Genomic DNA, 43,114 nt, shown 5'->3' with positions numbered 1-43,114 from the left:
CGAGATGGAAGGTTCTATCGGATAATTTTTATCCAGGCACTTGTCTCCAATTTATTGGAGACAGGTGCTTTTTTATGTTAAGGAAACAATAGGTTTTGGCATTATGGATAACTTTGAACTAAACGACTGTCTACGTCTAGGCTAAAGCGCCAACTCCTCGGCCATTTCGATCCCTCCGTGCAAAAGTGGTGAAGCATTTACTTTTGCGTCGGGCCCTCCAATGGCTGTCGGAGTTGAACGGGCGTTTTAGCGCTTTTGTTCTAATTGTGTTGAATTCGTGAAGAAATAAACAACTTTAATAGAAAGATTCCAGAAAGCGCGGAGTATACGTTTACATTAATTGTATTAGATGGAATAATGGATTTAGAGAATGTATATAAAGGGGCGACAAAAATGGAAAACTTATTTTGGCCAGTAGCTTTAGGGGTTCCTGGTGCTGTAGTTGTAGTTGCGGTAGCACTCACTTTTTGGGCGTTAGGGGAAAAGAAGAACGGTAAGATTATGAAAAACGAAGAGCATGAAGGTATTATTAAATAATATTAAAATGGCTTCAAACGACTACTTATGCGTTTGAAGCTTTTTTCTATTTTAAGTTGGAGATGAAGTTTTCGATTTCCTGCTGTGTTTTACGGTCTTTACTTACGAAACGTCCAAGCTCAGTACCGTTTTCATAAGCTAAAAAGCTAGGAATACCGATAATTCCTAAATCAATACATAAATCCAAAAACTTATCGCGGTCCACTTTAACGAATTTATATTCCGGAAATTTTTCAACAATTTCCGGCATAAACGGATCAATGAAACGACAATCTCCGCACCAGTCCGCTGTAAATTCGAAAATAACTGCGAATCTGTTTTTAAATTCGTTAAACTGTTCGATTGATTGTAATGTTTGCATGGAAAAGCCTCCTGATCAAGAGATAAATATTTAGCGCATCGCATTTTAGAAAGCGAGGAGCTACCTACGTTTATTATGATGGACAGGTAAAAGGTTTGCAAATGTTTGATTGAAGAAAAAATAACTAAAGCAACTGCTACTAATATCATAAATACAGAAAAATCTAATAATTGTATTGACAAAATAAGTATTATAAAATAATATAATACCTATTAGAATACTTTGAATTAAGTAGCTCACTAGAAAACTGGAGGCTGCTCGACTTAACGAAGAATATACTTTGTTGAGACGGGCAGCTTTTCTTTTGTTTAGAAGGACTCATAACACTCATCATTAAAAATTTTAAAAAACTGCACATTCATCTTTAATGTAGGGGGCATCGCTTATGAAAAAAATAAAAACGGTAAGGCGTATAGTTTTGATTGTTGCGGCTTTATCCATTTTAACCGCTTGTGGAAATGCATCCGGAAACGGAAATTCTATTAAGTTGTTAAATGCTTCCTATGATCCAACAAGAGAGCTATATGAAGAATTTAATAAACAATTTGCAGAATACTGGGAACAGGAAAAAGGGCAGGAAGTAGTCATTTACCAATCTCATGGAGGTTCCGGAAGTCAAGCGCGCTCTGTTATAGACGGCTTGGATGCCGATGTAGTAACACTTGCATTAGCTTATGACATTGATGCAATCGAAGAAAAGAACCTGATAGAAGAGGGATGGATAAATCGTCTGGAACATAACTCGGCACCTTATACGTCCACAATATTATTTTTAGTGCGAAAAGGAAATCCAAAGAGGATTAAAGACTGGGATGACTTGATTAAAGGAGACATTTCTGTCATTACACCAAACCCGAAAACTTCAGGAGGGGCACGTTGGAACTATTTAGCTGCTTACGGATTTGCACTGGGAAAATATAACAATGATAAAGCGAAGGCTCAACAATTCGTCAGCAATCTTTATAAGCGGGTAGAAGTACTGGATTCCGGTGCACGTGCTTCAACAACAACATTTGTTGAAAAGAATATCGGTGATGTACTCATTACTTGGGAAAATGAAGCGTTTCTGGCATTGGATGAATTAGGGCATGACAAATTTGAAATTGTCGCGCCTTCCGTAAGTATTCTTGCCGAACCGTCTGTAGCAGTAGTCGATCGAATTGTAGACCAAAAAGGTACAAGAGAAGTTGCCGAAGCGTACATCGATTATTTATATACGGATGCTGGTCAGGAAATCGCAATGAAAAACTATTATAGACCGCGCTCTGAAACGATCGCTGCGAAGTATAAAGATCAGTTTCCCGAAATCGAGCTATTTACGATTGATGAGAAGTTCGGGAGTTGGAAAGAGGCCCATGAAAAGCACTTTGCAGATGGCGGCATTTTTGATGCGATCTATGAATAACGTAGGATATTTAGTTAGGTGGTGACGAAATGAAAAAAAATAAGAAAAAAAACGTACTGCCGGGTTTCGGCCTTTCGATAGGAATTACGACATTCTATATTAGTTTAGTTATTCTAGTTCCACTGTCTATGATTTTTATCGAATCCTCCAAATTAGGGTGGACTGAATTTTGGCAAATAGTAACAAGTAAAAGAATGCTTCATGCCTATAAAATATCGTTTTTGACAGCATTGGGCGCTGCAGTCCTAAATGCTATATTTGGTTTTATCATTGCCTGGGTACTTGTACGTTACACGTTTCCTGGAAAACGAATCATTGATGGTCTGATTGATTTGCCGTTTGCATTACCGACAGCTGTTGCAGGAATTGCGCTGACAACCTTGTATGCACAGGACGGGTGGTTTGGACAATTTTTTGCAAGCTTCGGTATTAAAATAGCATTTACTCCTCTGGGAATTATGATTGCATTAGTGTTTATCGGTTTGCCTTTTGTTGTCAGGATGGTCCAGCCTGTATTGGAGAATATGGAGCATGAAGTAGAGGAAGCGGCAAATAGTTTAGGTGCCACAAAACGCCAAACATTCATAAATGTCATTTTCCCGGAAGTTTTACCAGCAGTACTTGCCGGATTTTCATTAGCATTTGCCCGTGGGTTAGGGGAATATGGCTCGGTCGTTTTTATAGCGGGGAATTTGCCCATGAAAACGGAAATTGTTCCACTAATGATTATGACGAAGCTCGAGCAGTTTGATTATGCAGGCGCGACAGCCATTGCAGTCGTCATGCTAATGATCTCATTTATATGTTTGATAATTATTAATTTGCTTCAAAAATGGAGCAGGAAGCATGAATTGCACAATGAATAGGAGGTGGCATCAATGGTCACAAACGTAAGGGAATCCGAAAAGAATCATGGACATATTGCAAGCAAAAAGAAGGGACGGGGGAACTGGATAAAACGCACACTAATTTCATTAATGTTTTTATATTTGATTTTATTTCTGTTAGTACCCCTAATTTTTATTTTTGTTAGGGCATTTGAACAAGGTGCAGCGGTATACTTTGCGGCAGCTACAGACCGTGATGCCCTTTCAGCAATTAAACTAACGCTGCTTGTCACAGTCATTACAGTCCCGTTGAACACGATTTTTGGGATTGCGGCAGCATGGTGTATTACAAAGTTTCAGTTTAAAGGAAAACAGGTGCTTTTATCGATTATTGAGTTACCATTTGCTGTTTCACCGGTAATCGCAGGGTTAGTATTTATTCTATTATTAAGTCCGAGCGGTGTGCTTGGTACTTTCATAACGGACTGGGGAATTCGACTTCTCTTTTCTGTACCGGGTATTATCATTGCCACGTTGTTTATTACGTTGCCATTTGTTGCCCGGGAACTTATTCCTGTCATGCAGGCACAGGGAACTGCTGAAGAGGAAGCCGCTGTTTCCCTTGGTGCGAATGGTTGGCAAATGTTTCGGCATGTGACGCTCCCGGCAATTAAATGGGGGCTGCTATACGGCATGATTTTGTGTAGTGCTAGATCAATTGGTGAGTTTGGTGCCGTATCTGTTGTTTCAGGTCGTATACGAGGAATGACCAATACGATGCCATTACATGTTGAAATTCTGTACAACGAATATCAATTTACAGCAGCATTTGCTGTAGCCTCACTCATGTCATTATTAGCGCTCGTAACATTGATTATAAAATCATGGGTTGAGTGGAGAACGGAAAAAGAACAAAAGTATAAGGAGAGGTGAATGACGATGTCGATTGAAATAAGGAATGTAACGAAACATTATGGTTCGTTTGAAGCATTATCCAATATCAATTTAACGATTCCGAAAGGTGAACTCGTTGCATTACTAGGTCCGTCTGGTTCTGGGAAAACGACACTCCTTCGCATGATCGCTGGTCTGGAGTCAATTGATACAGGAGAAATTCTGTTTGACGGGCAGGATTTAAGTGAACTGCATGTCAATCAGCGAAATGTAGGGTTTGTTTTTCAACATTACGCATTATTTAAACATATGACGGTTTTTGAAAATATAGCATTTGGTTTAAAAGTGAGAAAAAGAAGCTTACGACCACCGAAGAAAATGATCGAGAAAAAGGTAAATGAATTGTTGGAATTAGTAAAATTGAGCGGTTTTGCAAACCGTTATCCTTCCCAGTTGTCAGGAGGCCAAAGACAGCGTGTCGCGTTAGCGAGGGCATTGGCAGTAGAGCCTAAAATGTTGCTGTTAGATGAGCCATTCGGAGCACTCGATGCAAAAGTTCGAAAAGAGTTACGTCGCTGGTTACGCAAATTACACAACGAAATTCAAGTAACAAGTGTATTTGTTACACATGACCAGGAAGAGGCACTAGATGTAGCAGACAGCATTGTTATTATGAACAAAGGGAAAATCGAGCAGCTAGGTTCCCCGTCGGAAGTATATGACAAACCCGCATCACCGTTTGTTTATGACTTTTTAGGAAGTGTGAATTTGTTTCATGGGCGCCTGAATCAAGGGAAATTACAGTTTGGTTCTACGCAGCTGGATGCGCCTGATTATTTACACGCAACCGATATTCAAGCAGTCGGTTATGTCCGTCCATACCACTTGAAAATTGAACGTCAAAATTATAGCGATGAAGCAATTCCTGCAACGATTATCTTTATGCATTCGATCGGTCCTACTTGGTATATAGAGATGAAAAGGGAAGACAGCGACAATTATGTAGAAGTAGAGCTGAGCAGAGAAGAGTATGAGCTTTTGCAATTGCAGCTCGGGGAACTCGTTTATGTCAGCCCGAAGGAAATGAAAGTATTCATTCCTGAAGATTTTGTAATTTAGGAGGGGAACCATTTTGTTGACATATGACAACTGGAGAGAAGAGAGCGTAACTTTTGATCATGAGGATGATTTTAAAGGAGCTCTTCAAGTATTGGAATGGAGCTATAAAACATACGGGGAAGAGATTGTATATGCATGCAGCTTTGGCATTGAAGGCATTGTTCTAATTGATTTGATTGCAAAGGTTAAGCCGGATGCCCAAATTGTCTTTTTAGATACAGATGTTCATTTTAAAGAAACGTATGAAACAATTGAACGTGTTAAGGCAAAATATCCGACTCTAAACATTATTTTGAAAAAGCCTGCACTGACACTACAGGAACAAGAGAAGACATATGGGGATAGACTTTGGGAAACCGCACCAAATCAGTGCTGTAAAATACGTAAACTTGATCCGTTGAATGAGGTGCTTACTGGAGCGAAGGCATGGATTTCAGGGCTACGTCATGAACAGTCCGAAACAAGAAAGCATGTTCAGTTTATCAACAAGGACGATCGCTTTCAGTCTGTAAAAATCTGTCCGTTGATTCATTGGACTTGGAAAGATGTATGGCGTTATGTATCCAAGCATGAATTAACGTATAACGTTCTCCATGACAATGGTTATCCGAGTATAGGGTGCGAACATTGCACAAAGCCGGCATTTACAATGGAAGATCTACGCTCAGGCAGATGGCAGGGCCAAGGAAAGACCGAATGTGGGTTACATGGATAACAACATATGATGAATAACTTTTACTGCGATATAAAAGAGTAGCTAGGAGGATTTTGTAAATGAAAGAACTTTCACATCTTGAACAACTAGAAGCAGAAGCAATATATATTATTCGAGAAGTAGCAGCAGAATGCGAAAACCCTGTAATGCTTTATTCAATCGGAAAAGACAGTTCGGTAATGTTGCATTTAGCATTAAAAGCATTCTATCCGGAAAAACCGCCGTTTCCATTTATGCATATTGATACAACATGGAAATTTAAAGAGATGATCGAGTTTCGTGATCGCCGTGCAAAAGAACTCGGTATTGAAATGATCGTTCATAAAAATGAAGAGGGTATTGCTCAAAATATTAACCCTCAAGATCATGGTGCAGCTTATACCGATATTATGAAAACACAAAGTCTTAAGCAAGGTCTGGATAAATACGGGTTTACCGCTGCATTTGGCGGTGGTCGCCGTGATGAAGAAAAATCTCGGGCAAAGGAACGTATTTTTTCTTTCCGTAACAAAAACCATGCATGGGATCCGAAGAATCAGCGTCCGGAAATGTTTAAGCTATTTAATACGAAAATTAACAAAGGGGAAAGCATTCGTGTCTTTCCCATTTCAAACTGGACAGAGAAAGATATTTGGCAATATATTCGTCAGGAAAATATCGATATTGTGCCATTATATTTTGCGAAAGAGCGCCCTGTTGTATATCGGGAAGGTAATTATGTGATGGTTGATGATGATCGTTTACGTATTGAACCACATGAAAAACTTGAAATGAAAAAAGTACGTTTCCGTACGTTGGGCTGCTACCCGTTAACAGGTGGCGTAGAATCCGATGCGGGTACTTTAGATGAAATCATAGAAGAAACATTAGGTGCTGTGACATCAGAACGTACTACTCGCGTAATTGATCAGGAAGCTGTAGGCAGCATGGAACGACGTAAGCGAGAGGGGTATTTCTAAGATGAAAAGTTTATTGAAATTTATTACATGCGGTAGTGTAGATGATGGCAAATCCACATTAATCGGGCATATGCTGTATGATGCAAAGTTATTATTTGCCGATCAGGAAAAGGCATTGGAGCTGGAAAGTAAAGTAGGAAGCCGTGGCGGTGAACTTGACTATTCATTGCTTCTTGATGGATTAATCGCCGAGCGTGAGCAAGGAATTACCATTGATGTTGCCTATCGTTATTTTACTACGAATAAGCGTTCATTTATCGTAGCGGATACACCGGGCCATGAAGAATATACACGCAATATGGCGGTCGGCGCATCATTCGCTGACTTGGCTGTTATATTAGTGGATGCGACCAAAGGAATTATCACACAAACAAAACGTCACACGCGGATTTGTGCGTTAATGGGTGTAAAACATATCGTACTAGCGGTCAATAAAATGGACTTAGTTGATTTTGATCAACAGCGATTTAATGAAATCAAACAAGAATTCCTACAATTATCAGAGGCTTTCGATTTTGAAAGTATCCAGGCGATTCCAGTGTCTGCTACAAACGGAGATAATGTGACGCAGAATTTGGGAAATACAAAATGGTATAAGGAACTGGCTTTACTGCCATATCTGGAGTCTGTAGCGGTTACAAAAAAATCGCAGCAACATTTCAAAATGGCCGTACAGCGTGTTAGTAGACCGGATCATACATTCAGGGGATTCCAAGGGCAAATGTCGGGTAGTATTGCGATAGGTGATGAAATCCGAACACTGCCAAGTAACGAGAGAGCGAAAGTCAAAAGTATTCTCGTAACGAATAAAGAAGTTGCTTCAGCAAATGACGGCAGTCCCGTAACGATCCAGTTAGACCGTGAAGTGGATGTGTCGCGAGGTTGCGTTTTAACGACAGCAGATACGATCAGCATTGCAGATTCGTTTTCAGCTCAAATTTTATGGATGGATAATGCGGCTTTAGTTCCGGGAAAAAACTATTTCGTAAAAATTGGAACAAAGACGATTCCGGGAACAGTTGTATCCATTGAGCATAAAATTGATATCAATACAGGCGAGGATATTTTAGCGGAACGAATCGAAAAGAATGAGTTAGCTACTTGTCATATTTTATTGGCTGAAAAGGTCGCATTTGATTTATTCGGTGAAAATGAAGACCTTGGCAGCTTCATCTTAATTGATCGAGTAACAAATATGACGTCTGCATGTGGCGTCATAAAAGAAGAGCTGACGAATAATGATCATGTCATCTATCAGCATACAGATATTACGCGTGAGGTAAGGTCTGAACAAAAACATCAGAAACCATTTACTTTCTGGTTTACGGGACTATCGGGTTCTGGTAAATCAACACTTGCGAATGAGGTGGAGAAGCGACTTGTCGTTTTAGGGTACCATACAATGCTTTTAGACGGGGATAATGTACGTCTTGGGTTAAATAAAGATTTAAGCTTTGACAATGCAGGACGTGCGGAAAATATACGCCGTGTTGCGGAAGTTTCAAAACTAATGAATGATGCCGGTTTAATTACGATTACTTCCTTTATTTCACCTTTTGAACAAGAGCGTCAAAAGGTGAAGCAAATTATCGGTGATAACTATATTGAAATCTATGTGAGTACACCATTGGATGTGTGTGAACAGCGTGATGTAAAAGGTCTGTATGAAAAAGCACGCGCAGATGAAATCCGAAACTTCACTGGTATTTCCAGTCCATATGAAATCCCGACGAATCCGGATATTGTCATTGATACAAGTAATGGTTCGATCGAAGAGGCAACAGATTACTTAGTGAAAGAAATTATCGCGCTAATTCAAAAAAAATTATTATAGTAATAAAGGGAGTTGTCCTGGAAGGTGTAAATACCAATGGACTAACTCCCTTTTTTATTTTAGTATTTCTATACTGCTTTATTTAGGGTATAAGAAATAAGGGGTAGACAATCGGTTTATTTAATAAATTTTAATAGACAACTTTTATTATGTAAAAACCGAAGAAGAATAATTTGATGTAAAATAAACGGGAGGAGAAAACCATGATTTCAATCGGCTTAACTGGTTGGGGAGATCACCCGGAAGTATATAGTGAAGTTACTGCAGCAAAAGATAAATTATTCGATTATAGCGGGCATTTCCCTGTCGTAGAATTAGATACGTCCTTTTATGCGATTCCTTCACCGGCAAATGTAGAGAAATGGTGCAAGGATACACCGGATAGCTTTCAATTTGTCGTGAAGGCATATCAGGGCATGACCGGTCATTTACGCAATGAACTGCCATTTGAGACGAAAAATGATATGTTCAACGCATTCCGAAATTGTGCAGATACATTTAAAAAGCACGGTAAGCTTGCAATGATACTAGTTCAATTTCCACCATGGTTTGACTGCCAAGGGAAAAATGTTCAATATATCCGCTATATAAAGCAACAATTACAAGGGTATCCTATTGCTATTGAGTTTCGAAACCAAACTTGGTACAGTCCGGAAATGAAAGAGAAGACACTGCAGTTTTTAAAAGACAATCAGTTGATTCATACAGTTTGTGATGAACCGCAGGCAGGAAGCGGCTCCGCTCCTTTTGTACCAATTGCTACTAGTGAGAAGGTGCTCGTACGTATTCATGGGCGCAATGTTCATGGATGGCGAAATATAGGACATGGGGAAAACTGGCGCAAAGTGCGGTTTTTATATGATTATAATGAAGAAGAACTGCAGAAACTTGCAGAGGAAGTAAAATCTTTGGCACAACAATCAAAACACGTCTTCGTATTATTTAATAATAATTCTGGAGGGCATGCAGCAAAAAATGCAAAACGAATGCAGCAAATTCTTGACCTTGAATTTGATGGTTTAGCGCCAAAGCAATTAGGTCTTTTTGAAGAATAACGTAGAGTGAGGTGGCAATGCAAAAGTGCGAGAAGTAATTCATATATTCCATACGAATGATTTGCATAGTCATTTTACGTACTGGAAGCGCAGTCAGTCGTTTATTCAAATACAACGTCAAATACTTGCCGGAAAAGGTGAAACTAGCTTCTTGGTCGATTTAGGAGATCATTTGGATCGTTCTAATTTATATACAGAGGCAACACTTGGTAAGGGGAATATCAAAATGTTGAATGATGCCGATTATGATGTTGTGACAATGGGAAACAACGAAGGTATAACGCTCTCCTATGATTTGCTCTATCAGTTATATGATGATGCAAAGTTCGAGGTAGTTGTTGCAAATCTATATTCACAATCAGAAGAAAATCCCCGGTGGATGAAACCTTATACAATATTAACTACCCGGTACGGCACAAAAATCGCTGTAATAGCTGCGACTGCTCCGTTCGACCTTTTCTATAAGGAACTTGGGTGGAACGTAACAAATCCGCGTACAGAGCTTGTAAAACTGGCATTTGAATTAAAAGAGCAGGCGGATATCATTGTTTGTTTATCACATTTAGGGATTACCGAAGATGAATTGCTGGCACAGGAATGTCCGATTATCGATGTGATTTTCGGCGCGCACACACATCATGTGTTTGAAAAAGGTAAAGTGGAAAACAATGTTCTATTAACTGGAGGCGGGAAATTTGGGCAGTATACCGGACAGTTGACGATGGAATTTGACCACGTGTCCCGGAAATTAGTAGAAAAATCAGATCAATTATTTGAAAACGCACTTTTACCAACTGTCGAAGAAGAAGAGCAGTGGTTGTCCAATATTCAAAAAGAAGCAAAGGCTATATTGGAAAAACCTATTTTCACATTAACGAAACCATACAATAAAGAATGGTTTCACCGTTCCCAATTATCGGATTTATTTGCAGAGTGTATGTATGATTATACAGAAGCGGATTGTGTCATGTTCAATGCTGGAATTTTTGTCGAACCGCTGCGTAAAGGACTAATTTCTACATATGATATTCATAAAATTTTCCCCCATCCGATAAATATATGTGTCGTGCAAATAACCGGCAATGAATTAAAGGAAATTTTCACTCAATCCGAAAATGAAGAATGGCCACGTCTTGAATTAAAAGGCCTTGGTTTTAGGGGCGTAATCTTCGGAAAAATATTGAATTATGGTATTGAGATGACGAAGCAGCGTGAGTTATATATTAACGGGAAACTCATGGAGCCAGATCGGATCTACCGATTAGCAACACTGGATCTGTTTACGTTCGGTTATTTCTTCCCAAGCTTTAAATATGCGAAAAAACAATATATTCTACCGGAATTTATCCGGGATGTCTTTAAAAATTATTGTATGAATAAGTTTCAGTAAATTTCCCAAAAGCCACTTTCCAATTATATAATGAACGTAATAGTAGAATGGAGAAATTTATAGATGCGATTAATATCGATAAATGTTTTGAAAGAAGGTATGGCAGTCGGCAGAACTATTTGGAATGAAGCAGGTCATCCACTGCTTCATAAAGATGTCGTTGTAACTGGCCGAATTATTGAAAGGCTGCGAGAGCTGAATATTCATTATTTATACATTGATGACAAACTATCAGCCGGAATTGAAATAGAAGAAACAATCGTACCGTTAAAAAGAATGGAAGCCGTTAAAAATATGGCGAAATCGTTCGAAAATGTGAAAAAAGCTAAACGGGATCAGGCCTCCTTTGTACTGGATCAACAGTCCAAAGTAATCGGCTTAATTGTCGATGATATTATGAATGCCATAATTAACAGCGAAGAAGTATTAATGGTTCTGACTGATGCTTATTTGTATGACAAATATATTTACCAGCATTCATTCCAAGTAGCGTTGTATTCAATCGCGATTGCTAAAGAAATGGGCTATTCTTACGAAGACATACGATTAATTGGGATTGGGGCTATTTTACATGATGTGGGCAAGCTGCTTATATCACCTGATATACTATTAAAGCCGAGTAACTTAACCGATGAAGAATACGAAGAGATGAAGAATCATGCCCGTTACGGGTTTGACTTATTACGTAATTTACATTCAGTATCATTGCTTGTAGCACATTGCGCATTTCAACATCATGAACGGATTGATGGAAGCGGTTATCCACGGGGACTTGTTAACAGTGAAATTCATCCGTTTGCAAAAATTATCGCTGTTGCAGACGTATTTGATGCGTTGACGTCGAATCGGATATATCGGAAGAAAATGTTGCCGTCTGAAGCGATAGCGATTATTGGTAGAGGCGATGGAAAGCAGTTTGATGCAAAGGTAATGGAGGCATTTAGACGTAGCATTGTCCATTTCGCAAATGGATCAATTGTGTTGCTGTCAGATGGACGGCGTGGAATTGTATCAAAGCAAAATCTTGTTGATGTGACACGTCCCTGGATACGTGTTTTCCAGGAAAACGGCAAAATGTTGGGTGCTACTTATGAAATATGTTTAAGTGATTACCCGACAGTCCACATCAAAAAAGTTGATGTAGATTTTGATGAAAATATAGAATAGAAAAATCCTCCATCTCATATTTTATGGGAAGGAGGATTTTTTTTGCGTTTTCGTAAAAGAAAGTGGAATTCCTATGGCAGGAAAAAGGGCAAAATGCATAATGCCGTAACAATCGTTATCGTCAGTATTGTCGGTATGGTTTGTTTTAGTATATATGTTATCAATGATAGATTAATGCCAACCTATTTACAGTACGCCGAAGTCCAAACATTTAAAGTTGCTTCGTATGTTGTAAGTAAAGCAATTAATTCCAGAACATCAAGTGTGCTTGATGTAAATGATGTCATCGTCGATTTACCGACCCAATCAGACGATATGATTACGACAAAATTTAATACGGAAATAATTAACCAAGTACGGGCAGAAACAACAGCATTAGTAAAAGAGTATTTAGAGCAGGCTGAAAATGGAGATTTATCACATTTGCCGAATCTGGAAAATGTAGAATATGACGTAGGGAAAATGGAAGCAGGGGATGGAATCGTATTTTTCGTACCGTTAGGGCAGGCTTTAAACCTTCCGATTATCGGGAATTTAGGGCCGAAAATACCGATTCGTTTTCATATTATTGGGAATGTAAGCAGTAATGTTGAATCAACAGTAAGTGAATTTGGCATAAATAATGCAATTGTAGAAGTAAATTTACTTATTGGAGTAAATGTACAAATTATCGTGCCATTTGCCAGTAAATCTGCATCGGTCGAACAGAAAATCCCGATAGCAATTGGTTTAGTCCGAGGAACAGTGCCGCATATCTATAGTGCAGGTGAAGGGGCACAGCCGTCTATCGAAGTACCAATCCCTTACGAATAATAACTTAATTATGATAAATTCAAATTATAAGAATACTCTGTTGTTGGAAAGTTGTTAATATGATACTCTGACATCAGAACATCGTAGCATTTGAGTGAGGGGAGTAAATGATATGACAGCTTGTAAACCAACTAATCCTAGGGAAGAACACTTACGCAAACCGGAGTGGCTAAAAATTAAGCTAAATACCAATGACGAATACAAAGCATTAAAAAAATTAATGCGAGACAATAACTTGCATACGGTATGTGAGGAAGCTCGCTGCCCGAATATTCATGAATGCTGGGGTGAACGTCGTACAGCAACAATGATGATTTTAGGTTCTGTATGTACGCGTGCATGTCGTTTCTGTGCAGTTAAAACAGGTTTGCCTAATGAGTTGGACTTGGCTGAACCAGAGCGCGTAGCAGATTCTGTTGCGTTAATGAATTTAAAACACGTTGTTATTACAATGGTAGCACGTGATGACCTGAAAGACGGAGGCGCGGAAGTACTGGCAGAAACGGTGCGTGCAATCCGCCGTAAAAGCCCGTTAACTTCTGTGGAAGTACTACCATCCGATTTAAGCGGCCGTGAAGAAAGTTTACGCATATTAATGGACGCAAAACCGGACATTTTAAACCATAATATCGAAACAGTACGCAGTCTGACACCACGTGTTCGGGCAAAAGCGACATACGACCGTTCACTGGAGTTTTTACGCAGAGCAAAAGAAATGCAGCCAAATATTCCTACAAAATCTTCTTTAATGATTGGTTTAGGAGAAACGTTAGAAGAAATCTATGAAGTAATGGACGACTTGCGTGCAAACAATGTTGATATTATGACAATCGGCCAATATTTACAGCCGACAAAAAAACATTTGCCAGTAAAAAAATATTACTCTCCAATCGAGTTTGGCAAGCTGCGTAAAATCGCTATGGAAAAAGGCTTCAGTCATTGTGAAGCAGGTCCATTAGTACGCAGTAGTTACCATGCGGATGAACAAGTGAATGCAGCAAAACAATCAAGTGTTACATTGTAGAAAATAGACGTTTAACTTATTTATGCGGGCATCATAACACTCGCCGAAAGACGGACTATAGCTGATTTCACCATATTTACCTACAAAATTTGTTGTGAATATTGCTTTCATGTTCAATATTCATTAACATGGAAATAGATAGGTGGTGTCTAGTTTGATTATTGCAGATGGGTATGCTTATGAAGTGATCGAAAATGTGCGTGAAGGTTTTCAAGAAGATGCATTTATCGCACGATACTCAGATATTTTATCGAAATATGATTATATTGTAGGGGACTGGGGTTACGGTCAACTACGTTTAAAAGGATTTTTTGATGATAAAAATCAAAAATCCACGTTTGATACAAAAATTAGTACGATTCAAGACTATTTGTACGAATATTGTAATTTTGGATGCGCCTATTTTATACTTCAAAAAACAGGCCGTGCACAAGAACAAAAGAAAGAACAAATCGTTGCACAACAAACTGAGGCAGAAGAGCCGGTTGAATCAGCTGAATAACGTACAAAAGAGGAGGCGCCTTATAGTGCCCCCTCTTTTTTTAGCTTAATAGTTCACGTAAATATTCACGTAAGTCTTCCGTCTCTTCTTCTGTACGGTTGTATACATGCTCTAAATACCCAGGTTCTTCCACATCATCTGCTCCAATAATGGCAAAACGGCCAAATTGAATATCAAGAACGAGCACTTTTCCGAAAAATCGACTACTTTGCAATATGGCTAAATCATAACGCTGAGTTTTTCCGGCAAAGCTGACGAAGCGCGTTTTTGTATCTTCTACATCATCATATAAGAAAAATCGTTCCATTTTGTTTTGTACCCCTTCCATCTCTATAGAATATGGTACTATATAAAGGAAAACACTATCAACTTTTATTGATTGAATGGAGGCTTTATCTATGTACTTCGTAGATAGAAATAAAATTACAAACAACTTAGCACACTTGGACGAGTTACTGGCGATCTTTGAATCCACTGAGAACTGGTTGGCAGATGATATTCATAAACTGGCATTACAACGAATCGGCCATAATGTAATGGAAGCGATGATGGATGTAGGGAACTTAGTGATTGACGGCTTTATTATGCGTGATCCTGGAAGCTACGAAGACATTATCGATATTTTCGTTGATGAAAAAGTGATTACAGAAGAGATGGATGCACCATTAAAGGCGGTTGTCGGCTTACGAAAAATGATCGTTCGTGAATTTATCGCTGTAGATAGTGAAGAAATTTTAAATGTATTAACAGCAAACTTAAATATACTAAAGCAATTCTCACCAAAAGTTCACGATTACTTAACGAATGAATTAGGACCAGTTTCAGCATTTTTACCAGAGGATGAGGCATAATGTTCCCGTATAAAGCGTATTGCTTTGATCTGGACGGGACAATTTATCGGGGGAAAGAAGCGATCGATACTGCCGTGAAATTTGTTCACCTTCTACAGGATGAAGGAATTGAGCCGTATTATTTAACGAACAATTCATCGAAAACCCGCGAACGACTGCAGCAGGTTTTACAAGATATTGGCGTAGATGCACCGCTCGATCATATTTATTCAAGCTCGCTTGCAACGGCAGCCTATGTAGCTAAGATGAGTGCAAATAAAAAAGTGAATGTTGTCGGTGAACTTGGCATTCGCACGGCTTTAATCGAACAAGGATTAGAGATTACCGATGAGCAGAGCGATGTTCTTGTAATGGGGATTGACCGTCAAATCTCATATGAGAAACTTGTAAGAGCATGTGACTATGTTCAGAAGGGCGCGAAGCTAATTGGAACAAATGGTGATATTAAATTTCCGAATGAAACGGGTTTTACTCCGGGAAATGGTTCATTTGTTCAATTAGTAGCAAATGTATCCGGGGTTACACCGACCTTTGTAGGGAAACCATCACCGGTTATGCTGCAGATCATTGCTGATGAGCATCACTTTGAAAAGAGCGAAATGGTCATGGTAGGGGACAACTATGATACCGATATTTTATGTGGTATAAACTTCGGCTGTGATACAATTCATGTCAATACGGGAGTTACTCCTACTGAGATTGTAAAACAGCAAGCCAAGCTTCCTACGTATTGTGTAGAAAATTTGATGGAACTTTTTAAATAAAGGAAAAATCCGATGTGGGTCGTCTACCACATCGGATTTTCTTCTATATATTTATAAATGCGCGTCGTCAGCTCTTCTGGAGTGTCCGCCTCAACTATATCCCCGTTAACAACGGCATAAAAGTTTTCGGCACATTTCGTGCAGTAGCTTAAGCAGCCATATTCCAATACATCAATATCAGGATCTTGCTCCAGTTGTTCATATGTTTGTTGCGCGCCATTTGCTAGATTGCTGATGCAAAATTCGACTAATGGATTTAACATGTTGTCACCTCACTATTAGCAATCCTACTTTTTTTTGCTGCGAACGTCAATTTCTCCGATTTAATATCTTTGACCACATGTTTGAATACACTTCAATTGCAACAAAATAAATAAAATAGGGTAATAAAAAACTTATGTGAATAAATTCACAAAATATCATTTAACATATTGTGAAACTTATCACAAACAGTTATAATACTTATGGAAACTTTGTGAACACAATTATGATGCGTCAAAGCTTCATAATTGATTACTTACAGATATGAGGGAATATGCTATGCAAAAGTTAGTATTATTAGGTGGCGGCTACGGAAATATGCGAATTTTACTTCGTCTATTACCAAGTTTACCAGCAGATGTAGAAATTACATTGGTTGACCGTACACCATTCCATAGTTTGAAAACAGAATTTTATGCACTTGCTGCAGGTACATCAACAGATAAGGAAGTCCGTGTTGCGTTTCCGGAACATGAGCGCTTAAAATGCGTGTACGGAGAAGTGGTACGCATCGACCGTGAAGATAAAAAAATTTACTTGGGTGACGGCGAAGAGCTTGCTTATGATCAGCTTGTTATTGGTTTAGGCTGTATTGATAAATATCATGGAGTGCCGGGTGCCGATGAATTCACATATAGCATTCAAACAATCGCCAAATCACGTAAAACATTTGAAAAAGTATGCGGATTAGCTCCTGGTTCGACAGTTGCCATTATTGGTGCAGGTCTTTCAGGAATAGAACTTGCAAGTGAACTACGCGAAAGCCGTTCGGATTTGAAAATTAAATTATTTGACCGCTCACACCGTATTTTACGCGATTTCCCGGAAAAGCTAAGTGAGTATATTAAGTCTTGGTTTATTAAACACAACGTAGATGTAATTGCAGAATCGAATATTACGCGTGTTGAAGAAGGCCGTTTATATAACCATGATGAAGTAATTGAAGCTGACGTAATCGTATGGACAGCTGGTGTACAGCCTGTAAAAATTGTTCGTGAACTTGATGTTGAAAAGGATAAATTCAATCGTCCGATCATTACCGATCATTATCATGTAGTTGGGGATGAAAATGTATTTGTAGTAGGAGACTGTGCTTCATCTCATTTACCTCCAACAGCGCAACTGGCAGAAGAACAAGGCGAACGAATCGTTAAAGTTCTAAAAATGCGCTGGAAAGGCGAGCCGCTTCCAGAAAAGCTTTCAGAAATCAAAATGAAAGGCTTTATGGGCTCCCTTGGTAAAAAGCAAGGCTTCGTTCATCTAGCTGATACAACGGTAACAGGACGTATTGCACGCCTTATGAAGTCGGGTCTGCTTTGGTACTATAAAAAGCAAAACGAAAACTAAAATTGAGCGTCCCTGCAAAGGAAATCAATTTGGCTTTAAACGAAAAAATTCAATTTCCTCAAGGAGAAAATTGAATTTTTTGTTTATGTTAATATTTTATTCTTCTGTTGGTACAAAGCCAGCTGATTCAAGCGCTGTAAATACAGGCTTAATCTGCACATAGCCTTCACCAACTACTTCATCATTGACAAGAACTAAAGGGTAGAAAAATTCATCTTCTTGAATACGGTTTGCGTAATCTTGATCACGTTCATTATCAATTACACCTTCAATATCGATATAGCGGATAGTAAACGGCTGTTCCGGATATTTTCGTGAAATTGCCGCTTGAAGCCATTCATATGTATCTTTGGAAGATGGTGCATTTACACAGCTGGCACAGATGATGTCAGCGCCGAAAACTTCTATAACTGGATGAGATTGTGACATAGGAATTCCAACCTTTCGTTATTCAATAATGGATTTTTTTGCTCCTTCACATTATAATGATTTTAATGAAGGGAGTCGAGCAAAATGACAGAAACAGAACAATATGCACAAGTACAAGAAGTTTTAGATAAATTACGTCCGTTTTTACTACGTGACGGCGGAGACTGTGAATTGGTAGATATTGAAGAAGGTATCGTTAAATTGCGCTTATTAGGTGCATGCGGTAGCTGCCCAAGTTCTACAATCACATTAAAAGCAGGTATCGAACGTGCACTACTTGAAGAAGTGCCGGGTATCGTCGAAGTAGAACAAGTTTTCTAATTCAAATTAAAAGAGCTGCCAAGAAAGTTATTACTTACTTGGCAGCTCTGTTTTATTGGGCGATTTTACCGCGCTCTTCACGAACTAATTCCCATTGCTCTTTAGCCATATTAACAAGTTTGGCTTCACCGCCTACACGTTGACTTTCAATTACACGGGAAAAGAAGCGTGTGGCGTTTTCATAATCCCCAAGACGACGGGACAATTCGGCAATCATATACACAATTCGTACGCTCGACATTGTAGTACCTGCATAATCTTCCGTGGAATAGCTTTCCATATAATGATCGCGGGCCAATTTTAAAAAGCGCTGTTCCTGCCCAACATTTTTTAATGATCGATATAACCACGCCAAGCGCAATGCCAAGCCGGAAGTAATGACGAATTTTTCTTTTTTGATCGTTGCGCAAAACAATGCAAGTTTATAGGTTTGAATTGCTTCAAAAACCGAACGTTCTTTACTGAAACTGTGCGGTACCCAATGACTGCAAATTTTTTCATTGATTTGTTCTTTCACACCTGGAGCAAAATATTTACTGAAGTCTTCTGTAAACGAAAACCCGCAATGTTGACAGACAAAAACATTATAATATAAACCATTCACGTTATTGTCCGTATAGACTGGTTGAAAGTCGGATGCTGTATGTTCAATATTTATGGACTTGGTACGAACTTTAAGTGTTGAAAAATTTTTCTTACAATGAATACAGTTCACTGTCTTTTCGTAAAATGGGGAAATTTCCATAAAGGTTCATACCTTTCGTTTAATTATGTTTCCTTATTATAGCAAGGAAACTTAAAGAATTGTGAGTAATTTACTGAATTTGTGTGAATTTTTTAGGTATTTTATCCTTATCCCTTTTTACTCAATGCAGGAATATAATCAGGGAGAGCAGTTTTGTTGTCAGATAGCTTTTACAATTGATATGATAAATAAAAGAAAGAAGGTGACTGGAATGGCAAGTGAAAAACAAGTAATCATTTTAACAGAAGCGGCCTCATTTCAAGTCAAAGAAATGATGGTTCATAACGAAGAAGAAAATGCGAGTCTGCGTGTAGCTGTAAAAGGCGGAGGCTGCAGTGGCCTTTCATACGGTATGGCATTTGAGCAAACAATAAATGACGATGATTTCGTTGACAACCAACACGGCATTCAAATTATCGTATCCGAGGAAGATGCGGGTATTTTACAAGGCACGAAAATTGATTTTAAACAATCATTAATGGGCGGCGGTTTCACAATCGACAACCCGAACGCACTTGCTTCATGCGGCTGCGGCACAAGCTTTAAAGCGGCAGCACGTCCGGCAGAAGAGCAACCATGTGAGTAATGGATTGTGAATAGCGAGTCTCTTTGATTTGTGATGTTATTAAACATGACAAATCAAGGAGGCTTTTTTTTTGTCTTAAAAAGAAAATAAACAACTGAAAGAGTATATCATGTAAAAATATGTTGGATTAAGTAAAAAATTAGGTTAAAATAACAATCGGGAATCAATAATAGTACTTTTATCTATAATTTATAGTTATATAAGAGTAATTTATACTCTTTTTTTATCGGGAGTAATAGTTAAATAATTCTATAAACAGGGAGGTTAATTAGTTACAGTACAAATAAAATTTAAATATATAAATATAAGGGGTGTATATAAGTTGAAAAAACAAACAAAATCTAACTCTTCTATTAAATCAAAGTTAATTGGAATCTCTATTTTACTATTGATTGTTCCGATGATTGTAATTGGAGTGGCAAGTTACCAGAAAAGCTCTACTAGCTTAGAACAAATAGGTAAAACAAACTTGCAAAACAGTGTTGAATTTACACTTGCTACAATTGATGCTTATAATTCGGAAGTTGAAAAAGGAACTATTTCACTTGAAAGTGCTCAAGAGAAAGTGAAGGAGATTATTTTAGGCGAAAAGAACGGGGATGGGATTCGACCTATAAACTCTTCAATTGATCTTGGTATAAATGGCTATATGATTGTGTACAGTCAAGATGGAACTCGTATTGCGCATCCATCTAAAGAGGGTGCTAGTGCATGGGATGATGAGGATGAAAATGGAGTGAAATTCGCTCAAGAGATGATTGAAATAGCGAATGACGGTGGTGGATTTACTTTTTATAATTCAGCATTACCAAATAATAAAGAACAAATTGAAGAGAAGGTTTCCTATTCAAAAGTAGATCCAAACTGGGATTGGGTAGTGACTGCAAGTACTTATATGATGGATTTTAATCAACCTGCTACAGAGTTGTTGAATATTATTCTTGTTGTTATGGGTATTTCAATTATTTTAGGGGTAATCATCATTTGGTTCTATGCAAATTTAATAACTAAGCCTATCATTAAAGTAACGGAACAGATGGGGTACCTTGCAAATGGTGATTTGACGAAAGAACTGCTGCTAGTAAAATCAAAAGATGAAATAAGCAGATTGGCGGATGCCATTAATTTATTACATAAAAATCTTAAAAATTCGATAAAAAAGGTTTCCGAAACTTCAGAGTCATTAACAAGTCAAAGTGAAGAACTATCACAATCTGCCGATGAAGTGAAAATGGGATCGGAACAAGTGGCATCTACTATGCAAGAATTAGCTGCTGGTTCAGAAACACAGGCTAATCATGCAAGTGAATTAGCTTCGGTAATGAATATTTTTGTCGAAAGAGTCCATGATGCAAATGAGAATGGATTACGGATAGAGGAGAATTCAAAAGTCGTATTAAATATGACTAATGACGGATCGGAATTAATGATAAAATCAATTCAACAGATGGAAAAAATCCATTCCATTGTAAATGAATCCGTTCAAAAGGTTGCAGGGTTGGACAAGCAATCACAGGAAATATCAAACCTAGTTACAGTCATTAAGAATGTAGCAGATCAGACAAATCTTCTTGCTTTAAATGCTGCAATTGAAGCTGCAAGGGCTGGAGAACACGGAAAAGGATTTGCTGTAGTTGCTGATGAAGTAAGAAAACTAGCTGAGCAAGTATCTAATTCTGTAACAGATATTACGGGTATCGTAGACGATATTCAAAAGGAAACTTTTTTCGTGTCTGACTCACTAAAATTAGGGTATAAAGAAGTCGAGCAAGGAAAAACACAAATTGAATCAACAGGTAAAACTTTCGAAGGAATTAGTAATGCTGTAAATGAAATGGTGAATAGTATTGCAACGATCGGCCAAAACTTATCAGAGATTTCAGCTAGTACACAAGTGATGAACAGTTCTGTTGAAGAAGTTGCATCGGTATCTGAAGAATCTGCGGCTGGCATTGAACAAACAGCAGCATCTGTTCAACAAACAAGCAGTATAATGGAGGAAGTAGCCGGGAGTTCGAAACAGCTTGCCAATTTAGCAGAGGAACTCAATACATTAGTGAGAGAGTTTAAACTTTAATTTTTAACAATAAGAATAGGCAGCACGTATGGACAAGAGCAACCATATAATAAAATGTAACGAATCTCGAAACCTTTAGCAGTAAACTTCCGCTAAAGGTTTTTTTCATGAATATTGATATTTCCACCTTTTCATATGAAGAATAAATTATCATTATTTTAAAACTTATATTTCCTATAAAATAACTATGTTTTATTAGATGGTTTTGTATTATTATAAGGTTTGAATTATTATAGATTTATCACCATACTGCTAGGGGGCTTTTTTAAATGAGTGTTTTAGAATTACTGGATAAGTTAGATCAAATCGAAATTTTATATGAGCCAATCTATAGTGCAGATGGACATCGCATTGTGGCTTATGAAGCGATAGGCCAAGTGGAAAGTGAAAATGAAAAAGAGCCGATCAATATCGAGCAATTTACATATGAAAAAGACGTACCAGCAGACATTAGAGCAGAAATTGAACAAATCTTTGTTCGCAGATCGTTGCAAAATGTCGCCCATTTAATTGATGATGTTGGTTTGTATATCCCGTGCAACCCCGAACTGCTTTTGCTGGATTTTGGGGAAAGTTATTTTACGATGCTGAAAGAAACAGTCGCTGAATCGAACCTTCGAAATATTACCCTTGTCATGACGGAACATCTTTACGAAGGGGAGATGAATCAGCTGCAGCATTTAATTCGCTATATTAAAACATATGGCATTAAAATTGCATTGGCAGATGTCGGCTCACAAACACAGCTTGAAAATATTTTACTGCTCGAACCCGCTATTCTTAAAATTAATGTCGGCCAGTTGAACTATAATTTATGGGGCGCGCAAAACCATGCGTTTTCAACAATTCGTACACTTGCTGTGAAGATGGGGACGCAATTATTAGTCGAGAATATTGAAACGGTCTATCAATTACAGCACGGATGGAAAAACGGTACCCGTTATTTCAAAGGGCCTTATTTACAAATGCCGCATAAAGAGCTGCAAGTACGCGATTCTTTAAAAGAACGTTTCCGCAAGGATTGTGAACAGTTTATTGCTACGGAAAAGAAATTGCTTCTGCATAAGTATGAGGAAATGAAACGTCTTGAACGTATGATTTGTTCAACAGTCGATCAAATCAATCCATCTACATCACAAATTGATAAACTGATGCATCTGGCAAATGCTTTGGAAAAATGCGCATTTCGTATTTATATTTGTGACAGCAATGGTTTCCAAACATCCCCGAATATCCGCTGGATCGATGAAAAATGGGAAAAACAAGAAGAAATCATCGGTAAAAACTGGAGCTGGCGACCGTACTTCCTGTTGAACATTATTAAAATGACAAAAGACAATAAAGGCGAGTTGTCTTCGGTTTACAGTGATATTGAAACAGGCGAGTTAACACGCACGTATTCAATGGCCATTTCAAACGAAGAGTTTTTGTTTATTGATATTAAATACGATTATTTATATGAACATAATATTGTAAATTGACTGAACGAATAATAATCATATGTTTGAAATCACACAGGAAAAACGCTACTATTATGTTAGTATTTCAGTAAAAAACCGTTTACTGGCGTTCTATAAAAATGACTGATAGATTTATAGCGCCGGTTCATTAAAATGAAGGGGTTTGATTGAATGAAAAGACCGACAATTCTAGTATTAGGCGCAGGGTACGGAGGATTAACAACGATTGTAAATCTTCAAAAGTTAATCAATACAAATGAAGCAGAAATTATTTTAGTGAACAAAAACGACTATCATTATGAAACAACTTGGCTGCATGAAGTAGGTGCAGGAACGATTTCTCCGGATAAAGCACGGTATCCGATTTCAAAAGTCATTAATCACAATGTAACGTTCGTCATTGCCAATGTAGAAAACATTGATGTCAATACAAAGAAAGTAGAAACTTCAGCTGGTGAGTTTTCGTATGATTATTTAGTGATTGGCTTAGGCTTCGAAGGGGAAACATTCGGCATTCCTGGACTGAAGGAACATGCATTATCATTGACGAATATCAATACCGCACGCCAAGTCCGCGAGCATATCGAGTATCAGTTTGCTTCTTGGACATTGGATGAAGTGAAAGACGACAGTAAACTTACGATTGTCGTAGGTGGGGCTGGCTTTACAGGCATAGAATTTTTAGGGGAGCTCGGTAACCGGATTCCTGAGCTTTGCAGAGAATTTGATATCCCTCAGGAAAAAGTACGTCTTCTTTGTGTAGAAGCAGCACCGACTGTATTACCTGGATTTGATCCGGAACTAGTCGATTATGCGCAGGAACAGCTGCGTAAAAAAGGTGTGGAATTTTCTATTGGCACACCGATTGTGGAAGCAACAGCAGAAGGTGTAAACATTAAAAAAGAGGAAGAAAACACGGAATTCATTAAAGCCGGTACAGTTGTATGGGCTGCAGGAGTACGTGGAAATGCTTTAATCGAGTCTTCCGGTATTGAATCGAACCGTGCACGTATTGCAGTTCGGGAAGATATGCGCGCACCGGGCTTTGATGATGTCTTTGTAGTAGGAGACTGTGCATTTTTACTGAATGAGGAAGCAGGCAGACCTTACCCGCCGACAGCTCAAATCGCGATGCAGCAAGGTGAGATCATTGCCAAAAATATAAAGCATTTAATGAATGATGAGCCGACAGAAGTATTCGCTTACGATGATAAAGGAGCTGTTTGTTCATTAGGTCAGGAAGATGCCATTGGAACAGCATTTGGTCGTAAATTTAAAGGGAAGCCAGCATCAGCATTAAAGAAAGTCGTAGATGACCGAGCATTATATTTAGTCGGCGGTGTCGGCTTAACATTGAAAAAAGGGAAATTCAAATTTATATAAACGAAATTCAAACTTGCAAACGAGTGTGTAACGCTTCCTTTGCAAGTTTTTTTACACCGTATTAACGGGAATCAAGACTTGAGCAGGTTCTAATCAGTGGGGGTTGAAGAAAATCAGCGCTGTTTAAAGTTTCACTCTAACATCATAGCAAAGGGGATTGTTATTTATGAAAAAGGATCGAGGAAAAGTTTGGCTTGGGGTTGCCGCAATAGTTGAAAATTCAGCAGGAGAATGGCTGCTCGTAAAAAAAACGTATGGGGGACTAAAAGGGGCCTGGTCTTTACCGGCAGGATTTGTCCAGCCAGCCGAAACAGTTACGACAGCTGTGATGCGTGAAGTATTGGAGGAGACAGGGATTCTTTGCGAAGTAAAGGGACTTGTCGGCTTCCGTTCCGGTGTGATCCTGAATGATATTAGTGATAATATGGCGATTTTTTATTGTAAACCGGTCGATAATGATCAGCCTTTTACTTTGCAGGAAAGAGAAATCGGTGAAGCATGCTGGATGGCACCGAGTGAAATTATTCACCATGAACTGTCATCAGTTATGCTCAGAGAAATGGCCAACCAGCATGCAGCACAACATATTCACCCGATTATTGAAGGTGTGAACCCGGGGGATGTATTCGGATATAGCGAATACCATCTGTTTTATAAAAAATAAACGATTTACTTTATGAAGGAACTCTGACAATATTAGTATTCTGTACGTTATTTTGGATGTTGAATTGAAAGGACCCGTTATATCATGTAAAATTATGATAGATTAATGGGGGTATACATAACATGAATGATGTTTCGCTAGTACAAGTAATCATTTCCGTCGTATTATTTTTTGTCATGTTTTTTGGTATCGGCTTTTTATTGAATATGTTATTACGGATGACATGGTTGATGGCTATTGTCTATCCGATTGTAGTAATTTTTATCATTGATGAAGTAAGCTTTTTGGATTATTTCTTTAAGGCAGGGACAGCATTTCCGGCTTTAATCGATAAAATTCAAGCATTACAGCTCGTGGATATCATCATCTTAGCTGGTGGTTTTGGCGGGGCAATCGTTTCGGGCTTTGTTATGATTGCGCTGCGCAAAGCAGGATATCGCATGTTCTAGTTTACTTCAGCGGAATATTAGCAACGCAAAAAAAAAGGGGTATGTTAAAGCCGGTTTAGCCTTTAACATACCCCTTTTTTTATAATACTTGAATGGTGTACCATAAAGCCGCAAAAACAATCCCAGCCAATCCTCCGATGAATACTTCACTTTTTTTGTGACCTAATAATGTTTTTAAATCCTCTATTTTTTCTTGCTCATTCATTTCCGGCCAACGTTTAATTTCATCAAAAAACAAACGGAGATCGTGGCGCAGTTCGTTTAAAACGGCCGCGTGTTGTCCAGCCTGAAAGCGTACATGGCTAGCATCGTACATGACGATTCCCGCCAGCATCGCTGCAACAGCAAAAGTCGGTGAATCAAATCCCGTCTCGATACCGACCGCCGTAGCAACACTTGTTACAGCTGCAGAATGGGAACTTGGCATTCCGCCGGTAGATGTCAGCAAGCTCCAATCCACTTTTTTCGTTACGATAAAATGAATCGGTACTTTTAAAATTTGCGCAAAAACAATCGCGAAAACCCCAAGCCAAAGCGGCGTATTTTGTAGAAGTTCGATAATTACACCTACTTTCTCCTCATTGCTATAATTATATCATTTTCCCTAAAATCGTTTGAATTTAAACTTGCAGAAAAATAAAAATTATTGGATGTTTCGTTACCCGAATTAATAAAATTTGTATATAATGAAACTATACATTAGGAGGTTTTTAACTATGAATATTGAATCTACAGCAAAAACGTTTGAAACACAAACTTCTGAAACATTGATTATCGGAGTACAAAAACATCGTGAACAAATGAAAAAATGGTCAGCGTTTAGTGAATTTTATGGAGAGATCATTGACACATGGCTGCATTCAGCTGAAATTTCATCAGACATAAAAAAAATTACGAAATTACCGTATTCAGGCGGCCACTCTTCACTTAAACGTATTTACTTTGTCGGTCTCGGTGAACGGAAAAATATAACATCAAACGAATTACGTGAAGTATTTGCAGCAGTTGGTAAAGAACTGAAGGCATCAAAAGTAAGCGACGCGGCAGTTTGGTTGGAATCGTTTACAACAGATCAGCTGGAAGAAGCGGAAGTTGCGTATTTAGCTGGTGAAGGTTTGAATTTAGGCTATTATTCAGTACAAAATTATAAAACATCTTCAAATGAGCCGAAAACGTATTTTGATCAAATTCAATTTGTTACGGAAGTGAATATGGAAGATGTGATCGGTAATTTCGAAGTAGGGAAAATTTATGCGGATGCGGTAAATGAAGCGCGTACATTAATCAATTTGCCTCCTAATTTACTGACAGCAAGTGATTTGGCGGATTATGCAACAGAGCTTGCCAATATTTATGGTTTAGAGGTTGAGATTTTAAACAAAGCACAAATGGAAGAACTGGGTATGGGCGGTATTTTATCTGTCAATAAAGGTTCTGTAGAAGAGCCTCGTTTAATTACATTGAAATATAAAGGGAAACCGGAATGGGAAGATGTGATCGGCTTTGTCGGAAAAGGAGTAACATACGATACAGGCGGCTACTCATTAAAACCGCGTGAAGGCATGGTCGGCATGAAAGGTGATATGGGTGGTGCGGCTGCTGTTCTTGGAGCTATGCGTATTATCGGCGAAACACGACCGAAACAGAATGTCGTTGCCGTAATCGGTTCTACAGACAATATGGTATCAGGAGATGCATTTAAGCCGGATGATGTTATTACAATGTACAACGGCAAAACGGTTGAAGTATTAAACACAGATGCGGAAGGTCGTTTAGTATTGGCAGATGCTATGACATATGCGAAACAGCAAGGAGCTAACTATTTAATCGATGTAGCGACATTAACGGGCGGAGTAATCGTTGCATTAGGTAAAGATAAAACAGGTGCTTTAACTAATAATGAAGAATTTTTCGAAGAGTTTATGGGTGCGGCACTTGAAACAGGTGAGTTCGTATGGCGCTTACCATTAACAGAAAGCGATAAAAAACGTATCCGGAAATCGGAAGTGGCAGATTTAAACAACTCGCCTGGTCGTGACGGTCATATGATTTTCGGCGGCGGCTTTGTTGGGGAATTTGCAGAAGGTACGCCTTGGGTTCACCTTGATATTGCAGGGACATCTGATGCGGATGCACCGCATGTATTAGGGCCAAAAGGCGGGACAGGTGTAATGGTGCGTACTTTGGCAACACTGGTGGAATTGCGCGATAATTAATTAACATGACAGGATGTTTTGCAATGAAAAACTTGCAAGGCATCTTTTTTATTTTTAGGCGGGTGACTAGCGGCTCTCATAATTATGAATACACTATTCATAAGGGAGGAGGACATGAACATGGTTAATCGCTATAATCCAGGTTTTGGAATCGGATATCCATTTGGGGTTCCATTTTTAGGGAGCTTTTTAGGAGGTTTTTTAGGAGGTTCATTGAATAATCGTTACGGCCCGTATCCGCCTTATTATCAACCGTATCCGCCTAATTACTACTATCCACCTTATTATCCGCGCTATCCGAGACGCTACTGGTAAGAATGCGGTAAGTAGATAAGGAGAGGCTTGCTCGTCCCCTCATTGTTAGCTATGATGAGGAAAAGAAATATTACGAGTTTTGAGGGAACGAAATTATGAAAAATCCATATTTGTATGGCTACTTACCATTCATTACCATTATATTATTCAGTTTTTCATTCAGTATGTTGGCCATATCAGAATCGCTACAACTACTTCATGCAATCGGTGTCTATAATGGAATGCGTGAATTTTTATCGGATCTGGAGCTGCGTTTCGTATTACTGATTGTATTTGTGCTACTATTTTTCATGATTTTTTCAGCATTGAAGCTGATCGGGGAAACGATTCATGAGCTTGGGATGCTGTTCTTCTCAAAAGATAAAGAAGGGCAAACGATCCATGCTGCACGCGGTGGATATGTCATCTTCTTTTTTGGAGCATTTGCTTCGGTAATTGGTAGTCAATCCTTACCGATTTTAATCGGCATTTTTATGTTCACGATTTTTTGTTACTTTATTTACAACGTTTATAAGAAGAGTCAGTATATGTCCATTCCAGGTGTAGTCGGATTAATCTTTTATGAAGTACTTACCTGGTTTCTATTATTGGCTCTCGTCGTCTATGCCGTTATTAAGCTATACAACGGAATTCTTGCGAGCTTGCCGTTCGCATAGCAGAAAAAAGCTTGTTAGGATTTTAGCGGGGGAGGTGCGCTATTTAAAACTAACAAGCTTTTTTTATTCTGTTATTGCATTGAATATAGAAAAATGAATTTTTGCGCGTTCGATTGCTTCCATTGAACGGGGCTGATCGTAGCCAATCCAGACGGCTGCCGTATAGCCATTCGTCAGTCCGGCAACCCAATAATCTTTAAATTCGTTTGTCGTTCCAGTTTTGGCTCCGATATAGCCAGATGAGCTATAAAGACCTCTCCCTGTTCCGGTAGCCACCGTTTCGTTCAAAAGGCTGCGCATCGTTTTCGTGGTCGATGCAGACCATATTTCCTCCCGTTTGCGCGGCCAGCTAAAAATCGTTTCTCCTGTTAAATCTGTTACTTTACGAATGGTATGAACAGGAACATAATAGCCGTCGATAAAGCTGGAGTAAGCATCGGCCATTTCCAGTGAAGTCACCCCGTATGTTAACCCGCCCAATGCTGCGGCAAATGTATGGTCTTTTTCGATGATCGATTCAAAATGAAACCGGTTAATATAACGAAAAGCAGTATCAACACCAATGGCATTAAACAATCGTAAAGCACTTGTATTAATACTGTTTTTGAAAGCTGTTTCCACGGTAATGTTGTTGTACCAAATGCGTCCATAGTTTTCGGGACAGAAATTCCCGACACAGTACGGACCGCCATTTACGATCGAATATTGTGTTGCGGATGTTTCTTCAAAGTAAGGGGCAAACACACTGATCGGCTTAAATGCAGACCCCGGCTGTCTTGGAGATTGGAATGCACGGTGTAAATCATGCTTTCTATAGTCCTTCCCGCCAAAAATACTGATCACTTCACGTGTTTCATTATCAATAATCGTTGCACTTGCCTGTAAATCGGTCTTCGGTAAAACCCGGTTAATGGCCTCTTCATCCTGTCGCTGTTTCTCAGGTTGCAGCGCAGTATATACATGAACACCTTGACGTAAAATTTCGTCCGTTTTTTTCTTCAGCTCTAGCTGCAGAAATTCCTTTTCCATTTTATCGGATGTATTGTCAATCTTTTCGCGGTAACCAGTTTGTTCGGCAATGAGCCATTTCAGCTCCTGTAAAACGAATGTACTGTAGCTCGGATACTGCTGTGCTTTTTGTTTAATATTTAATTGAATCGGTTCATTTTTAAACGTTTTTGCTTCATCAGCTGTAATAACCTCATGCTCTGACAGTTTATCGATTAACCGTTCCTGCCTGCTTTTTGTATTTTCGAAGTGCACGACCGGATCATATAATGAGGGATTATTCGGAATAGCCGATATAAAAGCAATTTCGGGAATAGAAAGTTTTGATAACGGCCGATTGAAATAATAAGTTGCCGCAGCTCCAATTCCGTACACTTGATTGCTGAAATACATTTCATTTAAATACATCTCAAAAATTTCGTCTTTTGAAAAAGATTTTTCGATTTCGTAGGCGTAAAAAAGCTCCATCAATTTCCGCTCATATGTTTTGTCGGTTGTTAAATAACGCATGCGTACAAGCTGTTGTGTAATGGTGGAACCGCCCTGTTGAATGGACTGTTCCGATTTATTTGCGATGAGAGCGCGGGCAATTGCACTCACATCAAAACCGATATGTTCATAAAAACTTTCATCTTCACTGTATATAAATAGCTGTTTTGCAATTTCAGGGACCTCATCCAGCGGAAGTGGTTGAGACCATTCAGTATATTCTTCACTGAAAATTTTGCTGTTTGCATCGTATAAAGTAATGGGTGATGTTGAAGTTACTTCAGGGAGCTCAACTGATTTCTTGATTAATTGTTCATACTGGTCTGCTTTCGCAATTTCTTTCCAAGCCTCATTTCCGATCAGAAGTAGTAAAGGAATGCTACATAAAATAACAATATAGCCGAAAATTTGTTTCATGGATAATTGGCCCCCAAATAGGATATTCATTAAAATTGTCCAAACAAAAAACAACAAAACGAAAACGTATTAAGCGTAATCATTTGTTGTTTTTTAAAGGATAGCATATATACATTGTACATTTAAACATGTTTTTTCAACATCTCATCCATGTACTGGGTCGGAAGCTTTTTCAAAAAGGACATGATGACAAAGCCGATTAAAAATAATAGACCGGTCGTATAAAACACGGAATGAATTCCGCCAAAGCTTGCTACAACCCCACCTAATACCGGTCCGATAATATTGCCGAGGAAACGGAAACTCTGGTTGTATCCCATAATTTCGCCTTGCACTTCAATCGGTGCTTCACGGCGAATAAGCGCGGACGTAATTGGAATGAGGCCGCCGGATATAATACCAAATAAGAAACGTAGTATGATAAGCTGCCATAGCTCAGTAACGAAAGCCTGTGGAATAATGAAAACGACGGCAAGGATTAACAAGTACGATAAAATTCTTTCATATCCATAATGGTCGGCTAATTTCCCCCAAAATCTCGCGAAACATATATTACCAAGCCCAGCAGCACTAAAGGTAACGCCTGCGAGCATGGCTACTTCCTGGGAAGGGGTAAGTTCAGACACGTAAAGGGACAGCAATGGCTGAATACTAAAGTTCCCGATCTGAATGAGTGAAGTTACGAACATTACATTTAATATAAGCCGATGATGGAAAATAGCCCAAATTACATTTTTCCGTGAATAAATGGCATTTTTAACTTTACGGATAATGGTCGGTTCATGAATGCCGAAAATGATAATAACCGCCGCAATCGTAATTGTGACTGCTGTAATGAGAAAAGTGTACTTAAACCCAAAAGTATCTGCCATCAAGCCCCCTAATACAGGACCGAATAATGTTCCTCCAACACTGCCCATCTGCAATGTCCCGAGCGTTTTCCCTGCCACTTCTTTAGGAGTATGCTTACTAATGAACGCAATGGAAGTAGGGATAAAGCCGGTTACAACACCCATCGCAAGCCTCAGTAGAAAGAACTGCTCGACATTTTGAACATAGCCCATTAAAAAGATACTTAACCCAACGCCGAAGCAGTTGATGATCATGATAGGCTTGTACCCGTATTTGTCAGCAATTCGCCCCCAAATCGGAGACATTAGAAATGCGGAAATAAATGTTGCTGCAAAGATTATTCCTGCCCATGTTTGCACATAGCTATCTGTAAAGTCGCCGAGGGTATCAATATATAAAGACAAAAACGGCATAATCATCGTAACAGACGCCGCAACAATAAAGTTTGCTATTAAAATGATGATGAAATTATGTCTCATATTTTTCAAAAATATCACTTTCTTCCTTTTTAATTAATATTTAGTATAACTTATTTCGTAATACGAAGGAAGTCCTCCGCAAGTTAGTGGCTTAAAATATTAGAGTTATGGTAAACTTGGACTTGGTATTAAAGGGGAAGTTTGGTTTCTATACCTATACCCATCCATTCCACAATTTATTTAAAGGAGAGACAAAAATGTTTCCACAATTATCGAAAGAACTAAATCCAGGTGAAGTAATGGTAGAAATGAACACAACTATGGGTTCAATCAAAATTAAATTATTCCCGGAGCACGCACCAAAAACAGTTGAAAACTTTTTAGGTCATGCAAAATCAGGCTACTATAACGGTATTATTTTCCATCGTGTAATTCCGAACTTCATGGTTCAAGGTGGCGACCCAACTGGTACTGGTATGGGCGGCGAATCTATTTGGGGCGGTACATTCGAAGATGAGTGTGTACCTGAATTAATGAACATCCGCGGCGCATTATCAATGGCAAATGCGGGTCCTGGCACGAACGGTTCTCAATTTTTCATCGTTCAAGCACCTCAAATTGAAGTATCTATGTTAAAACAAATGGAAGTGCGCGGCTGGTCAAAAGAAGAAGTTGAGTTCTACAAACAAAACGGCGGTACACCATGGTTAGACGGCAAGCATACAGTATTTGGCCAAGTTGTTGAAGGTATGGATGTTGTTGACAATATTGTTAAAGTTGACCGAAATATGCACGATAAGCCTAAAGAAGATGTTAAAATTGAGTCAATCACTGTAATTGACTAATTTTTAAAGGACGTGTGGGCAAGTGAACCAATTTTTAATGAATTTCTCTGGTGGCTTTTTATATTTCCCGGAAGACAAGTCTTTGTATCTTCCCGCTGCAATTGAATTCGCCATATTACTGATTATTGTTTTTTTTACATTCCGGTTCGTCCGCCGCATCGCTGCCCGCCAGGCTGCACAGGCTAAACTTTTAGAAGAACGCGCATTAAGAGAACGTGATGCGCGTATCGCTAAAGAAAACGCTAAGGAAGAATAATAAAAACAATAATCAAAATGATGTAATAGAAGAAGGGCAGTCCGGAAATTAATAATTCCGGGCTGCCCCTTTTGATTGATTATTCGAATGTAGCAATCGTTCGTTTAATGCGTTCAACCCCGTCCTGCAACAGTTCAAATGGACAAGCAACATTAATACGTAGAAAGCCTCTTCCTGCTTCTCCGTATTTTGTCCCTGGATCTAACGCAACTTGTCCTACTGATAGAAGGCGTGCCATTAGTTCCTTTTCTTCTATACCTGTTTTGCGGTAGTCAATCCACATTAAATACGTTGCATCAGGAATTTCCACTTCAAGTCCTTCAATAGCGTTCAATTCTTTCGCAACATATTCCATATTGTTTTTTAAATAAATAAGAAGATCATCCAACCAGGCTGCACCTTCTGTATAGACAGCCTTTACAGCAGTCGAAGCAAATGTATTTAAACCTAAATTCCCGTGTGCCTGCGTATTCTTCTCGATTTCCGTAAATAGTTTTCGGTCTGGTGCAACCATCATTGCGGCATGAATTCCTGCAATATTAAACGTTTTAGTTGGTGCAATACATGTGATGATTTTTGCCTCGTTTGCATTAGCTAATGTTAATACAGGTGTATACGATTTTTGAATTGAAATATCAGCATGAATTTCATCGGATAATAGATACACATCATATTGAATACATAATGCAACTAACTGCTCAAGCTCTTCCGGGCTCCATACAATACCGATAGGGTTATGCGGATTACATAAAACAAACAGTCTAATACCGGAGCGGAACATTTCCTCAAGCTCCTCAAAATTCATCGTATAATGGCCATTTTGTTCAGTTAATTCACATGTCACGACTTCACGTTTCTGAGCAGCCGGTACGTTTGTGAATGGCGGATACGCCGGTGTGGACATTCCGATTTTATCGCCAGGCTCCGTAAATGTTTCGATAACGGTCGCGATTGCCGGGACAACACCAGGCTGGAAAATAATCGTGTTTGGATCAATCGTCCATTGATGGCGGGTATTATACCAGTGAACAATCGCATTTTTTACATCATTATCGGCAAAGGTGTAGCCGAATATAGGATGCTCTAATCGAGTTTTTAACGCTTCTGTTAAAGCTGCAGGCGGAGGGAAGTCCATATCTGCTACCCACATCGGCAGTAATTCTGTTGTATCTTTTAAATTGTAGACGACATTCATCATATCCCATTTTACAGATGCGGAACTGCGACGCTCATGAACTTTATTAAAAATAGACATTTGAATCCTCTTTTCTTATGATTTCTTTCAGATTATGGTATCATACTAACTATTATAAGAGGTAGTTAGGTGAATCGAATGGATAATATTGAAATGAATCAAAAATGTGTACATTTATTGGAACAGTGGGATCCTTTTAGCTACGGTTCCGAAAGTTATGCTACTGAAACGGCGGATGTTGTCGCTGCGCTTCAAAATATTGACGATCCAACTACATTGGCGAAAGTCATTCAAAGAGTTTATGAATATTCTTTCGAACAATGGATTCCTTTTGAGCAATGTGTTGCAATCGCATATAAATTAATTGCCGTAAAATTCGAAGCGAAGTGTATTATATAAAAATGCAGGCGACCTGTAAGTTGAGGTCGCCCGCATTTTAATGTAATCCGTCGATTAAGTTAGAAACCGGTACTTCCAAAACAGTCGATAAAATTAAAATGGTTTGGGTTGAAGGAATTTGCTCACCGTTTTCGTAGGCTGCCAGTTTCTCCATACTTACTTGTGTTCGTAATGAAAGCTCTTCAATTGATAAATTCTTTTCCGAACGTAAAGTTTTTAACTGTTCCTGAAACTGCAATTTCATTTCCCATCTCCTCCCCGTATGTTTACTATCATATGAACAACAACTTATAAAGTCCTCATAATTGTAAAAATAAAAAAAACTTGCTCGAATTTCATATCGAACAAGTTTTTCAAGTTTAACTAAAGAAAACTTTATTAATAAAGATAGCTGCAATTGAAAGCGGGGCTACATAGCGTACAATGAACAGCCAGCAATTATAAACAACTGGTGATGCCAGCATTTCTTCACGAGATATTTTCTTTGAATAATAATATCCGGCAAAAATAGATGTTAAAAAGGCACCGATCGGCATTAAAATCGCGCTCGTTACATAATCGACAAAGTCAAAAATGGAACGTTCAAAGATGGTGATATCCGATAAGATTCCGAATGATAAAGCACTTGGAATACCGATGACAAAAATAATTGATGCTAATAACCAAGAGGCTTTTTTACGCTGAGCTGTTTTTTCCCGAATACCTATTGAAACGACCACTTCCAGCAATGCAATCGCAGAAGTAACTGTCGCAAACAGAAGTAAGATGAAAAATACTAGCAATAAAAACCCGCCAAATGGCAATTGCTCAAAAACAGCTGGAATCATAATAAATACTAAGCCCGGTCCTTCTGTAGGAGAAAAGCCTAATGCGAATACGGCAGGGAATATTACAAGGCCCGCCAATAAAGAAATAGCGATATTCATGCTCGCTACATTGACTGCAGAAGTTACAATTTTCTCTTTTCTAGATAAATAAGATGCGTATGTTATCATTGCCGCAACTCCAATACTAAGAGAGAAGAATGCTTGACCTAACGCTAACATTAACGTATCGCCGTTCAAGTATGACCAGTCTGGAATGAACATGAACTTAACGCCTTCCATCGCACCATCCAATGTAATGGAACGGATAAACAGCAGAATGAAAAATAAGAATAAAATCGGCATCATCCATTTACTTGCTGTTTCAATGCCGTTTTTTATACCGGCTTGTACAATGAATAAAGTTAATAGCATGAAAGCTGCTTGTGCGATTAAGACTTCCCATGGATTGGAAATAATATCTGTAAACAAAGTGCTGAAATTAACCCCTTGACCTGTTAGTGAAAAACTAACAGCCCGAAGTATATAGCTTAATATCCAACCACCTACAACACTATAGAAGGATAATATTAACCCGCATGCTACAAGACCGATCCAACCGATCATAAACCATGGTTTATTTGGAGCCTGCTCTTTAAACGATGTAATCGGATCTTTTTGACCGCGTCGCCCAATCATAAATTCCGCGATTAATATCGGCAAGCCAATTAAAACTGTACATATAACAAACAAAATAATAAATACACTACCGCCATTCGTGCCCGCCATATAGGGGAACTTCCAAATCGCGCCAAGACCGATTGCGCTTCCTGCTGCCGCAAGTATGAAACCTATCTTAGATGTAAATTGATCTCTAGATGACAAAACAAAACCTCCTCATATATATGCAATTACTCATTTTACAATACGATTCACGTATTTAGCAAAAAGTTTTGTGAATTTATTGAATCCAAATATAGAAAGGTAAAATATTTTCACATTTTTTTAGAAAGACTCTTATTTAATGACTTAAAAACGCTAGATTAAAGCGATTCTTTGTTACAGCCCGTCTCATATGTTATAATTTAACATGACATTTACGTATATACGAAAAGAAGGTAGGAACAAAGTATGGCAAAAAAAATTGAAGTGGGTGACGTGCTAACGGGTAAAGTGACAGGAATTCAACCATACGGAGCTTTTGTTGCTTTAGATGAATATACGCAGGGACTTGTGCATATTTCTGAAATCACATACGGTTTTGTGAAGGATGTAAGTGATTTTTTATCCGTCGGGGATGAAATAGAAGTTAAAGTTCTGGATGTGGATACAGATCAAAAAAAAATAAGCTTATCGATACGCGAATTGCAGGAAGTACCGTTCCACCGGAAAAGAGATATGCAGCCGCGGCGTACTTTGCAAGATCGGGTTGATGAAGTGGATGCGGATGGCTTTCAAATTTTAAAGGAAAAATTGAAAGATTGGATCGAACAATCCGGACATTAAGCGGGACATGTTCAATTTATTTTTAAATAAGTTGAACATGTTTTTTATATGGGGTTAATTGGTCAGTTTTGAGCAAAATTCGTGAAAAAAGCGCTTTCTTCGTCAATTATCAACGAAAATATTAAAAGTGTATAAAATGTGGCTAAATATTTAACAAACTCTGAATAAAGTGTGTTACAATGTTGGCGGAAAGACCCAAATAAATCAAAATTTAAAGAGGCGAATTATAAAATGGCTGAAAATTTGAACTTATTTACATCAACTCAAGAAGTAATTCATGAGGCATTAAATAAACTAGGCTATGATGAAGCAATGTATGAATTATTGAAAGAACCGGTTCGTATGTTGACTGTGCGTATTCCAGTAAAAATGGATGACGGTACTACAAAAGTATTTACTGGTTACCGTGCACAGCATAATGATGCAGTAGGTCCAACAAAAGGTGGCGTACGGTTCCACCCGATGGTATCGGAAGAAGAAGTGAAAGCGCTTTCGATGTGGATGACGTTAAAATGCGGCATTGTTGATCTTCCATACGGTGGAGGTAAAGGTGGCGTTATTTGCGACCCACGTGAAATGTCAATGGGCGAGATTGAACGATTAAGTCGCGGCTATGTTCGTGCAATCAGTCAAGTAGTTGGTCCGACGAAAGATATTCCGGCACCTGACGTATTTACAAATGCTCAAATTATGGCTTGGATGATGGATGAGTACAGCCGTATGGATGAATTTAACTCGCCAGGATTCATTACAGGTAAACCGATCGTTCTTGGCGGTTCACAAGGTCGCGACCGTGCAACTGCAGAAGGTGTTACAATTGTCATCGAAGAAGCTGCAAAAAAACGCAATATCGATATTAAAGGTGCACGAGTGGTTATTCAAGGCTTCGGTAACGCAGGTAGTTTCTTAGCGAAGTTTATGAGTGATTTAGGTGCAAAAGTTATTGGTATTTCAGATGCACACGGTGCGTTGCATGATCCGAACGGTTTGGATATTGATTACTTATTAGATCGCCGTGATTCGTTTGGAACGGTAACGACATTGTTTGAAAATACAATTTCAAACAAAGAGCTTTTAGAACTGGATTGCGATATTTTAGTGCCTGCTGCCATTGAAAATCAAATTACAGCAGACAATGCACATCAAATTAAAGCAAACATTGTTGTAGAAGCAGCGAACGGTCCGACAACAGCTGAAGCGACAAAGATTTTAACAGAGCGCGGTATACTTCTAGTACCAGACGTTTTAGCATCTGCTGGTGGAGTAACGGTGTCTTACTTTGAATGGGTTCAAAACAATATGGGTTATTATTGGACGGAAGAAGAAGTACGTGAAAAATTATATTCAAAAATGACTACTGCATTTGAAAATGTTTACACAACAGCACAAAACCGCAATATTAATATGCGTTTAGCTGCTTATATGGTAGGTGTACGCCGCACTGCCGAGGCCTCTCGCTTCCGTGGATGGGTATAATCATTATATTATTAAGTCTCACTCCTATTATTGGAGTGGGACTTTTTTGAAAAATAGGGGGAACCATTGATGAACGAATTTTCATTTTATAATCCAGTAAAGATTCATTTTGGTAAAGGGAGTATCGAACATTTACGAAAAGAACTTCCTCAATACGGCCGGAACATTTTAATTGTGTATGGTGGAGGAAGCATTAAATCAAATGGTGTATACGATGATATTATGACCATTTTAAATGACTTGAATATGAACGTATTCGAATTATCAGGTGTCGAGCCAAACCCTCGGGTGGAAACAGCGCGTAAAGGTATTGAAATTTGTAAAGAAAATCAGGTTGATATTGTATTAGCAGTAGGGGGCGGTTCGGTAATTGACTGCTCTAAATTAATCGTCGCAGGTGCAAAGGTGGAAGCGGATGCTTGGGATATCGTCACAAGAAAAGTAATGGCAACTGAAGCATTACCATTGGCGACTGTTTTAACATTAGCTGCGACAGCATCTGAAATGAACTCAGGTTCGGTTATTACGAATTTGGAAACAAAAGAGAAGTATGGCTGGGGCAGTCCGGTAACTTTCCCGAAATTCTCGATTTTAGATCCATCTTATACTTATTCAGTGCCGGCAAACCAAACGGTAAATGGTGTTGTTGATACAATGTCGCATATTTTTGAACAGTATTTCAATAATGCGGCAAACACTCCGATTACAGATGAAATGAGCGAGGGGATTTTACGTACGCTGATTGATGTTGCGCCAAAAGCATTGAAAGATCCGTCTAACTACGAGCATCGTGAAACATTAATGCTTGCAGGAACAATCGGGTTAAATGGATTCCTGGCATTAGGTTCACGCGGTGACTGGGCAACACATAATATTGAGCATGCAGTTTCAGCGTATTACGATATCGCACATGCAGGCGGCTTAGCTATTTTATTTCCTAACTGGATGAAGCATAATCTACATGTGAACCCTGCCCGTTTTGCAAAATTAGCCGTCAATGTATTCAATATTGATCCGACAAACAAAACAGAGGAACAAGTTGCATTGGAAGGTATTGATGCATTATCAGCATTCTGGACATCTCTTGGTGCTCCGAATCGCCTGGCTGACTATGAAATTGATGCGACATACTTCGAACAAATGGTGGAACATTGTCTGGTATATGGTCCATTCGGTAACTTCAATAAACTTGAAGCAGACGATGTACGTAAAATTTTAGAAATGTCTTTATAAGAACGTGAAAAAAGGAAGCGGTCGAATAGTGGACCAGCTTCCTTTTTAAATTAAAGATTCAATTAAATCATACCTTTTTCAGATTCAGGTTTTGTTACGGTATGTGTCCAGCTGCGTTCGCCATTATCCTTATCGAACGCCATTGTAACTTTTGTTACACCTTTTTGGTTTAACAGCAATGTTGTTAAATGGTCACGTACATCATCTAAATAGGCGAGTGATAAATTCGGATCTGTCTCAGCAATAAGTTCAACATGTAAATATTCGCCTTCTTTAATTACTTCAAGTCGTGCAATATCTGTTACATGTGGATCTTGCATAACGAGGTTTCCGATATGCACAAGCATTTCCTCATCCGTTTCACCGATTGCACCACGCGCATTATCTAAAAAGACACGACCTACTACATAAAACATCATTAAACCGATTACCATTGAAATAAATCCTTCCAATCGGTAGAAGCCTGTGAAATACGCAATGATAATTGCTAAAAACGCCAGGACATTACCTGAAGTTGCCACTAAGTCTTCCATCCAAACAAGTTTTGTGGCCGGTTTTGCGCGCTTTAAATATTTTGCGGACTGGAGAATTGTAATCCCTTTAGGTTCTACTCCAACTTCATGAAGCACTTCTTTAGCTGCTTTATTTAAAACGAATGCTTCCAATATGATACCGATCGCCAATACACCAAGGGCAATCCAAATTCCTGATGATTCCGTCGCAGGATGCATGAAATGGTGCCATCCTTCTTTAATCGTTTCATATGAAAGGATTGCTACAATCAAAACGGCACCCAAACAGACTAAGTTAACAATACGCCCGTATCCATTCGGAAATTTTGGGGTAGGAGCCTTTTTTGCTAAGGCAGATCCTATGAATACGAAAAATTGGTTTGCTGCATCCCCGAAAGAGTGCATCATTTCGGCAAACATCGCAACATTTCCGGTAAAGAAGAATGCAACCCCTTTAATTGTTCCTAGAAATGTATTGACGAATGCGGCGAGTAAGGAAGGCTTATTACCATCCTTTAGTAATCTGAAAAATTCTCCCATTGCGTTTTCCTCCGTTAATCTAAATATTCGATTTTAATATTTACTACATAATCCAATTTCCGAAGCCGGTTATAAAGTTCGATAGTATGGTTCGTTTCGACGGTAGATAATCGTATATCAATTTCATGTAATAGTTTTTCGGTTAATGGTACATCTCGAATTGAAATATTATCGATATACATATCATGTTCCCTCAAATAATCCACGACATTTTTTATATTGTCTGCTTGGTCTGTATTAATAATTAAAGAAACTTCACGCATTCTTAGACGTTTTGGACCGAACCTCAATAGGAATGGAGCAAGAACTTCAATTCCCAATACGACAATAATGACCGTAATAAATGCTTCAATATAAAAACCTGCGCCTACAGCAATCCCTATAGCGGCGGCTCCCCAAATCATGGCGGCTGTCGTAAGTCCGGTAATGCTGTCATTACCTTTACGTAAAATAACACCGGCACCTAAAAAACCAATACCGCTTACAATTTGCGCGGCTAAACGTAATGGATCCATCGTAATGTTAATATCGTCCCGTGCAGGAGTTGTATAGGCAGTCTCAATCGAGATAATCGTAAGTAAACAACTGAATGTCGCGATTACTAAACTTGTCTTTAGACCGACTGGCTTCTTTTTCAATTCCCTTTCGATACCAATAATTAAACTTAGTGTTGCCGCAATTAGTAATTTTAATAAAATTTCTATTGTAAATTTATCATTTGCTAACCATTCCATATCCAAACATCTCCTTCATTTTAAATGGAATTCAAATCCTCTCGAAAAAAATTCTTTAATAAGGTATAGTTTGATAATGTGAATATGAGGTATCGCAAAATATTTCGTATTAGATATATATATAGAAAGAAGGGGTTTTAGTGGAAAGACCACCAATCCACCCGTATATTCCTATTATAATTGGCGTAATCTCTGTTTCCCTTTCTGCGATTTTTGTAAAACTTGCAAGTGCAGATGCTGGCGTTATTGCATTTTATCGTATGTTGTTTTCGATTTTGATAATGCTTCCGTGGTTTTTAATGAAATATAGCAGTGAAATAAAAGTGCTGTCAAAACGTGATTGGATATTTTCATCAATTGCAGGGGTATTTTTATCTTTTCATTTTATATTATGGTTTGAATCATTAAATTACACTTCTGTAGCCAGTTCTACTGTATTGGTAACAATGCAGCCACTATTTGCATTTATCGGAACGTATTTATTTTTCAAAGAAAAAATAACGCTCCAGACATTTATTGCAGGGGGCATTGCGATTTTAGGCAGCGTCCTGATTAGCTGGGGAGATTTTCAAATTAGCGGAACGGCACTTTATGGAGATATACTAGCATTGATTGCATGTGCCTTAATTACGGGCTATTTATTGTTCGGGCAAGATGTACGGAAAAGATTGTCTCTTGTTACTTATACGATGGTCGTGTATACCGTAAGTACAATTACTTTATTCTTTTATATTATTGTAAAAGGGGAATCATTCGGTCCATATCCGGCGATTGATTGGATGTGGTTTATTTTATTGGCGATTATTCCAAACTTATTAGGGCATAATCTTTTCAACTGGGCATTGAAATGGACAAGTACGAATGTAATTTCGATTGCGATTTTATTTGAACCGGTTGGTGCAGCGTTACTTGCGATTTTTATTTTTAATGAATATTTGACAGTTTCCCAAATAGTTGGCGGATTGGTCGTTATTTTAGGGATTATGTTGTTTGTAGTAGATATGAAAAAGTTTTTCAGAAAAAAAGCTTGATTTTAACCATCCTTTTGAGGTATATTATTACTTGTCCTTAAGAGGATGGTTACTTCAAAAATATTTCGCAATAACTATTGACTTCACTAAAACATTGCAATATACTAATTGAAGTCGCTATTAAAGCGAAAAAATATTAGAAAATGTTATTGACATAATAGTTATGAAATGATAACATTGAGAAGTTCCTTTTAGGAACACAATGAACCTTGAAAACTGAACAAGCAACGTTAATGAAACAAGCTTCTTAAATGAAGCAAACAATAGATTTCA

At 38.5% G+C, this 43,114-nt stretch carries 46 protein-coding genes and 1 pseudogene; 34 read left to right on the top strand and 13 right to left on the bottom strand.

Annotated elements, in window-relative coordinates; genetic code table 11:
• Nucleotides 1-393 precede the first annotated feature (393 nt).
• A complete protein-coding gene (locus ABS917_RS17340) occupies nucleotides 394-537 on the top strand; it encodes a hypothetical protein (RefSeq protein ID WP_340716084.1) in 144 nt (47 codons plus the stop codon).
• Between the two features lie 46 nt (nucleotides 538-583).
• On the opposite strand, the gene ABS917_RS17335 is transcribed toward ABS917_RS17340, so the two are convergent.
• Entirely contained in the window at nucleotides 584-898 is a 315-nt protein-coding gene (locus tag ABS917_RS17335; RefSeq protein ID WP_350480169.1) for a thioredoxin family protein, read from the bottom strand.
• A gap of 385 nt (nucleotides 899-1,283) precedes the next feature.
• On the opposite strand from ABS917_RS17335, the gene ABS917_RS17330 reads away from it, so the two are divergent.
• The 13 genes from ABS917_RS17330 (at nucleotide 1,284) to ABS917_RS17270 (ending at nucleotide 14,602) form a co-directional block, all read left to right on the top strand.
• Nucleotides 1,284-2,303, top strand: a complete 1,020-nt coding sequence (locus tag ABS917_RS17330) for a sulfate ABC transporter substrate-binding protein (RefSeq protein WP_350480168.1) — start codon at nucleotides 1,284-1,286, stop codon at nucleotides 2,301-2,303.
• Nucleotides 2,304-2,332: 29 nt separating this feature from the next.
• Complete coding sequence (cysT, locus tag ABS917_RS17325) at nucleotides 2,333-3,169, top strand: sulfate ABC transporter permease subunit CysT (protein ID WP_350480167.1); 837 nt, start codon at nucleotides 2,333-2,335, stop codon at nucleotides 3,167-3,169.
• Between the two features lie 12 nt (nucleotides 3,170-3,181).
• A complete protein-coding gene (gene cysW, locus ABS917_RS17320) occupies nucleotides 3,182-4,063 on the top strand; it encodes a sulfate ABC transporter permease subunit CysW (protein ID WP_350480166.1) in 882 nt (293 codons plus the stop codon).
• Nucleotides 4,064-4,069: 6 nt separating this feature from the next.
• A complete protein-coding gene (locus ABS917_RS17315) occupies nucleotides 4,070-5,143 on the top strand; it encodes a sulfate/molybdate ABC transporter ATP-binding protein (RefSeq protein ID WP_350480170.1) in 1,074 nt (357 codons plus the stop codon).
• 13 nt (nucleotides 5,144-5,156) lie between these two features.
• Nucleotides 5,157-5,858: a phosphoadenylyl-sulfate reductase gene (locus ABS917_RS17310; protein WP_350480165.1), complete on the top strand. Its 702-nt coding sequence runs from the start codon at nucleotides 5,157-5,159 to the stop codon at nucleotides 5,856-5,858.
• A 59-nt stretch (nucleotides 5,859-5,917) separates the two neighbouring features.
• Nucleotides 5,918-6,817: a sulfate adenylyltransferase subunit CysD gene (gene cysD / locus ABS917_RS17305; protein ID WP_350480164.1), complete on the top strand. Its 900-nt coding sequence runs from the start codon at nucleotides 5,918-5,920 to the stop codon at nucleotides 6,815-6,817.
• A gap of 1 nt (nucleotide 6,818) precedes the next feature.
• On the top strand, nucleotides 6,819-8,651 hold the full coding sequence (gene cysC / locus ABS917_RS17300; RefSeq protein ID WP_350480163.1) for an adenylyl-sulfate kinase: 1,833 nt from the start codon (nucleotides 6,819-6,821) through the stop codon (nucleotides 8,649-8,651).
• A gap of 203 nt (nucleotides 8,652-8,854) precedes the next feature.
• Entirely contained in the window at nucleotides 8,855-9,706 is an 852-nt protein-coding gene (locus tag ABS917_RS17295) for a DUF72 domain-containing protein (protein ID WP_350480162.1), read from the top strand.
• 25 nt (nucleotides 9,707-9,731) lie between these two features.
• A complete protein-coding gene (locus ABS917_RS17290) occupies nucleotides 9,732-11,096 on the top strand; it encodes a bifunctional metallophosphatase/5'-nucleotidase (RefSeq protein ID WP_350480161.1) in 1,365 nt (454 codons plus the stop codon).
• A 63-nt stretch (nucleotides 11,097-11,159) separates the two neighbouring features.
• Entirely contained in the window at nucleotides 11,160-12,263 is a 1,104-nt protein-coding gene (locus ABS917_RS17285) for an HD-GYP domain-containing protein (protein WP_350480160.1), read from the top strand.
• A 42-nt stretch (nucleotides 12,264-12,305) separates the two neighbouring features.
• Nucleotides 12,306-13,076 carry a sporulation protein YunB gene (gene yunB / locus ABS917_RS17280; RefSeq protein WP_251690080.1) on the top strand — a complete coding sequence of 257 codons (771 nt, stop codon included), beginning with the start codon at nucleotides 12,306-12,308 and terminating at the stop codon, nucleotides 13,074-13,076.
• Between the two features lie 112 nt (nucleotides 13,077-13,188).
• Nucleotides 13,189-14,100: a lipoyl synthase gene (lipA, locus tag ABS917_RS17275; protein WP_350480159.1), complete on the top strand. Its 912-nt coding sequence runs from the start codon at nucleotides 13,189-13,191 to the stop codon at nucleotides 14,098-14,100.
• Nucleotides 14,101-14,254: 154 nt separating this feature from the next.
• Nucleotides 14,255-14,602 (top strand): YutD family protein, encoded by a 348-nt coding sequence (locus tag ABS917_RS17270; RefSeq protein ID WP_340732945.1) that lies wholly within the window; start codon nucleotides 14,255-14,257, stop codon nucleotides 14,600-14,602.
• Nucleotides 14,603-14,642: 40 nt separating this feature from the next.
• Here the strand turns inward: ABS917_RS17270 and ABS917_RS17265 are convergent, their stop codons facing one another.
• Nucleotides 14,643-14,909, bottom strand: a complete 267-nt coding sequence (locus ABS917_RS17265; RefSeq protein ID WP_008408657.1) for a DUF3055 domain-containing protein — start codon at nucleotides 14,907-14,909, stop codon at nucleotides 14,643-14,645.
• Between the two features lie 91 nt (nucleotides 14,910-15,000).
• Here ABS917_RS17265 and ABS917_RS17260 point away from each other — a divergent pair, with 91 nt between their 5' ends.
• Together ABS917_RS17260 and ABS917_RS17255 are read left to right on the top strand one after the other, a co-directional pair.
• Nucleotides 15,001-15,453: a DUF86 domain-containing protein gene (locus ABS917_RS17260; RefSeq protein ID WP_079524179.1), complete on the top strand. Its 453-nt coding sequence runs from the start codon at nucleotides 15,001-15,003 to the stop codon at nucleotides 15,451-15,453.
• A complete protein-coding gene (locus ABS917_RS17255; RefSeq protein WP_350480158.1) occupies nucleotides 15,453-16,217 on the top strand; it encodes a TIGR01457 family HAD-type hydrolase in 765 nt (254 codons plus the stop codon). The genes ABS917_RS17260 and ABS917_RS17255 overlap by 1 nt, the downstream gene beginning before the upstream one ends.
• A 23-nt stretch (nucleotides 16,218-16,240) precedes the next feature.
• On the opposite strand, the gene ABS917_RS17250 is transcribed toward ABS917_RS17255, so the two are convergent.
• On the bottom strand, nucleotides 16,241-16,480 hold the full coding sequence (locus tag ABS917_RS17250; RefSeq protein ID WP_350480157.1) for a YuzB family protein: 240 nt from the start codon (nucleotides 16,478-16,480) through the stop codon (nucleotides 16,241-16,243).
• Between the two features lie 277 nt (nucleotides 16,481-16,757).
• Here ABS917_RS17250 and ABS917_RS17245 point away from each other — a divergent pair, with 277 nt between their 5' ends.
• Nucleotides 16,758-17,825 carry an NAD(P)/FAD-dependent oxidoreductase gene (locus tag ABS917_RS17245; protein WP_350480156.1) on the top strand — a complete coding sequence of 356 codons (1,068 nt, stop codon included), beginning with the start codon at nucleotides 16,758-16,760 and terminating at the stop codon, nucleotides 17,823-17,825.
• A gap of 96 nt (nucleotides 17,826-17,921) precedes the next feature.
• On the opposite strand, the gene ABS917_RS17240 is transcribed toward ABS917_RS17245, so the two are convergent.
• A complete protein-coding gene (locus ABS917_RS17240; protein WP_008409039.1) occupies nucleotides 17,922-18,254 on the bottom strand; it encodes a YuzD family protein in 333 nt (110 codons plus the stop codon).
• A 28-nt stretch (nucleotides 18,255-18,282) separates the two neighbouring features.
• On the opposite strand from ABS917_RS17240, the pseudogene ABS917_RS17235 reads away from it, so the two are divergent.
• Nucleotides 18,283-18,575: pseudogene (locus ABS917_RS17235) on the top strand (NifU family protein).
• Between the two features lie 52 nt (nucleotides 18,576-18,627).
• On the opposite strand, the gene ABS917_RS17230 reads toward ABS917_RS17235, so the two are convergent.
• Nucleotides 18,628-19,320 carry a DUF2225 domain-containing protein gene (locus tag ABS917_RS17230; protein ID WP_350480155.1) on the bottom strand — a complete coding sequence of 231 codons (693 nt, stop codon included), beginning with the start codon at nucleotides 19,318-19,320 and terminating at the stop codon, nucleotides 18,628-18,630.
• 211 nt (nucleotides 19,321-19,531) lie between these two features.
• Here ABS917_RS17230 and ABS917_RS17225 point away from each other — a divergent pair, with 211 nt between their 5' ends.
• The 6 genes from ABS917_RS17225 to ABS917_RS17200 all read left to right on the top strand — a co-directional run bounded on the left by ABS917_RS17225 (nucleotide 19,532) and on the right by ABS917_RS17200 (nucleotide 25,939).
• Nucleotides 19,532-19,906 (top strand): HesB/IscA family protein, encoded by a 375-nt coding sequence (locus ABS917_RS17225; RefSeq protein ID WP_350480154.1) that lies wholly within the window; start codon nucleotides 19,532-19,534, stop codon nucleotides 19,904-19,906.
• Between the two features lie 322 nt (nucleotides 19,907-20,228).
• Entirely contained in the window at nucleotides 20,229-21,983 is a 1,755-nt protein-coding gene (locus ABS917_RS17220) for a methyl-accepting chemotaxis protein (RefSeq protein WP_350480153.1), read from the top strand.
• Between the two features lie 269 nt (nucleotides 21,984-22,252).
• The gene (locus ABS917_RS17215; RefSeq protein WP_350480152.1) at nucleotides 22,253-23,464 is read left to right on the top strand and encodes an EAL-associated domain-containing protein; all 1,212 of its coding nucleotides are present in this window, start codon (nucleotides 22,253-22,255) and stop codon (nucleotides 23,462-23,464) included.
• A 150-nt stretch (nucleotides 23,465-23,614) separates the two neighbouring features.
• Nucleotides 23,615-24,826, top strand: coding sequence for an NAD(P)/FAD-dependent oxidoreductase (locus ABS917_RS17210; protein ID WP_350480151.1), 1,212 nt, complete (start codon nucleotides 23,615-23,617; stop codon nucleotides 24,824-24,826).
• Nucleotides 24,827-24,992: 166 nt separating this feature from the next.
• Nucleotides 24,993-25,490: an NUDIX domain-containing protein gene (locus ABS917_RS17205; protein ID WP_350480150.1), complete on the top strand. Its 498-nt coding sequence runs from the start codon at nucleotides 24,993-24,995 to the stop codon at nucleotides 25,488-25,490.
• Between the two features lie 122 nt (nucleotides 25,491-25,612).
• Entirely contained in the window at nucleotides 25,613-25,939 is a 327-nt protein-coding gene (locus tag ABS917_RS17200) for a YuiB family protein (protein ID WP_350480149.1), read from the top strand.
• 79 nt (nucleotides 25,940-26,018) lie between these two features.
• On the opposite strand, the gene ABS917_RS17195 is transcribed toward ABS917_RS17200, so the two are convergent.
• On the bottom strand, nucleotides 26,019-26,498 hold the full coding sequence (locus ABS917_RS17195) for a divergent PAP2 family protein (RefSeq protein WP_079524169.1): 480 nt from the start codon (nucleotides 26,496-26,498) through the stop codon (nucleotides 26,019-26,021).
• A 157-nt stretch (nucleotides 26,499-26,655) separates the two neighbouring features.
• Here ABS917_RS17195 and ABS917_RS17190 point away from each other — a divergent pair, with 157 nt between their 5' ends.
• From ABS917_RS17190 to ABS917_RS17180, 3 genes are all read left to right on the top strand, one after another.
• Nucleotides 26,656-28,155 carry a leucyl aminopeptidase gene (locus tag ABS917_RS17190; protein WP_350480148.1) on the top strand — a complete coding sequence of 500 codons (1,500 nt, stop codon included), beginning with the start codon at nucleotides 26,656-26,658 and terminating at the stop codon, nucleotides 28,153-28,155.
• A gap of 120 nt (nucleotides 28,156-28,275) precedes the next feature.
• The gene (locus ABS917_RS17185) at nucleotides 28,276-28,470 is read left to right on the top strand and encodes a hypothetical protein (RefSeq protein WP_350480147.1); all 195 of its coding nucleotides are present in this window, start codon (nucleotides 28,276-28,278) and stop codon (nucleotides 28,468-28,470) included.
• A gap of 95 nt (nucleotides 28,471-28,565) precedes the next feature.
• On the top strand, nucleotides 28,566-29,126 hold the full coding sequence (locus tag ABS917_RS17180) for a YufK family protein (protein ID WP_350480146.1): 561 nt from the start codon (nucleotides 28,566-28,568) through the stop codon (nucleotides 29,124-29,126).
• 63 nt (nucleotides 29,127-29,189) lie between these two features.
• Here the strand turns inward: ABS917_RS17180 and ABS917_RS17175 are convergent, their stop codons facing one another.
• A complete protein-coding gene (locus ABS917_RS17175) occupies nucleotides 29,190-31,040 on the bottom strand; it encodes a transglycosylase domain-containing protein (RefSeq protein WP_350480145.1) in 1,851 nt (616 codons plus the stop codon).
• Nucleotides 31,041-31,162: 122 nt separating this feature from the next.
• The gene (locus tag ABS917_RS17170; protein WP_350480144.1) at nucleotides 31,163-32,380 is read right to left on the bottom strand and encodes an MFS transporter; all 1,218 of its coding nucleotides are present in this window, start codon (nucleotides 32,378-32,380) and stop codon (nucleotides 31,163-31,165) included.
• Between the two features lie 188 nt (nucleotides 32,381-32,568).
• Between ABS917_RS17170 and ABS917_RS17165 the strand changes: the two genes are divergently transcribed.
• Nucleotides 32,569-33,156, top strand: coding sequence for a peptidylprolyl isomerase (locus tag ABS917_RS17165; protein ID WP_350480143.1), 588 nt, complete (start codon nucleotides 32,569-32,571; stop codon nucleotides 33,154-33,156).
• A gap of 22 nt (nucleotides 33,157-33,178) precedes the next feature.
• The gene (locus ABS917_RS17160) at nucleotides 33,179-33,412 is read left to right on the top strand and encodes a hypothetical protein (protein WP_350480142.1); all 234 of its coding nucleotides are present in this window, start codon (nucleotides 33,179-33,181) and stop codon (nucleotides 33,410-33,412) included.
• Nucleotides 33,413-33,491: 79 nt separating this feature from the next.
• Here ABS917_RS17160 and ABS917_RS17155 read toward each other — a convergent pair whose 3' ends face one another.
• On the bottom strand, nucleotides 33,492-34,667 hold the full coding sequence (locus ABS917_RS17155; protein ID WP_350480141.1) for a MalY/PatB family protein: 1,176 nt from the start codon (nucleotides 34,665-34,667) through the stop codon (nucleotides 33,492-33,494).
• Nucleotides 34,668-34,745: 78 nt separating this feature from the next.
• On the opposite strand from ABS917_RS17155, the gene ABS917_RS17150 reads away from it, so the two are divergent.
• Nucleotides 34,746-35,006 (top strand): DUF1871 family protein, encoded by a 261-nt coding sequence (locus ABS917_RS17150; protein WP_251690447.1) that lies wholly within the window; start codon nucleotides 34,746-34,748, stop codon nucleotides 35,004-35,006.
• Nucleotides 35,007-35,043: 37 nt separating this feature from the next.
• Here the strand turns inward: ABS917_RS17150 and ABS917_RS17145 are convergent, their stop codons facing one another.
• Both ABS917_RS17145 and ABS917_RS17140 read right to left on the bottom strand, forming a co-directional pair.
• On the bottom strand, nucleotides 35,044-35,250 hold the full coding sequence (locus ABS917_RS17145; protein ID WP_350480140.1) for a helix-turn-helix domain-containing protein: 207 nt from the start codon (nucleotides 35,248-35,250) through the stop codon (nucleotides 35,044-35,046).
• A 115-nt stretch (nucleotides 35,251-35,365) separates the two neighbouring features.
• Nucleotides 35,366-36,694, bottom strand: coding sequence for a sodium-dependent transporter (locus tag ABS917_RS17140; RefSeq protein ID WP_350480139.1), 1,329 nt, complete (start codon nucleotides 36,692-36,694; stop codon nucleotides 35,366-35,368).
• A 246-nt stretch (nucleotides 36,695-36,940) separates the two neighbouring features.
• Between ABS917_RS17140 and yugI the strand changes: the two genes are divergently transcribed.
• The 3 genes from yugI (at nucleotide 36,941) to ABS917_RS17125 (ending at nucleotide 40,024) form a co-directional block, all read left to right on the top strand.
• The gene (yugI, locus tag ABS917_RS17135) at nucleotides 36,941-37,315 is read left to right on the top strand and encodes a S1 domain-containing post-transcriptional regulator GSP13 (RefSeq protein ID WP_350480138.1); all 375 of its coding nucleotides are present in this window, start codon (nucleotides 36,941-36,943) and stop codon (nucleotides 37,313-37,315) included.
• Between the two features lie 231 nt (nucleotides 37,316-37,546).
• Complete coding sequence (locus ABS917_RS17130; protein WP_350480137.1) at nucleotides 37,547-38,791, top strand: Glu/Leu/Phe/Val family dehydrogenase; 1,245 nt, start codon at nucleotides 37,547-37,549, stop codon at nucleotides 38,789-38,791.
• Between the two features lie 69 nt (nucleotides 38,792-38,860).
• Nucleotides 38,861-40,024 carry an iron-containing alcohol dehydrogenase gene (locus ABS917_RS17125; RefSeq protein WP_350480136.1) on the top strand — a complete coding sequence of 388 codons (1,164 nt, stop codon included), beginning with the start codon at nucleotides 38,861-38,863 and terminating at the stop codon, nucleotides 40,022-40,024.
• A 62-nt stretch (nucleotides 40,025-40,086) separates the two neighbouring features.
• Here ABS917_RS17125 and ABS917_RS17120 read toward each other — a convergent pair whose 3' ends face one another.
• Both ABS917_RS17120 and ABS917_RS17115 read right to left on the bottom strand, forming a co-directional pair.
• Nucleotides 40,087-41,076 carry a cation diffusion facilitator family transporter gene (locus ABS917_RS17120; RefSeq protein WP_350480135.1) on the bottom strand — a complete coding sequence of 330 codons (990 nt, stop codon included), beginning with the start codon at nucleotides 41,074-41,076 and terminating at the stop codon, nucleotides 40,087-40,089.
• Nucleotides 41,077-41,090: 14 nt separating this feature from the next.
• Nucleotides 41,091-41,810, bottom strand: coding sequence for an MgtC/SapB family protein (locus tag ABS917_RS17115; protein WP_350480134.1), 720 nt, complete (start codon nucleotides 41,808-41,810; stop codon nucleotides 41,091-41,093).
• Nucleotides 41,811-41,950: 140 nt separating this feature from the next.
• Between ABS917_RS17115 and ABS917_RS17110 the strand changes: the two genes are divergently transcribed.
• The gene (locus ABS917_RS17110) at nucleotides 41,951-42,841 is read left to right on the top strand and encodes a DMT family transporter (protein ID WP_350480133.1); all 891 of its coding nucleotides are present in this window, start codon (nucleotides 41,951-41,953) and stop codon (nucleotides 42,839-42,841) included.
• Nucleotides 42,842-43,114 lie beyond the last annotated feature (273 nt).

Origin of the sequence: Solibacillus sp., assembly GCF_040273735.1 — a bacterium.
In the GTDB taxonomy this organism is placed as follows: Bacteria; Bacillota; Bacilli; order Bacillales_A; family Planococcaceae; genus Solibacillus.
The sequence above is the reverse complement of the archived record's forward strand: the minus strand, read 5'-3'. Positions and strand labels throughout refer to the sequence as shown.

Bases quoted from the DNA above. Each gene is read 5' to 3' on its own strand.
- cysD (WP_350480164.1), top strand. From the start codon at position 5,918: ATGAAAGAACTTTCACATCTTGAACAACTAGAAGCAGAAGCAATATAT.
- ABS917_RS17145 (WP_350480140.1), bottom strand. From the start codon at position 35,250: ATGAAATTGCAGTTTCAGGAACAGTTAAAAACTTTACGTTCGGAAAAG.
- ABS917_RS17175 (WP_350480145.1), bottom strand. From the start codon at position 31,040: ATGAAACAAATTTTCGGCTATATTGTTATTTTATGTAGCATTCCTTTA.
- ABS917_RS17190 (WP_350480148.1), top strand. From the start codon at position 26,656: ATGAATATTGAATCTACAGCAAAAACGTTTGAAACACAAACTTCTGAA.
- cysC (WP_350480163.1), top strand. From the start codon at position 6,819: ATGAAAAGTTTATTGAAATTTATTACATGCGGTAGTGTAGATGATGGC.
- ABS917_RS17115 (WP_350480134.1), bottom strand. From the start codon at position 41,810: ATGGAATGGTTAGCAAATGATAAATTTACAATAGAAATTTTATTAAAA.
- ABS917_RS17230 (WP_350480155.1), bottom strand. From the start codon at position 19,320: ATGGAAATTTCCCCATTTTACGAAAAGACAGTGAACTGTATTCATTGT.
- ABS917_RS17200 (WP_350480149.1), top strand. From the start codon at position 25,613: ATGAATGATGTTTCGCTAGTACAAGTAATCATTTCCGTCGTATTATTT.
- ABS917_RS17340 (WP_340716084.1), top strand. From the start codon at position 394: ATGGAAAACTTATTTTGGCCAGTAGCTTTAGGGGTTCCTGGTGCTGTA.
- ABS917_RS17240 (WP_008409039.1), bottom strand. From the start codon at position 18,254: ATGTCACAATCTCATCCAGTTATAGAAGTTTTCGGCGCTGACATCATC.
- ABS917_RS17265 (WP_008408657.1), bottom strand. From the start codon at position 14,909: ATGGAACGATTTTTCTTATATGATGATGTAGAAGATACAAAAACGCGC.
- ABS917_RS17205 (WP_350480150.1), top strand. From the start codon at position 24,993: ATGAAAAAGGATCGAGGAAAAGTTTGGCTTGGGGTTGCCGCAATAGTT.
- ABS917_RS17255 (WP_350480158.1), top strand. From the start codon at position 15,453: ATGTTCCCGTATAAAGCGTATTGCTTTGATCTGGACGGGACAATTTAT.
- ABS917_RS17185 (WP_350480147.1), top strand. From the start codon at position 28,276: ATGGTTAATCGCTATAATCCAGGTTTTGGAATCGGATATCCATTTGGG.
- ABS917_RS17130 (WP_350480137.1), top strand. From the start codon at position 37,547: ATGGCTGAAAATTTGAACTTATTTACATCAACTCAAGAAGTAATTCAT.
- ABS917_RS17330 (WP_350480168.1), top strand. From the start codon at position 1,284: ATGAAAAAAATAAAAACGGTAAGGCGTATAGTTTTGATTGTTGCGGCT.
- cysT (WP_350480167.1), top strand. From the start codon at position 2,333: ATGAAAAAAAATAAGAAAAAAAACGTACTGCCGGGTTTCGGCCTTTCG.
- ABS917_RS17210 (WP_350480151.1), top strand. From the start codon at position 23,615: ATGAAAAGACCGACAATTCTAGTATTAGGCGCAGGGTACGGAGGATTA.
- ABS917_RS17250 (WP_350480157.1), bottom strand. From the start codon at position 16,480: ATGTTAAATCCATTAGTCGAATTTTGCATCAGCAATCTAGCAAATGGC.
- cysW (WP_350480166.1), top strand. From the start codon at position 3,182: ATGGTCACAAACGTAAGGGAATCCGAAAAGAATCATGGACATATTGCA.
- ABS917_RS17260 (WP_079524179.1), top strand. From the start codon at position 15,001: ATGTACTTCGTAGATAGAAATAAAATTACAAACAACTTAGCACACTTG.
- yugI (WP_350480138.1), top strand. From the start codon at position 36,941: ATGGCAAAAAAAATTGAAGTGGGTGACGTGCTAACGGGTAAAGTGACA.
- ABS917_RS17225 (WP_350480154.1), top strand. From the start codon at position 19,532: ATGGCAAGTGAAAAACAAGTAATCATTTTAACAGAAGCGGCCTCATTT.
- ABS917_RS17315 (WP_350480170.1), top strand. From the start codon at position 4,070: ATGTCGATTGAAATAAGGAATGTAACGAAACATTATGGTTCGTTTGAA.
- ABS917_RS17215 (WP_350480152.1), top strand. From the start codon at position 22,253: ATGAGTGTTTTAGAATTACTGGATAAGTTAGATCAAATCGAAATTTTA.
- ABS917_RS17295 (WP_350480162.1), top strand. From the start codon at position 8,855: ATGATTTCAATCGGCTTAACTGGTTGGGGAGATCACCCGGAAGTATAT.
- ABS917_RS17125 (WP_350480136.1), top strand. From the start codon at position 38,861: ATGAACGAATTTTCATTTTATAATCCAGTAAAGATTCATTTTGGTAAA.
- ABS917_RS17165 (WP_350480143.1), top strand. From the start codon at position 32,569: ATGTTTCCACAATTATCGAAAGAACTAAATCCAGGTGAAGTAATGGTA.
- lipA (WP_350480159.1), top strand. From the start codon at position 13,189: ATGACAGCTTGTAAACCAACTAATCCTAGGGAAGAACACTTACGCAAA.
- ABS917_RS17150 (WP_251690447.1), top strand. From the start codon at position 34,746: ATGGATAATATTGAAATGAATCAAAAATGTGTACATTTATTGGAACAG.
- ABS917_RS17120 (WP_350480135.1), bottom strand. From the start codon at position 41,076: ATGGGAGAATTTTTCAGATTACTAAAGGATGGTAATAAGCCTTCCTTA.
- ABS917_RS17335 (WP_350480169.1), bottom strand. From the start codon at position 898: ATGCAAACATTACAATCAATCGAACAGTTTAACGAATTTAAAAACAGA.
- ABS917_RS17285 (WP_350480160.1), top strand. From the start codon at position 11,160: ATGCGATTAATATCGATAAATGTTTTGAAAGAAGGTATGGCAGTCGGC.
- ABS917_RS17245 (WP_350480156.1), top strand. From the start codon at position 16,758: ATGCAAAAGTTAGTATTATTAGGTGGCGGCTACGGAAATATGCGAATT.
- ABS917_RS17180 (WP_350480146.1), top strand. From the start codon at position 28,566: ATGAAAAATCCATATTTGTATGGCTACTTACCATTCATTACCATTATA.
- ABS917_RS17155 (WP_350480141.1), bottom strand. From the start codon at position 34,667: ATGTCTATTTTTAATAAAGTTCATGAGCGTCGCAGTTCCGCATCTGTA.